The organism is Pauljensenia sp. C0170B5 (assembly GCF_056590195.1).
Genome location: NZ_JBWPVR010000003.1, coordinates 1 through 57,671, shown reverse-complemented (window position 1 = coordinate 57,671; position 57,671 = coordinate 1). Strand labels below are relative to the sequence as shown.

Annotated in this window: 50 protein-coding genes (1 of these 50 running past the window's edge); 7 read left to right on the top strand and 43 right to left on the bottom strand. The window is 59.7% G+C overall.

Annotation, left to right across the window (positions count from 1 at the left end; all coding sequences use genetic code 11):
• The 27 genes from AC1EJZ_RS05425 to AC1EJZ_RS05295 all read right to left on the bottom strand — a co-directional run.
• Positions 1 to 1,560: the 5' portion of a primosomal protein N' family DNA-binding protein gene (locus AC1EJZ_RS05425; protein WP_480294127.1), read on the bottom strand. Its footprint begins 438 nt before the window's first position; only the first 1,560 of its 1,998 coding nucleotides appear in the window; its start codon is at positions 1,558 to 1,560; its stop codon lies off the left edge, out of view.
• 6 nt (positions 1,561 to 1,566) lie between these two features.
• Positions 1,567 to 2,184, bottom strand: a complete 618-nt coding sequence (locus tag AC1EJZ_RS05420) for a vitamin K epoxide reductase family protein (RefSeq protein ID WP_480294126.1) — start codon at positions 2,182 to 2,184, stop codon at positions 1,567 to 1,569.
• A 4-nt stretch (positions 2,185 to 2,188) separates the two neighbouring features.
• On the bottom strand, positions 2,189 to 3,391 hold the full coding sequence (gene metK, locus AC1EJZ_RS05415) for a methionine adenosyltransferase (RefSeq protein ID WP_058236785.1): 1,203 nt from the start codon (positions 3,389 to 3,391) through the stop codon (positions 2,189 to 2,191).
• A complete protein-coding gene (gene coaBC, locus AC1EJZ_RS05410) occupies positions 3,388 to 4,608 on the bottom strand; it encodes a bifunctional phosphopantothenoylcysteine decarboxylase/phosphopantothenate--cysteine ligase CoaBC (protein WP_480289940.1) in 1,221 nt (406 codons plus the stop codon). The genes metK and coaBC overlap by 4 nt, the downstream gene beginning before the upstream one ends.
• A gap of 2 nt (positions 4,609 to 4,610) precedes the next feature.
• Entirely contained in the window at positions 4,611 to 4,877 is a 267-nt protein-coding gene (rpoZ, locus tag AC1EJZ_RS05405; protein ID WP_058236787.1) for a DNA-directed RNA polymerase subunit omega, read from the bottom strand.
• 43 nt (positions 4,878 to 4,920) lie between these two features.
• A complete protein-coding gene (gene gmk, locus AC1EJZ_RS05400; protein WP_082628524.1) occupies positions 4,921 to 5,493 on the bottom strand; it encodes a guanylate kinase in 573 nt (190 codons plus the stop codon).
• 9 nt (positions 5,494 to 5,502) lie between these two features.
• Complete coding sequence (mihF, locus tag AC1EJZ_RS05395; RefSeq protein ID WP_058236788.1) at positions 5,503 to 5,814, bottom strand: integration host factor, actinobacterial type; 312 nt, start codon at positions 5,812 to 5,814, stop codon at positions 5,503 to 5,505.
• Positions 5,815 to 5,915: 101 nt separating this feature from the next.
• Entirely contained in the window at positions 5,916 to 6,725 is an 810-nt protein-coding gene (pyrF, locus tag AC1EJZ_RS05390; protein WP_480294286.1) for an orotidine-5'-phosphate decarboxylase, read from the bottom strand.
• Positions 6,726 to 6,760: 35 nt separating this feature from the next.
• A complete protein-coding gene (gene carB / locus AC1EJZ_RS05385) occupies positions 6,761 to 10,075 on the bottom strand; it encodes a carbamoyl-phosphate synthase large subunit (RefSeq protein WP_480294123.1) in 3,315 nt (1,104 codons plus the stop codon).
• Positions 10,059 to 11,261, bottom strand: coding sequence for a glutamine-hydrolyzing carbamoyl-phosphate synthase small subunit (gene carA, locus AC1EJZ_RS05380; protein WP_070727314.1), 1,203 nt, complete (start codon positions 11,259 to 11,261; stop codon positions 10,059 to 10,061). The genes carB and carA overlap by 17 nt, the downstream gene beginning before the upstream one ends.
• Positions 11,258 to 12,580 carry a dihydroorotase gene (locus AC1EJZ_RS05375; protein WP_070727318.1) on the bottom strand — a complete coding sequence of 441 codons (1,323 nt, stop codon included), beginning with the start codon at positions 12,578 to 12,580 and terminating at the stop codon, positions 11,258 to 11,260. Before AC1EJZ_RS05375 ends, carA begins: the two co-directional genes overlap by 4 nt.
• Complete coding sequence (locus tag AC1EJZ_RS05370; protein WP_058236793.1) at positions 12,573 to 13,565, bottom strand: aspartate carbamoyltransferase catalytic subunit; 993 nt, start codon at positions 13,563 to 13,565, stop codon at positions 12,573 to 12,575. Before AC1EJZ_RS05370 ends, AC1EJZ_RS05375 begins: the two co-directional genes overlap by 8 nt.
• A complete protein-coding gene (gene pyrR, locus AC1EJZ_RS05365; protein WP_070727319.1) occupies positions 13,565 to 14,137 on the bottom strand; it encodes a bifunctional pyr operon transcriptional regulator/uracil phosphoribosyltransferase PyrR in 573 nt (190 codons plus the stop codon). Before pyrR ends, AC1EJZ_RS05370 begins: the two co-directional genes overlap by 1 nt.
• Before the next feature lie 153 nt (positions 14,138 to 14,290).
• Positions 14,291 to 14,956, bottom strand: coding sequence for a transcription antitermination factor NusB (nusB, locus tag AC1EJZ_RS05360; RefSeq protein WP_058236795.1), 666 nt, complete (start codon positions 14,954 to 14,956; stop codon positions 14,291 to 14,293).
• Between the two features lie 2 nt (positions 14,957 to 14,958).
• Positions 14,959 to 15,522, bottom strand: a complete 564-nt coding sequence (gene efp / locus AC1EJZ_RS05355; protein WP_058236796.1) for an elongation factor P — start codon at positions 15,520 to 15,522, stop codon at positions 14,959 to 14,961.
• A gap of 42 nt (positions 15,523 to 15,564) precedes the next feature.
• A complete protein-coding gene (locus AC1EJZ_RS05350; protein WP_058236797.1) occupies positions 15,565 to 16,098 on the bottom strand; it encodes a shikimate kinase in 534 nt (177 codons plus the stop codon).
• Entirely contained in the window at positions 16,088 to 17,734 is a 1,647-nt protein-coding gene (gene aroB / locus AC1EJZ_RS05345; RefSeq protein ID WP_257590271.1) for a 3-dehydroquinate synthase, read from the bottom strand. Before aroB ends, AC1EJZ_RS05350 begins: the two co-directional genes overlap by 11 nt.
• The gene (gene aroC / locus AC1EJZ_RS05340; protein WP_070727324.1) at positions 17,683 to 18,894 is read right to left on the bottom strand and encodes a chorismate synthase; all 1,212 of its coding nucleotides are present in this window, start codon (positions 18,892 to 18,894) and stop codon (positions 17,683 to 17,685) included. Before aroC ends, aroB begins: the two co-directional genes overlap by 52 nt.
• Positions 18,895 to 18,951: 57 nt before the next feature.
• Positions 18,952 to 19,647, bottom strand: coding sequence for a prepilin peptidase (locus AC1EJZ_RS05335; RefSeq protein WP_157843506.1), 696 nt, complete (start codon positions 19,645 to 19,647; stop codon positions 18,952 to 18,954).
• Between the two features lie 2 nt (positions 19,648 to 19,649).
• Complete coding sequence (locus tag AC1EJZ_RS05330) at positions 19,650 to 20,534, bottom strand: shikimate dehydrogenase (RefSeq protein WP_058236801.1); 885 nt, start codon at positions 20,532 to 20,534, stop codon at positions 19,650 to 19,652.
• On the bottom strand, positions 20,500 to 21,648 hold the full coding sequence (mltG, locus tag AC1EJZ_RS05325; protein ID WP_257525466.1) for an endolytic transglycosylase MltG: 1,149 nt from the start codon (positions 21,646 to 21,648) through the stop codon (positions 20,500 to 20,502). Before mltG ends, AC1EJZ_RS05330 begins: the two co-directional genes overlap by 35 nt.
• A gap of 136 nt (positions 21,649 to 21,784) precedes the next feature.
• Positions 21,785 to 22,282 (bottom strand): Holliday junction resolvase RuvX, encoded by a 498-nt coding sequence (gene ruvX / locus AC1EJZ_RS05320; protein ID WP_058236802.1) that lies wholly within the window; start codon positions 22,280 to 22,282, stop codon positions 21,785 to 21,787.
• Positions 22,283 to 22,306: 24 nt separating this feature from the next.
• Positions 22,307 to 24,997, bottom strand: a complete 2,691-nt coding sequence (gene alaS, locus AC1EJZ_RS05315; protein WP_070727327.1) for an alanine--tRNA ligase — start codon at positions 24,995 to 24,997, stop codon at positions 22,307 to 22,309.
• 124 nt (positions 24,998 to 25,121) lie between these two features.
• Positions 25,122 to 25,745, bottom strand: a complete 624-nt coding sequence (gene rpsD, locus AC1EJZ_RS05310) for a 30S ribosomal protein S4 (protein WP_058236804.1) — start codon at positions 25,743 to 25,745, stop codon at positions 25,122 to 25,124.
• A 112-nt stretch (positions 25,746 to 25,857) separates the two neighbouring features.
• Entirely contained in the window at positions 25,858 to 27,198 is a 1,341-nt protein-coding gene (locus AC1EJZ_RS05305) for a replication-associated recombination protein A (protein WP_070727330.1), read from the bottom strand.
• 11 nt (positions 27,199 to 27,209) lie between these two features.
• Entirely contained in the window at positions 27,210 to 28,655 is a 1,446-nt protein-coding gene (locus tag AC1EJZ_RS05300; protein ID WP_070727333.1) for a L,D-transpeptidase family protein, read from the bottom strand.
• 140 nt (positions 28,656 to 28,795) lie between these two features.
• A complete protein-coding gene (locus AC1EJZ_RS05295; protein WP_058236807.1) occupies positions 28,796 to 29,413 on the bottom strand; it encodes an L-threonylcarbamoyladenylate synthase in 618 nt (205 codons plus the stop codon).
• 153 nt (positions 29,414 to 29,566) lie between these two features.
• On the opposite strand from AC1EJZ_RS05295, the gene AC1EJZ_RS05290 reads away from it, so the two are divergent.
• Positions 29,567 to 31,210 (top strand): DUF4091 domain-containing protein, encoded by a 1,644-nt coding sequence (locus AC1EJZ_RS05290; RefSeq protein ID WP_480294120.1) that lies wholly within the window; start codon positions 29,567 to 29,569, stop codon positions 31,208 to 31,210.
• A gap of 60 nt (positions 31,211 to 31,270) precedes the next feature.
• On the opposite strand, the gene aspS is transcribed toward AC1EJZ_RS05290, so the two are convergent.
• Positions 31,271 to 33,127, bottom strand: coding sequence for an aspartate--tRNA ligase (aspS, locus tag AC1EJZ_RS05285; RefSeq protein WP_070727417.1), 1,857 nt, complete (start codon positions 33,125 to 33,127; stop codon positions 31,271 to 31,273).
• 89 nt (positions 33,128 to 33,216) lie between these two features.
• Between aspS and AC1EJZ_RS05280 the strand changes: the two genes are divergently transcribed.
• The 6 genes from AC1EJZ_RS05280 (at position 33,217) to AC1EJZ_RS05255 (ending at position 41,800) form a co-directional block, all read left to right on the top strand.
• Positions 33,217 to 34,608: an MFS transporter gene (locus AC1EJZ_RS05280; protein WP_480294119.1), complete on the top strand. Its 1,392-nt coding sequence runs from the start codon at positions 33,217 to 33,219 to the stop codon at positions 34,606 to 34,608.
• Between the two features lie 228 nt (positions 34,609 to 34,836).
• Positions 34,837 to 36,849 carry a DEAD/DEAH box helicase gene (locus tag AC1EJZ_RS05275; RefSeq protein ID WP_480294117.1) on the top strand — a complete coding sequence of 671 codons (2,013 nt, stop codon included), beginning with the start codon at positions 34,837 to 34,839 and terminating at the stop codon, positions 36,847 to 36,849.
• Between the two features lie 33 nt (positions 36,850 to 36,882).
• A complete protein-coding gene (locus tag AC1EJZ_RS05270) occupies positions 36,883 to 37,533 on the top strand; it encodes a queuosine precursor transporter (protein WP_480294116.1) in 651 nt (216 codons plus the stop codon).
• Positions 37,534 to 37,576: 43 nt separating this feature from the next.
• Positions 37,577 to 38,923, top strand: coding sequence for a tRNA guanosine(34) transglycosylase Tgt (tgt, locus tag AC1EJZ_RS05265; RefSeq protein ID WP_480294115.1), 1,347 nt, complete (start codon positions 37,577 to 37,579; stop codon positions 38,921 to 38,923).
• Positions 38,924 to 38,939: 16 nt separating this feature from the next.
• Positions 38,940 to 39,827 (top strand): KPN_02809 family neutral zinc metallopeptidase, encoded by an 888-nt coding sequence (gene ypfJ, locus AC1EJZ_RS05260; RefSeq protein ID WP_092648624.1) that lies wholly within the window; start codon positions 38,940 to 38,942, stop codon positions 39,825 to 39,827.
• A gap of 74 nt (positions 39,828 to 39,901) precedes the next feature.
• Positions 39,902 to 41,800 carry an AMP-binding protein gene (locus AC1EJZ_RS05255; RefSeq protein ID WP_480294114.1) on the top strand — a complete coding sequence of 633 codons (1,899 nt, stop codon included), beginning with the start codon at positions 39,902 to 39,904 and terminating at the stop codon, positions 41,798 to 41,800.
• Positions 41,801 to 41,817: 17 nt separating this feature from the next.
• On the opposite strand, the gene AC1EJZ_RS05250 is transcribed toward AC1EJZ_RS05255, so the two are convergent.
• The 15 genes from AC1EJZ_RS05250 to AC1EJZ_RS05180 form a co-directional block, all read right to left on the bottom strand.
• On the bottom strand, positions 41,818 to 42,261 hold the full coding sequence (locus AC1EJZ_RS05250) for a metal-sulfur cluster assembly factor (protein WP_257590272.1): 444 nt from the start codon (positions 42,259 to 42,261) through the stop codon (positions 41,818 to 41,820).
• The gene (gene sufU, locus AC1EJZ_RS05245) at positions 42,254 to 42,724 is read right to left on the bottom strand and encodes a Fe-S cluster assembly sulfur transfer protein SufU (RefSeq protein WP_092648626.1); all 471 of its coding nucleotides are present in this window, start codon (positions 42,722 to 42,724) and stop codon (positions 42,254 to 42,256) included. Before sufU ends, AC1EJZ_RS05250 begins: the two co-directional genes overlap by 8 nt.
• Positions 42,724 to 44,004: an aminotransferase class V-fold PLP-dependent enzyme gene (locus AC1EJZ_RS05240; protein ID WP_092648627.1), complete on the bottom strand. Its 1,281-nt coding sequence runs from the start codon at positions 44,002 to 44,004 to the stop codon at positions 42,724 to 42,726. Before AC1EJZ_RS05240 ends, sufU begins: the two co-directional genes overlap by 1 nt.
• Positions 44,005 to 44,020: 16 nt before the next feature.
• Positions 44,021 to 44,770 carry a Fe-S cluster assembly ATPase SufC gene (gene sufC, locus AC1EJZ_RS05235; RefSeq protein ID WP_058236816.1) on the bottom strand — a complete coding sequence of 250 codons (750 nt, stop codon included), beginning with the start codon at positions 44,768 to 44,770 and terminating at the stop codon, positions 44,021 to 44,023.
• Between the two features lie 32 nt (positions 44,771 to 44,802).
• Positions 44,803 to 45,954 carry a Fe-S cluster assembly protein SufD gene (sufD, locus tag AC1EJZ_RS05230; protein ID WP_480294112.1) on the bottom strand — a complete coding sequence of 384 codons (1,152 nt, stop codon included), beginning with the start codon at positions 45,952 to 45,954 and terminating at the stop codon, positions 44,803 to 44,805.
• 1 nt (position 45,955) lies between these two features.
• Positions 45,956 to 47,404 carry a Fe-S cluster assembly protein SufB gene (sufB, locus tag AC1EJZ_RS05225; protein WP_058236818.1) on the bottom strand — a complete coding sequence of 483 codons (1,449 nt, stop codon included), beginning with the start codon at positions 47,402 to 47,404 and terminating at the stop codon, positions 45,956 to 45,958.
• A 70-nt stretch (positions 47,405 to 47,474) separates the two neighbouring features.
• Positions 47,475 to 48,170, bottom strand: a complete 696-nt coding sequence (locus AC1EJZ_RS05220) for a helix-turn-helix transcriptional regulator (RefSeq protein ID WP_058236819.1) — start codon at positions 48,168 to 48,170, stop codon at positions 47,475 to 47,477.
• A gap of 126 nt (positions 48,171 to 48,296) precedes the next feature.
• Positions 48,297 to 48,926, bottom strand: coding sequence for an NUDIX domain-containing protein (locus AC1EJZ_RS05215; RefSeq protein ID WP_058236918.1), 630 nt, complete (start codon positions 48,924 to 48,926; stop codon positions 48,297 to 48,299).
• 28 nt (positions 48,927 to 48,954) lie between these two features.
• Positions 48,955 to 49,959, bottom strand: coding sequence for a copper transporter (locus tag AC1EJZ_RS05210; protein ID WP_480294111.1), 1,005 nt, complete (start codon positions 49,957 to 49,959; stop codon positions 48,955 to 48,957).
• 11 nt (positions 49,960 to 49,970) lie between these two features.
• A complete protein-coding gene (gene steA / locus AC1EJZ_RS05205; RefSeq protein ID WP_480294109.1) occupies positions 49,971 to 51,152 on the bottom strand; it encodes a putative cytokinetic ring protein SteA in 1,182 nt (393 codons plus the stop codon).
• The gene (gene recN / locus AC1EJZ_RS05200; protein ID WP_092648631.1) at positions 51,145 to 52,821 is read right to left on the bottom strand and encodes a DNA repair protein RecN; all 1,677 of its coding nucleotides are present in this window, start codon (positions 52,819 to 52,821) and stop codon (positions 51,145 to 51,147) included. The genes steA and recN overlap by 8 nt, the downstream gene beginning before the upstream one ends.
• A gap of 39 nt (positions 52,822 to 52,860) precedes the next feature.
• Entirely contained in the window at positions 52,861 to 53,700 is an 840-nt protein-coding gene (locus AC1EJZ_RS05195) for an NAD kinase (protein WP_058236919.1), read from the bottom strand.
• Positions 53,700 to 54,536, bottom strand: a complete 837-nt coding sequence (locus AC1EJZ_RS05190) for a TlyA family RNA methyltransferase (protein WP_092648632.1) — start codon at positions 54,534 to 54,536, stop codon at positions 53,700 to 53,702. Before AC1EJZ_RS05190 ends, AC1EJZ_RS05195 begins: the two co-directional genes overlap by 1 nt.
• Before the next feature lies 1 nt (position 54,537).
• The gene (locus AC1EJZ_RS05185) at positions 54,538 to 54,723 is read right to left on the bottom strand and encodes a hypothetical protein (protein ID WP_058236824.1); all 186 of its coding nucleotides are present in this window, start codon (positions 54,721 to 54,723) and stop codon (positions 54,538 to 54,540) included.
• The gene (locus AC1EJZ_RS05180; protein ID WP_480294107.1) at positions 54,716 to 57,340 is read right to left on the bottom strand and encodes an HAD-IIA family hydrolase; all 2,625 of its coding nucleotides are present in this window, start codon (positions 57,338 to 57,340) and stop codon (positions 54,716 to 54,718) included. The genes AC1EJZ_RS05185 and AC1EJZ_RS05180 overlap by 8 nt, the downstream gene beginning before the upstream one ends.
• Positions 57,341 to 57,671: the final 331 nt, after the last annotated feature.

Genomic DNA, 57,671 nt, shown 5'->3' with positions numbered 1-57,671 from the left:
TACACGTGACAATGCTCCGAACCAGCGGCGCATGGCTTCCTCATATGCCCACAGTTCAGGGCGTGCGGCTGTTGTATCGGCATCGAGGATAACGGCTGCCTCATAGCCGCCATCGAGGGTAGGTTCTGCGCCGGGTGTTGCCACCACGATTCGTGAATCTGTCGGACGCAGTGTGTCGATCCGATGGTCTGCAGAAGAGACCACCAGTGGCAATCCCGGTAAAGCTCGAGCCAGTTCCTCTGCCGTGCGTTCAGAGCCGATCTGGCGTGCGCGCACCGCGTGCGCTGCGCAATGCGGGCACGTGAACGCCGACGCATCCCACTGACACCATTGGCACACAATCTGGCGATCGCCTCGCATCGCCAATGGGCCGTGGCATCTTTGACATCGCGCCGTCCGATGACACTGTGCGCAAGCAATAACCGGCACATAGCCGCGTCGTGGCACCTGAATCAGGACATGCCCGCTCTGCGCACTTTCCCGGATAAAGCGCTGCACGCTGGTCGGAATATTACCTGCCGATGGGCCTTCCCTAGCCGCGTCAAAGTCATCGAGGACACGTACGCGCGGCGCATGTTCGCGCAGCGCGTGGCGCAGCGGTGTGAGCGGCACTGCCCATGAGGAATTGACCAGCATATGCGATTTCACCGACCGTGCCAGGCTTGCGCTGAGCAGGTCGACCCCTTCCAGGTGGGCACGCGCGATCGCAACATCGAGCGCGCTTGCGCGTGGAGACCGCTCCTCGGTTAAACGGTCATCACCGTCATCCCACACGATGATTGCTCCCAGATCCTTCACTGGTGTCCACACAGCTGATCGTGTTCCCACCAGGATGGTCAGTTCTCCGGCTAGTGCGCGCAGATGAACGGCAAATCGATGAGCTGCCGAATCATCCGACCCGACCGTCTCAACACAGTCGGTACCGACGATCAGGGCGATCTGCGCAGCGATTCGATCCACCTGTTCACGCGTGGCGGCCACCACGATGACAGGGGCGCGCGCCGAGCGGATTGCCACAACGGTTGCCAGCTGGCGTATCCAGTCATGAGGCACGACCTGCCAGACGATCCGCCCTGGCGCAGTCGGGTCCCCCTCGTACCACGACAGGAATTCCGTATCCATTGAGATTGGCGAGGGCGCCGCGCAGTCTCGGTGTGCAGCGAGGACGTTTTTTTCACTGCGTGCATGCCGCGCCGGGATCGCCAGTGAGAGCACCTGTGAGGTGGTCGCCAGATGTTTATGCGCAATGTAGCGCGCCAGTGTCAGCGTGGATTCGTTGAGCACCGGAGTGCGTGAAACAACGGACTGGATGGGTGACAGGGCGCGGTGCTGCGGTACGGTCTCCCGACCCACAACCCACCCTCGTTGGCGTGTACCGGCCAATGCAACGCGCACGGTGCAACCGACAGTTACTGCAGAGTCAAGTTCGGGTGGGACGGCGTAGTCAAGCGGATGATCGAGGTGCGCCAAGTCGACGTCGACCAGAACGTGCGCGACAGTCAGTGGGTCACGGGAATCCTCACGCGGCGGTGGTTCGAAGCCCGGCAGGTATGACTCCATTGCGTCTCACGCAATGAGCTCCGGGCTGTACTTAAGGACGATCAGTGCGGCGATGATGACAAGGATACCGCCCGTGATCCACCAGTCCGTGCCCGAGGCTATGAGGGAGCGAATGCTGGCACTTGAGGGCAGCGTTTCGCGGACCAGGCAGATACGCGTCATGGTGGCGAAGATCAGCAGTGATGACACGAACACCACCAGGCACCACGGGCACAATACCTGGATGACAACGTAGGACTGGTAGAACAGCCATAGTGCGCTAGCCAGACCGCCGGCGGCGAGGACTTCCGCGCCGATGAGGAACAGACGTGACAGGCGCGAGCCGCTGAGAAGGGCGCATGCGATAGTGAACACAGCTGCGCCAAAGGCGATTCCGAAAAATGCGTTGGGGAATCCCAGGACGCGGGCCTGCGGTGTCAATGCGACTGCCGAGCATGACAGTGCATCGCTGACATCGCATCCGAAGCGGCTGTTCTGGTCACCTGCAAGGATCCAGGCTTCCACGGACAGGACGAATGAGGCGATCAGGGCTAGAGCCGACATAATGGCCAGCACCACGGCGCTTCGCATCATCCACGCACGCGAGGGAGCATGGTCGAGATCGAAATCGTCCTGGTCCGCCATAGTCTTAGCCTTTCAGTGCTGCGCGCAGATCCTCTATGCGGGTCACGTCTTCCCACGGGAATCCCGGTCGCCCGAAGTGGCCGTACACTGAGGTCTCCTTGTAGATCGGGCGCAAGAGATCGAGGTCCTCGATCATACCTGCTGGGCGCAGGTCGAACACGTCGGTGATTGCGCGCGCGATGGTCGCATCGTCTACCTGCCCCGTATCGAAGGTGTCGACGTACAGACCTACCGGGTGTGCGCGGCCGATGGCGTAAGCCACCTGAACTTCGCAGCGTTTCGCGATGCCTGTTGCAACGATGTGCTTGGCAATCCAGCGCAGCGTGTAGGAAGCTGAGCGGTCAACTTTCGATGGATCCTTACCTGAGAACGCGCCACCTCCGTGCCGCGCCATTCCGCCGTAGGTATCGACGATGATCTTGCGTCCAGTCAGGCCTGCGTCGGCAGCTGGTCCGCCGTACACGAACCGTCCCGATGGATTCACGAGGATTTCGGCGTCTTTCCAGGACACGTTGAGACCTGATTCGTCCAGCACTGGTTCGATGACATGGCGGCGCACTTGCCGAGTCAGGTCTGCCAATGTGAGTGCCTCGTCGTGCTGGGTGGACACAACGATCGTCTCGATACTGACGGGCGTGTGGTTCTCGTCGTATCCGAAGGTCACCTGCGTCTTGCCATCAGGGCGCAGACCGTCGATGGTGCCGTCGTGTCGAACCTGTGCGAGGCGATGAGACAGCTTGTGTGCCGTCCAGATCGGGGCAGGCATCAGATCCGGTGTCTCATCGGATGCATATCCGAACATGAGGCCTTGGTCGCCGGCGCCCTGAAGTTCGCGAGGGTCAGCTGTATCAGCCCCTTCACGTGCTTCAAGAGAACGTTCCACTCCCCCGGCAATGTCCGGGCTCTGCTGGCCGATCGACACGGAGACACCGCAAGAGGCGCCGTCGAATCCAATTCGCGACGAGGTGTATCCGATGCGGCAGATTTCCTCGCGAACGATCTGCGGAATTTCCACGTAGGCGCGGTCCGTGGTTACTTCACCCATGACATGCACCTGGCCGGTGGTGGCGAAAACCTCGATCGCGGCACGTGCATGTGGGTCTTGTTCGAGCAATGCATCAAGGATTGAATCCGCGATGCGGTCACAGACTTTGTCTGGATGACCTTCAGTTACTGATTCCGAAGTAAAAAGTCGAAGCGATGTCACCGGGTTATCTTACCTATCCTCTGTGCGACCTCATCGATGATGCCGGCCGCAATTGTTACCTTCGATCCGCTGACTGTTTTCACGGGCTGTCCCTCGCGATCAACCAGCACGACCTGAGATTCCACGTCACCGAATCCCTGTCCGTTCCCTACGGCGTTAATAGCCAGCAGGTCGGCTGCCTTTCGCCGAGCTTTGTCGGCACCACGCTCGAGCACAACCTGAGGCGAGCCGGTTTCGGCGGCAAAGCCGACAAGCACCGGTGGACGCTGGGGCGAGTGGGCAACCGACGCCAGAATGTCGGTGGTGCGTTCAAGCTCGATGGCAGGCGCATCCTGAGTCGACGGATCTTTCTTGATCTTGTCGTCGGCAACGTGGATGGGTCTGAAATCTGCCACCGCAGCTGCCATGATCGCAATGTCCGTTGTCGCGATGCGGTCAGTGACTGCCTGATACATCTCAGCGGCTGTCGGGGCCGGGATGACGGTAATTCCGTGCGGAATCAGGTGATCGTCGATGTTGGCGGCAACCAGGGTCACGTCTGCCCCGCGTCGACGCGCTTCAGCTGCCAATGCGCATCCTTGCCGGCCGGATGAGCGATTGCCAATAAAACGGACGGGATCGATCGGTTCCTGGGTACCGCCAGCCGTAATGAGGACGCTGCGCCCGGCAAGGTCCCCCTCGTGCGGCTCGAGAGCTTCAAGGACGCGTTCCGTGATGATGAGCGGATCAGGCAGACGGCCTGTGCCGCTGTCTCCTGAGCTCAGCGGACCGTCATCCGGTTCGATAATGATCATGCCACGCGTGCGCAGTGTCTGGATGTTGTCCTGAGTTGCGGCGTTAGTCCACATCGCACTGTGCATGGCGGGTGCCAGAATGACAGGCGTATCGCGATGCGCAGCCAGCACAACGGTGGTGAGCAGATCGTTTGCCATGCCCGCTGCCAGGCGTGCAATGAGATCTGCCGTGGCAGGTGCAATCACAATGGCCTGCGCGTGGCGGGCAATCTCGACGTGCTCGGTTGCTCCACCGTCAAATACGCTGGTTGTGACGGCCTGCCCACTGAGCGCATGCCACGTGGTATCACCGACAAAGTGGGTGGCAGCCTGAGTGGGGATGACTCTCACTGCATAATCGTGGTGCTGGAGTTCGCGTACTACGCGGGTCACCTTGTACGCAGCAATGCCGCCGCCAACTCCGACGACGACCAGTGGCTTCACGGTTAGGCCTCAGGCGCAGACTCGAGCGTCAGCTTGCCTTCGTTGATTTCGCGTAGTGCGATTGACAGCGGTTTATCGTCGGGGTCACTTTCCACTACGGGTCCGACGAACTGCACCATGTTCTGCTCGAGTTGGAGCTGGTAGGTGTTGATCTGCCGGGCGCGCTTTGCCGCGAAGATCACCAGCGCATACTTGGAGTCGACGTGGTTCAGAAGGTCGTCGATCGGCGGGTTGGTGATGCCTTCAGGCTGGGCAACAATTCCGGACATGGGACCTCTTCTCATGTAAATCTGGCTAATTAGCTTGTCCAGTCTACTCCAGCCCCATCAAGACGGCTAGGTCCGTCACGGCCTGGTCAAGGTCGTCATTGATCACAATTGCGTCGAATTCGTGAGCTGCGTCAAGTTCGGCTCGCGCGGTGGTCAGGCGCCGCTCCTGCTCCTCGAGCGTTTCGGTGCCGCGTTCAGTGAGGCGTCGTTTCAGTTCGTCCCACGAGGGAGGCGCCAGGAAGATGAAATGCGCTTGAGGCATGGAAGCACGAACCTGTCGTGCGCCTGCCACGTCAATTTCGAGCAGAACGCTCTTTCCTTCTGACAGCCATTGTTCAACCGGCTTGCGAGGAGTGCCATATCGATGTGCGCCGTGTACCAATGCCCATTCGAGCATCTGTCCGTCATTGACCAGGCGATCGAATTCGTCGTCGCTCACAAAGAAGTAGTGCGTGCCATTGATTTCACCTGGGCGCGGTGCACGGGTGGTGGCTGATACGGACAGTGCGATCTCGGGATGGCGGCTCAGGAGGGAGTGCACAACGGTTCCCTTACCGACCGCCGTCGGCCCAACCAGAACAGTAAGACGGGGCTCATGAAGTTTCATGAGCCCCATCTTGCCACGTCATCCGAATTTCTTGAGTAATTCTTCCCGTTGAACAGGTCCGAGACCTCGCACACGCCGAGTGGGCGCAATACCGATGTCTGCCATCAACTTTGCAGCGGTATTGGTTCCAACGCGCGGAAGAGACTCCAGTAGGGACGTCACCTTCATCTTTGCGACTGCCTCATCAGACTCAGCCAAGTCAAAAACTTCACTCAATGTCATGGATCGAGACTTCAGCGCGGTTTTAATTTCAGCACGCCTGCGCCTCGCCTGCGTGGCTTTCTCCAGTGCAGCTGATCGCTGTTCCGGAGTGAGTTTAGGTAGTGCCACGCCGCTCACCTCCCTTAATTGTGACATGTGTTACTCACGCTTTAAGTATGGCCCCAAAGCGCCACTTACGAGGGAATTCGAGGCGTGTCATCAACTCCGTGTCACTGGAACCTCAAAGAGTCACAGATCTCCTTCACGGCACCAACCAAACGGTCTTTTTCCGGACCGCAGCGTAAGATCTGCCTGGACGAAGACGCCAGCACTCGATCGACAGCACGTCCAAAAACATCTCTGACCTGTTCCGATCCGGCACCCTGCGCGCCAACTCCTGGAGACAGGATTGGACCTGTGAAATCCTCAATGTTGATGTGCAGGTCGGTTAACGCCGACTGAATCGTTGCTCCAATCACCAAACCAAACGGACCAATGTGTTGGAAATCACATTTTGTGTTGAGGGTGTTGACCTCGCTGATGATAAGCCCTGCAACGCTGTGAGCATTGTCCACCGTCGCATGCTGAATGCCGTGACCATCGGGATTCGATGTCAGGGCCAGTGTGAACACACCACGTCCGGATTGTTGTGCCTGCTCGTAGGCAGGTGCCAGCGCTCCGACACCCAGATACGGACTGACGGTCAGTGCATCGCCGGCAAGCGGTGACCCCTCCCCCAGATATGCTGCCGCATACGCATCCATCGTGGATCCGATGTCACCACGCTTCGCATCCACAATGCATACCGCATCCGTGTCGCCGCAGCGGGCGATCACTTCTTCCAGGACAGCTACGCCGGCAGAGCCGTACTGCTCGAACAGTGCACTTTGGGGTTTAAAGGCAGCAACATGATCGCCCAGGGCATCAACAACCCGCATCGAAAATTCGCGCACACCCTGCGCGCTGCGTTCCAGCCCCCACTGATCAAGCAGCGCCGGATGGGGATCAATGCCCACACACAGCGGGCCTCGCTGGCGCATCAGATCCCACAGACGATCACCAAAACCTGCTGTGCTCACTTGTCTTCACCACTCTCGTTTCCATGCGCACGCAACTCATCCCATCGCTGAAGTGAACACACGTCATATGTGCCACCCAAGCGCACGTCGATTGCCTGAACAGCGGCACTGAATGCCTGCAGCGTCGTGATGATCGTGCGGTTGTTTGCGGTTGCCCCTGCTCGAATCATGAAGCCATCCTGGCGATGCGCCGAACGCTGGGGCGTGTTCACCACCATGTCGACAAATCCGTCACGAATCAGGTCAATAATGGTCGGTTCCCCGTCGGGGCCAGGACCGTCAGAACCCTTGCGCACAATGTGCGCATCCACGCCGTTGCGCCTCAGAACTGAGGCAGTGCCTTCCGTTGCCAAGATGTGGAAACCCAATTCAGCCAGACGCACGACCGGCAGAATCATGGCACGCTTATCACCGTCAGCAACCGAAATAAACACTGTGCCATCCGTTGGCAACTCGCCGTACGCGCCAGTCTGAGACTTGGCGTAGGCTGCCGGGAAACGCCAGTCAATTCCCATCACTTCACCGGTCGACCGCATCTCCGGACCCAGAATTGTGTCCACTACCCCGCCGTCAGCGCGGCGGAATCGTGAGAACGGCAATACCGCTTCCTTCACGGCAATGGGAGCATTCATATTGATGATCCGAGAGTCAACAGCGGGCAGGACACCCTCGTCGACGAGCTGCCGGATCGATGCGCCGACCTGGATGCGGGCTGCCGCCTGCGCCAGCGGAACGCCTGTCGCCTTCGATGCAAACGGCACCGTACGCGAGGCACGCGGGTTGGCCTCGATCACGTACAGAACGTTCGACATGAGCGCGAACTGGACGTTGATCAGGCCGCGCACTCCGATCTGGCTGGCGAGTGCTTCCGTCGAAGCTGTAATGCGGGCAACTTCCCGCTCCGACAGTGACATGGGTGGCAGCACACACGCCGAATCGCCCGAGTGGACGCCCGCTTCCTCGATGTGTTCCATCACTGCGCCCATGAACAACTCGGTGCCGTCGTAGAGCGCATCAACGTCAATTTCAATGGCGTCGTCAAGGAACCGATCGATCAGGAGCGGACCTGAGGTGAACAGCTCGTCAATGTCGGGGCGGTCGAGGTAGGCGCGCAGGGCGTCCGCATCGTTAATGACCGCCATTCCGCGCCCGCCAAGCACGAACGAGGGGCGCACCAGGACCGGGTATCCAACCGCCTGCGCCACACCCAAAGCCTGCGCCGGCGTGTGCGCAATATCGTGGGCAGGTGCGGGCAGCTCCACCTCGCTGAGAATATGACCAAAGGCTTCGCGATCCTCCGCCAGCGCAATCGACGAGGGTGTAGTTCCCAGAATCGGCACACCTGCCGCTTCCAAGTCGGAGGCCAGTGACAGTGGCGTTTGTCCACCCAGCTGGACCAACACACCCTTAACGGGACCAGCCTCGCATTCTGCCCGGTAGATTTCAATGACGTCTTCCAGGGTCAGCGGCTCGAAATAGAGACGATCTGAGATGTCATAATCGGTCGACACAGTCTCTGGGTTGCAGTTGACCATAATCGTGTCGTAGGTATCCTGCAGTGCGAATGCTGCGTGCACACACGAGTAATCGAACTCAAGACCCTGACCAATTCGGTTCGGCCCAGCACCCAGAATCATCACTGCTTCGCGACTGCGTGGAGTAACTTCCGTTTCCTCATCGTAGGAGGAGTAATGGTACGGGGTGCGTGCCGCGAATTCGGCTGCGCACGTGTCGACTGTCTTGAACACCGGGTGGATGTTGAAGGCGTGGCGAACCTGGCGCACAGTTTCTTCGGTCAGGCTACGCAATACCGCGATCTGTCGATCCGAAAAGCCGTGCCGCTTGGCCGCGGTGAGCACGTCCGGAGTCAGCGCCGGCGCGTTCCTGACGCTGCGGGCGACCTCGTTGATCAGCATGATCTGGTCGATGAACCACGGGTCAATGCCGGTTGCTTCGCATACCTGTTCCAGGGTTGCACCCCCGCGCAGGGCTTGTTGGACCTGAACGAATCGGTGCTCGGTCGGGGTGGCGATGCGGGTGAGCAGGTCCTCGACATCTGCCGGTGTCGGATCGGCGCCGTCCCAGTGGAACTGTACGCCCGCCTTGTCGAGGGACCGTAGCGCCTTATTGAGGGCTTCGGTGAAGTTGCGCCCAATCGCCATTGCTTCGCCCACGGCCTTCATGGATGTCGTCAGCGTCTCATCGGCTTCAGGGAACTTCTCGAAAGTGAATCGTGGAACCTTCACCACCACGTAGTCCAACGTCGGTTCAAACGAGGCCGGCGTGGAGCCTGTAATGTCGTTGCGAATCTCATCGAGGGTGAAGCCAGTGGCCAAACGTGCCGCGATCTTCGCGATCGGGAAACCGGTTGCCTTGGAGGCCAGAGCTGAAGAGCGTGAGACGCGCGGATTCATCTCGATGACGATGATGCGCCCGCTCTGCGGGTGCACAGCGAACTGAATGTTGCAGCCACCCGTATCCACGCCGACTTCACGGATCACGGCGATCGCAATATCGCGCAGCCGCTGGAGTTCACGGTCGGTCAGGGTCAGAGCCGGAGCAACCGTGATCGAATCGCCGGTATGCACGCCCACAGGGTCAACATTTTCAATCGAACAGACAACCACCACGTTATCGGCGGCGTCGCGCATCAGTTCCAGCTCGTATTCTTTCCATCCCAGGATGGACTCTTCCAGCAGAACTTCGGTGGTCATGGACGCTTCGAGGCCTGCGCCAGCGATGCGGTCAAGGTCGTCGGGTGTGAACGCAATACCCGAACCCAGACCGCCCATGGTGAACGAGGGACGCACTACCAGCGGATAGCCGAGCTCTTCGGCAGCAGCATGGCAATCTTCCAGCGTGTGCGCAATGGTTGAGCGTGCAACTTCAGCTCCGCAGCGCGCCACGATTTCCTTGAACGTCTCACGGTTTTCACCAGCCTGGATCGCCTCGATGGAGGCGCCGATCAGTTCAACGCCGTAATGCTCGAGTACGCCTTTTTCTGCCAGTTCAACGGCGAGGTTGAGGGCGGTCTGGCCACCCAGGGTGGGCAGTAACGCATCGGGTCGTTCCTTTTCAATGATGGAGGTGACCACTTCGCAGGTCAACGGTTCCACATATGTCGCATCCGCCATCGCCGGATCGGTCATGATGGTTGCGGGGTTCGAGTTAACGAGGATGACCCGCAGGCCCTCTTCTTTCAGGACACGGCAGGCCTGCGTCCCGGAGTAGTCAAATTCGCATGCCTGACCGATGACGATCGGGCCTGAACCAATGACGAGGACGGATTTCAGATCAGTGCGCTGAGGCATCGGAAGCATCCTCCTTATCGTGGCTCAGCATGGAAAGAAACTGGTCGAAGAGGTGTTCCCCATCGTGGGGACCGGCCGCCGCCTCGGGGTGGAACTGGACGGAGAATGCTGGAATGTCGAGGGCGCGTAAGCCTTCCACCACTCGATCATTGAGGTCAATGTGGCTGACCTCAACTCGTCCGTACCGTCCCTTGTCGAAGGGAGCAACTACCGGCTCACCGACTGGCACGTCCACGGCGAAACCGTGGTTGTGGGAGGTAATCTCCACTCGTCCGCTGCGCTCATCGCGCACTGGCTGGTTGACCCCCCGGTGACCAAATTCCAGCTTGTAAGTGCCAAATCCCAGAGCTCGGCCGAAAAGCTGATGGCCAAAGCAGATGCCAAAGAAGGGAATCCCCTGGTCCAAGATGGCGCGGAGCACACCAATCTGGTGCTCGGCGGTTGAGGGGTCACCCGGACCGTTGGAGAAGAATACGCCGTCAGGTTCGAGTTCGAGGATCTCACCGGCGGTGATGTCCTGGGGCACGACGTAGACGTCAACACCCCGTGCCGCGAGCTGCTCGGGTGTACGTGATTTGATGCCCAGATCCACTGCCACGACGCGTTTGTGATTGTCGGCTCCGTCTTCTGCTGCCGGCACCACGTACGTGTGCGACGTTGACACCGCCTGTGAAAGCGATGAACCGGCCATGTGAGGCTGGTCCTGCACGATGCGTACCAGTGACTCACACACATACTCGCTCATGTACTCGGCACCTGCAGGCAGCGCGGTGCCGGAGAAGATCCCCCCGCGCATCGCACCGTGAGAGCGGATGTGGCGTGTAATGGCTCGCGTGTCGACATCTGCGATTCCGACGATGTCCTGGCGGATCAGTTCTTCTTCCAACTCTCCTGAGGCACGCCAGTTGGACGCGCGACGGGCCGGGTCACGCACCACGAATCCGGCGACCCAGATCTGTGAGGATTCGGAGTCCTCCGAATTGACGCCGGTATTGCCGATATGTGGGCTGGTCATGACGACAATCTGCTGATGATAGGACGGATCCGTCAATGTTTCCTGGTACCCCGTCATTGACGTGGCGAAGACGACTTCACCCAATGTGCGGCCACGCGCTCCCCACGCACGTCCACGGAAAATGCGCCCATCTTCGAGGACGAGCAAGGCCAGATCATCGTGTGTGGTCATTGTGCGGTCCCTTCTGCCGCCAAAGCACCGTCACGGACGGTGACCTTCCCGTTGAAGATCGTATGAATGATCCGACCTGTGACATCCATTCCGTCATACGGCGTGTTGACGGAGCGTGAATGCAAGTCAGAGCGGTTGACGCGCACACGCACGGTCGGATCGACCAGCGTGATATTCGCGGGGTTACCGACGGTGAGAGACAGCCCCTGATGGTCAACCAAGCCGATGCGCGCCGGGGTGCGTGACAGGACGCGGGCCACGTCGTGCCAGTCCATCAGTCCGGGCTTCACCATCGTTTCGATAATGATGGGCAGCGCCGTTTCCAGTCCAAGCATGCCGAATGCGCCGGCTTGCCATTCGCAGTCTTTTTCTTCCATGTTGTGCGGCGCATGATCCGTTGCGACGATGTCAATCGTGCCGTCGGCCAGGCCTTCACGCACCGCGTCCACATCTTCTCGTGAGCGCAGCGGCGGGTTGACTTTATAGATCGGATCGTAGGTGGCAGCCAGGTCCTCCGTCAGGAATAGGTGGTGCGGGGTCGCTTCGGCTGTCACATTGACACCCATGCGCTTACCCCAGCGGATCAGTTCCACCGATCCTTTGGTCGACACGTGACACACATGCAGGCGAGATCCCACGTGCTGAGCCAGCAGAATATCGCGCGCAATCACGGACTCTTCTGCCACTGCAGGCCAGCCGGTCATGCCCAGCTCACCGGACAGTTCTGACTCATTCATCTGGGAGCCCTCGGTCAGTCCAGGATCCTGCGCGTGCTGGGCGACTACTCCGCCAAAGGACTTGACGTATTCGAGAGCGCGGCGCATGAGCACCGGGTCCGACACGCACTTGCCGTCATCTGAAAAGACACGAACCTGAGCGCGCGAGTTCGCCATCGCGCCCAGTGCGGCCATGTGTTTGCCTTCAAGAGCTTTCGTGACGGCGCCGACGGGGCGTACCTCGGTCAATCCGATTTCCTGGCCCATCCACCAGATCTGTTCAACTGCCGATGCTGTGTCGGCTACGGGTAACGTGTTCGCCATGGCGTGCACGCAGGTGAAGCCGCCTGCCGCCGCAGCGCGGGAGGCTGATTCGACGGTTTCGGCGTCTTGTTTGCCTGGCTGACGCAGGTGCGTGTGGAGGTCTACCAGTCCGGGCAGTGCAATGAGCCCGTCTGCATCCAGCGTGTGTGCGTGGGCGCCATCGACGCGAGCCTGGTCGCCCTCGGCAATGATGACTCCGTCTTCGATGAGCAGGTCGGTCTGACCGTCTCCTTCGATGTTGAGTCCGGTGATGAGCAGTTGAGTGGGGTGATCAGTCACGGTGGGTTCCTTCCGGGGCAAGCAGCATGTACAGAGCCGCCATACGGACGCTCACGCCATTGGCAACTTGTTCAACAACAACGGATCGCGGCGAATCGGCCGCTTCTGCGCAGATTTCGAGGCCGCGGTTCATGGGGCCGGGGTGCATGATGATGCAGTGGTCGCTCAGACGCGCATAGCGGTGCACGTCCAGGCCGTAGGCATCGTGATATTCACCCGGTGACGGGAAGAATCCTCCACCGGCACCGCTCATGCGTTCACGCTGGACGCGCAACATCATGAGCGCATCGGGAGCCTCGTCGATCGCATGATCAAGATCGTAGTCAATGTCGCAGGCCCACTGCTCCACACCCATCGGCAGCAATGTGGGCGGTGCCACCAGGGTCACGTGCGCACCCAGCAGGCTCAGCAGGTCAACGTTGGAACGCGCCACACGCGAATGCAGAACATCGCCCACGATTGTCACGCGTGCGCCCGCCAGATCCGTGCCCGCAGGAACAGGGTTGACGGACGGGTCGCTCACGTCACGCTTGAAGTGGCGACGCAGCGTCATCGCATCGAGCAGCGCCTGGGTGGGATGCTGGTGAGTGCCATCGCCTGCGTTGATGACGGGCAGGTCGATCCAGCCCGCGTGAGCGAGGCGGTGAGCCGCGCCCGATGAGGGGTGCCGGATCACGACGGCATCTGCGCCCATTGCCTGCAGCGTCAAGGCCGTATCTTTGAGGGTTTCACCTTTGGCGACCGATGATCCTTTGGACTGGAAGGTGATGACATCGGCGGACAGGCGTTTCGCAGCCGTCTCAAACGACCAGCGTGTGCGCGTGGAGTCTTCGAAGAACAGGTCAACGACGGTGCGTCCCAACAGTGTCGGCAATTTCTTGACTCGCTGGGACTGCGTGGCCGCCATTGCTTCGGCAGTGTCGAGGATGTCGATGGCATCTTCGCGGGTCAGGTCGCGAATACTGAGCAGGTGCGAGAAAGTCATCAGCTGTGTCCTCCCAGAATGACGGCGTCTTTCCCATCGGTTTCAGTCAGGAGAATCTTGACTGTTTCCTCACGCGAGGTCGGCAGGTTCTTGCCGACAAAGTCGGGGCGGATTGGCAGCTCACGGTGTCCGCGATCGACGAGGATGGCCAGTTGTACAGAATCTGCACGTCCCAGTGATCCAAGGGCATCCAGCGCCGCTTTGATCGTGCGTCCGGTATACAGCACGTCATCGACGAGGACAACCACGCGCGCATCGATCCCGCCGGCAGGGATACTGCTCGGGTGGGGTGTGCGGATGGGATGACGATGGAGGTCATCGCGGAACATGGTGGTGTCAATGATCGCCAGATCGGCTTGCTCGCCAGAGACTTCCTTGATCCGTTCAATGAGGCGGCGGGCGAGGTATTCACCGCGTGTAGGAATTCCCGCAATGACAAGGCCACGTGCACCCTTGTTGCGTTCGATGATCTCGTAGGCGATTCGGGTCAGGGAACGAGCGATGTCATCACCTCCCAGGACTTCTTTGCCCCGGGCATCTCGCTCGGTTGATTGTGGATATGACTGGCCCACAGTGGACCTCCCTTCCCCGCCTCACAGGACGGACCTTAAAGGTTGATCGTTCCGGTTTTTAGAGTACCGCACTCGCGCGTCTGTCGGCGGGCGCGCCGAGGTGACATTACATACGTGAAGGCCGCTCCCGTTTAGTGGAAGCGGCCTCCAGGCTCAGTAGTCCGACAAGAGCTCGTCAAGCTCATCCATATTCATATTTTCAACATCCGCAAGGCTTGGATGCTGCTTTTCAACATCAGCAAAGCTCGGATTCTGCGTGTCAGCTTCGCTGCCGCTGTCCGGGTCAGGCTCGTCAGGACGTGCAGGCTCGCTGCCGCTGTCCGGGTCAGGCTCGTCAGGACGTGCAGGCTCGTCCATCACGCGCTCACGCGTCCACGATGGCGTCTCGAGGTCACGCCGAATCGCATCGAGCACGGCATTGACAAAAGCAGGCGAATCATCAGTCGAAATGGACTTCACGATCGACACCGCCTCGTCAATGACAACCAGCGGAGGAACGTCGTCCTCGTTCACAAGCAGTTCCCACACTGCAACGCGCAGCACGGCCAGGTCAACGGCCGGCATCCGATCCAGACCGTGCACTTTTGCGTGTTGACGCAGCAATGTATCGATGTCGTGCAGGCGCTCTGCCACGCCCTCGATAATCTGCAGAGAGTATTCCGGTAGCGGTGTCTGCGCTGCGGTAACGACACGCCGCTCACGCAGAAGGTCGCGCAGAACTTCCGGGTTGCGACCCATACCGCGTTGGTCGGCCTCGTAAATGACGTCGGCTGCGCGCTTGCGGGCCTTGGTGCGGGCAGTGAAAGCGAAAGCGGACACGGTCAGTCAGTGACTCGTCCGGAGTATGTGCCGGTGCGGGTGTCAACCTTGATGCGGCTTCCTTCCTCCATGTACAGAGGAACCTGGATTTCATAGCCGGTTTCGAGCGTCGCCGGCTTGGTGCCTGCCGAGGAGCGGTCACCCTGAAGGCCGGGCTCGGTGTGCGTAATAGTCAGTGTCACAGTTGCCGGCAGGTCAATGAAGAGAACCTGGCCGTCGTGCTGGGAGACGATGACATCCTGGTTTTCCACCATGTAGTTCACTGCGTCGCCCACAGTTTCGCGCGGCACCATGATCTGCTCGTAGGTTTCCTGATCCATGAAGACGTAGTCATCGCCATCTTGGTACAGGTAGGTCATGTCGCGGCGATCCACAGTGGCTGTTTCGATCTTGACGCCTGCGTTGAACGTCTTGTCGACGGTCTTGCCGGACATCACGTTGCGGATCTTCGTGCGAACGAATGCAGGGCCTTTACCGGGCTTGACGTGCTGGAATTCGACAACCTGCCACAGCTGGCCGTCAATCACCATCACCAGGCCGTTCTTCAGATCATTTGTAGTAGCCACGTGCATTCCTTCACTCTCGACAAAACCTAATCGCCCGCTATCTTACAACGATTGAGCAATATTCCTCACCACGTCAGCGGGACTGACCCCAACCGTGTTCACACTCACGTCAACCAGTGGCGCATATGATTCCCGCAGTTCTTTCATCATCTGCGTCATCATCGCGCGCGGAGCGCCCAGGGCGACTGACCGAGGGGCACCCATATTCTCTCGGCGTGCGATCTCTGCAGGGGTGGCAGCCAGCTCCACTACGGTTGTGCCGTTGCTGCGTGCTTTGAGCAGTGCGGCACGCACCCCTTCATCTGTCGGCAACGATGCGCTGAGGGTGACGATCTGACCACGTGCCTGGCCGTCTGGGCTGAGCAGACGAAGAGCTGTACGCCGCTGCGCGTCTTCCAGGCGCGGATCGCGGCTCACAATCAGCTGGTGGATGGACAAATCCAGGTCACGTGAGACCACGTCGTCTGTCTCCATGAGACGCAATCCCAGACGGTCAGCCAAGAGCCGTCCCACCGTCGTCTTACCCGATCCTGTCACTCCAATAAGGACGACACTCGGTCCACTCTCAGTCAGCATGAATGCCTACCTTGCTCGCTGGAATGCGCAGCTGCTCAGGATCAACCACCTGCACAACCGGATGGCCACTACCGTCCAAAAGGACGAACCTGAGTTCGCCGTTGCGCACTTTCTTATCCAGCTTCATGATCTGGACAAGGTCGTCGAGGCGCGCACCGCTGTAGGACACAGGCAAGTCAAACGCGCTGAACAGGTCGCGGTGAAGCTGGACATCCTCGTCAGTGAGCATGCCGCGGGCGTGGGCGAGTTCGGCGGCAAAGATGCAGCCGACGGCCACAGCGTCACCATGTCGCCACGTGAAGTTTTCCTGCCGCTCAATGGCATGCGCGAGGGTGTGGCCATAGTTAAGAATTTCGCGCATACCGGATTCCTTGAGGTCGGAACTGACAACACGCACCTTGACGGCAACGGAACGCTCCACCAGTTCTCGCAGGTAGAGTCCGTGCGGATCGATCAGCACAGCAGTGTCTTCGATGTGGTCACGAATCAGGTCAATGATCGCGCGGTCTGCGATGAAACCGCACTTGATGACCTCGCCCATCGCTGAGCGCATCTGCTGGCTCGGCAGCGTGTCCAGCAGCGCGACGTCCTCGATCACAACGCGCGGCGTGTGAAATGATCCCACGAGGTTCTTGCCGGCCGGCGTATTGATACCGGTCTTGCCTCCCACCGCTGCATCGACCATGCCCAGGAGCGTCGTCGGGATCTGGATCACGTCCACTCCGCGCAGCCAGGTGGCGGCGATGAAACCTGCCAGGTCAGTGGTTGCTCCCCCGCCAATCCCAATCACGGTGTCTCGTCTGCCAATGTGAGCTTCAGCTGCTGCCTGCCACCCAACTTCCGCGACCGCAAAGGTTTTTCCGCTTTCGCCATCTGGATGTTCCATGACGGCCACCTCAACACCTTGGCGCGTCAGGTTGTCAGCGATCTGGTCGACGTACTCGGCCACTGCCGGTGGGTGCACAATGAGGGTGCGTGACCCGCCGGGAACGTAGTGGGTCAACACCTGTGGCACAAGCGAGTGTCCGATCAGGACGTCATAGGGAGCAGGTCCGTCCACTGTCAGTGTCGTCACGTCACTGAACGTCATCATGATGTCCTCCACAACACGCTCCACTGGACCTGAATCCGAGGTCACACGTATGGTCGCCACTTCATCGTAGTAGCCTGCGCGTTCACTGCGTAGTCTGCGTAAAGCAGCATCGGCATCACCTGCCAGGAGCGGACGATGATTCTTGCCCGAGGTCCGGCGCACCAGTTCATCGTGGTCCGCGTCGATAAAAACAACGGTCTGACCTTTCAGCAGTTGCCGCACCTGAGGCGAGGTCACAGCTCCCCCGCCCAGTGAGATCACCGAACGGTGGTTCAAGACCAATTCGATCGCCTGACGTTCATATTCACGGAAAGCTGCTTCGCCCTCGTCCCTGAAGATATCAGTGACGGGACGACCCTGGGTGCGCACAACAATCTCATCAGTATCTTCGCACGGCACTCCGAGGCGTTCAGACAACAGCCGTGCGACGCGGGTCTTGCCTGCCCCCGGCAGTCCGACCAGGAAAATCGGCAGATGTGCGGGGATCGCGCTCATGCGCGCGTCTCGATAGCGGCCAAGTAGGCTCGCAGATTGCGCCTGCATTCTTCCAGTGAATTCCCGCCCGCATGTGATTGAAGCGCCCGAGCCATGACGAGGGCGACCATCGCCTGCGCGATGACTGCTCCGGGGACAACCTGACACGTGTCGGAGCGCTGATGCAGTGCCTGCGCATCCTCACCGGTTGCCATATCCACGGTTCGCAACGAGTGCGGCACCGTGGAAATCGGTTTGAAGCCTGCGCGCACAATAATCGGCTGCCCGTTGCTGGTCCCGCCCTCAATGCCGCCCGCATGGTTGGAAGTTCGGGTCAGGTGGCCGTCGTCGGCATGAACTATTTCATCATGTGCGGTTGACCCAGGCATGCGTGCCTGCAGGAAGCCGTCACCGATTTCGACGGCCTTGACGGACTGGATGGACATGAGCGCACCGGCAAGCTGGGTATCCAGGCGTTGGTCAGCACTGACATGCGTGCCGATTCCGATCGGAACGTTGTAGGCGATGACTTCAGCAATACCACCGATCGTGTCACCGTTGCCTTGAGCCTTATCAATCGCCTCCGTGAATTCCTGTTCAGCCTGCGGATCCAGGGTACGTACGGGCGACTTATCAAGGGCCTGGGTTTCGCGCGGAGTCGGAAGCGTGGTGGAGCCAACATAGCGGTCTCCGACAGCAACGACGTGGCTGACCAGTTCAATTCCGGCAACCTGGCGCAAATATTCCTCGGCAATAGCTCCCAAAGCGACCCGAGCGGCAGTTTCGCGCGCAGAAGCGCGCTCGAGGATATTCCGGGCATCCTCGTGGCCGTACGACAGCATTCCTGGCAGATCAGCGTGTCCTGGACGAGGCCGAGTCAGGCGTTTATTGCGGGCAACTTCGCGCTCATCGCCGGTTCCGGCATTGACGAGCAATGCGTCGGGATCCACCGGATCCGCACTCATGACGGTTTCCCACTTGGGCCATTCTGTGTTCTCGATGGTCACGGCGATCGGAGATCCGAGGGTGGTGCCGTGACGAATACCGGACAGAATGTGCACGACGTCTTGTTCGAAGCGTTGACGTGCGCCTCGTCCGTATCCAAGGCGGCGGCGAGCCAATGCCTGCGTGATGGTCTGCGTCGTGCATGTGATGCCGGCGGGTAGTCCATCCAGGGTCGCGACAAGAGCCGGGCCATGTGATTCTCCAGCGGTGATCCATCTGAGCATGCTCCGAGTGTGTCACATTGAGCGACGTCGAAGCATCTCATTCCACTACCGTGTGCCTCACGCAGGTATCTGCCAGGACGGGATGATCTCCCACAGGACCAGTGCCAGCGCTGCTCCGCCAATGAGCCACGGGCCCAGAGCGACGCGGGTGCGGCCATGAGCTCCCAGCGCAATGATCGCCCACACCGCTGCGATGCCCGCTCCCACAAAACAGATGACCAGACCACCCAACGTGCATGCCCATCCGGGGATACCTGTCAGTGCACCCAGCACCGGCGCAAGTTTGACGTCACCGTAGCCTGCTCCGTGCGAAATCTTCGCTGACAGCCACAAGGGCAGAGTCCACATCACCATTCCGCCGATCATGGAGATCCACCACGTGTCGTTGACCTGTTGAGCGTACTCGCTGCAGAAAATGACTGACGCGATGCCGATGATGGCACCCCCAGCAAGAACGAGGGTGTAACGCGTGGGCAACTTATGGGTCTTGGCGTCAACGAACGCGCTCAGAGGCCCGATCATCGCAAGAGTGACGATCGCGGGCGCCATCGGTGAGGCATGCGCGGCAAGCAGGGTGACCATGCCGGTGAGGGCACAGACCCATACCACCGTCATGCGATTCATGGGCCTCATGTTGATGGTGGTGAAGTAGCGACGCTGAACGCGCCATCCTGCGCGGTTCAGCCACATGGCGATCGCGATCCAGACCATCAGCGACAGCGCCAGTGACAGCGCTCCAACATCGTTGCCCATGATCATGATGCTCGAGGTACTTCCGCTGCACGATACACCGCATCCATGACGGGTTCGACTCGGGGTGTTCGACTGGTCATCACGCGCACCTGCGCCAGTCCCTGGAATACCAGCATGTCGAGGCCGTGAGCAATGCGCGCCCCACGGTCACGGTAGGCCTGAACGAGTGGTGTGATAGTCGGTGCATACACCACGTCCAGCAGAGTCTGTTCGGATCGTGGCCGTACACGTGCGGCAATGTTGTCACACACGCCGGCGGGCATAGTGGAGATCACGACATCAGTTTCATCCAGGCTGGCGATGACGCGTTCAGTGTCATCCCACATGATGTGGGTACTGGTCACGCCCAGGCGGCTTTCTGCCATAACAACGGATCCTGGCCCCGAAAAGCGCCGCGCGACGATACGGACATCATCAACGTGCATGCTCTTCAGCGCAGCCAGCGCGGATGAGGCAGTTGCGCGGCCCCCCAGGATCGTTGCGCTGCGAATCGGCTCGAGTCCAGTGCGCGCTCGCCTGACAGCTTCCACGATGCCTTCGACATCCGTGTTCAGACCGGTCAGTACCCCGCCTGCCGGGACGACAGTGTTGATGGATCCCACTGCTTTGGCCAGCGGATCAACTACATCCATGAGCGGGGCAATGACCTGCTTACACGGCATGGTCACTGACAGTCCCAGACAGTTCGGATCCCACTGCTGGATCAGGGATGCAACGCCGTCCCTGTCGCATTCGATGCGTCGGTAGGCCCACCGTGGGTCACACCCCAGATCGTCCCATGCGGTCCTGTGCAGGACGGGTGACAACGAGTGCGCCACGGGCGACCCAATGACCGCCGCCCAGCGGCTCGTGTCAGCACTTTCCGGGATTGGCTTCGCAATATTCATCGAACTTTGCCTTGTTCTTTTCCTGTTCCTCGTTCGTCGTCGCGAACAGGGTTTCACCGGTGTCAAGGTCGATGGTGACGAAATAAAGCCAGTCACCGGGTTCAGGATTGAGGACCGCGTTAATTGCTGTGGATGATGGCGAGGCGATGGGCCCCGGAGGCAGTCCCTTGATCAGGTAGGTGTTATACGGGTTGTCGTTGGCCAGGTCATCCTTCGTAGGAACGCCGCCATACTTGCCCACACCGTACAGGACGGTGGAATCCATCTTGAGCTGGCCACGAGTTTCACCTTCAGTGTCCTTCAGGCGGTTTTCAATGACGCGTGCCACCATCGGCATGTACTTTTCCAGGTGCATTTCGCGCTCCACAATGGAAGCTTTAATCAGGACGGTCTGGCGCTGGTCCTCGGGTACTCCTGCCTGATCCAGTGCGTCGACTCGCGCCTGAATCATCTCCGAGAGCAGGTCAGCAGGCGTATCGTCCTGAGATACCTCGTACGAACCTGGTTCAAGCCAGCCTTCGAGATTACCCTGAGCCTGCGCAGGCAGTCCCAGTGCTTCAGGGTTGTTGATGGCTTCCTGAATCGCCTCGTCACTGAAGCCGCTCACTTCACGCATTTTATCGAGAGTCTGCTTCAGTACCGAACCTGGGGTGACAGTCACGGTGTTTTCCGTACGGTTGGTTTCATCCAGCAACGCTGCCACGGCACCAGAAGCCGACATCTGTTTCTTCAGCTGGTACGTGCCGGGTTTGATGCCCGATGCCGCCTTATTTGCTTCAAACGCGCGGTTAAAGGCTGCAACTGACTTCACCACGTCGGCCTCGACAAGTTTAACTCCAATATCGGAACCGATCTCGCCTTTGTTAATGGTGACTTCGACGCTTCCTGAGCCGGGGCCTGGGTAGTCATCGCTTTGGTCCGCCACAACTCCAGTGGACTTCAGTGCAGACACGGCAACATACGCCGCTCCGCCCAGAACAGCCAGCACGGCAATGATGACGATAAAAGTCCGAATTTTGCGTCGAGTTCGACGTTTGCGCTGCTGACGAGCTGCATTGCGGCGCGCCTCGGCACTGAGTTGTGCACGGCGCTGCGCGCGCGTCGGTAGTTCCACACCACCTGCCGGAGTGCCCCCTGACGATGGGCGAGGTACACGCTGTGAGGGCTGAGAGGTCCTGGATTCTTGCGAGGTTTGCCGGTGACGGTGACGATCCCTTCGTGAAGGGAACGGTGGCCGCAATGGGTCTGAATCAGTCACGTTCGGCCTTTCCACTACTCAACGATGGATCTCCCAGAGACACGGTCTGCCCTGGCGGAGTCCCCGATATTCGTTCGCTCTCCAGCGCTAGCTCCAGAATAATCTGAGCCGCGACCTGGTCCACCATCTCCCGATGGCGGTGAGTTTCCACTTTACTGTCCCGGAGCCTGCTGTGAGCCTGATTGGAGGTTAAGCGTTCATCCACCATACAGATGCGTCCGCCACGCCAGCGTGCCGCAATTCGGTTGGCCACGCTACGGGCCATATGGGCACTTTGTCCCTCTGTCCCCTTCAGGTGCCGAGGCAGCCCGACCACGATCTCAATCGGATCGTATTCATCGATGATGTCCAACAGATCATCGATTTCAGAATGATCCCGTTGAACATGAACGGTCTCCACCGGCAGGCACACGATCCCGCGTTCATCGGACCTGGCCACACCGATGCGCACGGTCCCCACGTCCAGTCCCAGACGTACTCCCGTTCGCATGCTCACCAGGTCTACCTTCCCTGTTTACTTCAGCGAGTCGGTGATCGCTGACAGGGCCTGATCCATATTCGTCAGATCACGACCGCCACCTTGGGCAACGTCATCACGGCCACCGCCACCTCCACCGAGAACCTGCGCAGCAGTGCGCACGAGCATTCCAGCCTTGACGCCGCGCTCACGCGCACTCTGGTTGGTTGCGACAACGATACTCGGCTTGGAGTCGATATCTCCGATCAGTGCCACCACCGCGGGCTCACCCTCGCCCATCTTGTCGCGCACGGCGAGCGCCAGGGAACGCACGTTGTCGGCAGAACTCATCTGGCCGGCCGATGCGGCAACGGCGCGAATGCCATTATGCATTGTGGCCTCAGCGATGAGCTGGTCGACATGTGCCAGCGCGCCGCGCGTTTCGGCCTCCTCGAGCGCTTTCTCTGCTTTCTTCACACGCGCCATCAGCTGTTCAACGCGCGAGGGCAGATCTTCGGGGCGCCCTCCGAGCAGCGATGACAGCTGCGAAACAAGGGCATGTTCGCGAGCCTGGAATCCGTAGGCACCAGATCCGACCAGTGCATCGATACGGCGCACACCAGATCCGATGGATGATTCACCCAACAGCGCGATGCGTCCGATATGTCCGGTTGTGGGGACGTGAGTACCTGCGCACAGTTCCTTCGACCAGTCGCCGCCGATCGACACAACACGCACTTCGGAACCGTACTTTTCACCGAACAACGCCATAGCTCCGGTCTGCAGAGCCTGTTCGATTGGCATCACTTCATCCGTCACAGCCAGATCATCAGACAGCCGATCGTTGACCAGGGATTCAATGTCATCAACCTGACTGGCTTCCAGCGCACTGTTGTGGCGGAAGTCGAAGCGCAGACGTGACGGCGAGTTCTCCGATCCTGCCTGCGTAGCGTTGTCCGAGACGATCTGGTGCAAAGCGCGATGAATCATGTGAGTGGCGGTGTGTGCGCGCGCAATGGCGCGCCTGCGTTCAGTGTCGATCTCCGCCCACGCGTCGGCAGCGACAGAAATGGTACCTTCGACCAGTTCACCGCGATGGACCGTCAGCCCCTTGATCGGAGCCTGCACGTCATCAATGCGGACCACTCCTCCGCCTTCTGCCACGCGAATGGTGCCGTGGTCGGGTTGCTGACCGCCCATCTCCGCGTAGAACGGTGTTTGGTCGAGGACGACCTCAACATGTGCGGGAGCTGTTGCTGCGGGCACTGACTGGCCATCCACCAGAATTGCTGCCACATGCGCGTCGGCTGCCATGTCGGTATATCCGAGGAACTGAGACTGCCCGCCCAGCTCGTGTGCAATCTCGTGGAAAACGCGAACATCAACGTGTCCGGTCTTCTTGGCGCGAGCATCCTGGCGAGCACGCTGCTTCTGCTCGTTCATCAGCTCCGTGAAGCGCTGTTCATCCACGCTCACGCCCTGTTCGGCCGCCATCTCGAGGGTCAGATCAATCGGGAAGCCGTAAGTGTCATGCAGCGCAAACGCGTCTTCACCGCTGAGGGTGGCCGTCGAATGCGCCTCCTGGCTCGTTTCCCTGGCCTGCTTGACTGCCGCGTTCAGGATCGTCGTGCCCGAGGTGAGGGTGTGCATGAACGATTCTTCTTCACCGTACGCAACATCTGAGACAAGATCCCAGTTCGTCACCAGATCCGGGTACGACGGCGCCATGGCGTCACGTGAAACCGGCATCAGCGTCGGGAGTGAGGATGTATCGACACCCAGCAGACGCATCGACCGGATGGCTCGGCGCATCAGGCGCCGCAGAACATATCCACGTCCATCGTTTCCGGGTCGCACGCCATCGAGGATCAGCATCATCGCGGAGCGAATATGATCAGCCACCACGCGCATGCGAACGTCGTCATCGGCATCGTCATGGTAGTGGCGCCCGGACATCTCTTCGACGGCCTGGATGACGGGGTAAACCTCGTCAATTTCGTACATATTCGGCTTGTCCTGCAGGACGAATGCGAGGCGTTCGAGACCTGCACCCGTGTCAATGGCCTTGTCATCGAGTTCGCCTAGCAGCGGATAGTCCTTTCCGCTACCTTCGCCACGCATGTACTGGTCAAAGACGAGGTTCCACAGTTCGAGGTAGCGGTCGCCGCCCGGGTCAACGGTGCCGCCAACAGCTTCGGGACCGTATTCGGGGCCGCGATCGTAATGCCATTCACAGCATGGACCGGCCGGTCCGGGCTGGCCTGTATCCCAGAAGTTTTCCTCGCGTGGAAGCTTGACGATGTGGCGCGGATCCATACCGATCTGTTTGGTCAGCACGTCGTAGGACTCGTCATCATTCTCCCACAGCGTCGTCCACAGTCGATCCCCGTCCAGGCCGTACATGCCGTCCTTTTCCGAGCCGGTCAGCAGATCCCACGCCAGGTGGATCGCACCTTCCTTGAAGTAGTCACCGAAGGAGAAGTTTCCGTTCATCTGGAAGAACGTGCCGTGGCGCGTGGTGCGTCCAACGTTGTCAATGTCGTTGGTGCGGATACACTTTTGCACCGATGCGACGCGCGGCCACGGCGGCGGTTCAACGCCGGTGATATACGGAATGAACGGCACCATCCCCGCGATCGTGAACAGAATCGATGGATCGGGAGAAATCAGGGAAACTGATGGACGAATTTCGTGATCGTGTGCGGCGAAGTAGTCGAGCCAGCGGGAACGAATCTCAGAGGTGCGCATGTGTCCTCATCGTATTGGAAAAATAGAGGGAAAGCGAGGTGCACCTGAAGGGTGACCTCGAACGGTGTGTCGATAAAGACCCCGGGGCGCACAGGCACCCGGGGTCCTCATCACACGTTCATACTCAGCGCGAGTAGTGCTCAACGACCATTTGCACGTCACAGGTCACCGGGACTTCAGCGCGCTTGGGGCGACGCACCAGTGTGGCCTTGAGACGTTCCAGCTCAACGTCGAGGTAATCCGGAACTGCCGGCAGCACATCGCGGTGCACGCCGGAGGCGGCTATCTCGAACGGAACAGTGGTCTGCGACTTTGGCTTGACTTGGATCGTCTGTCCGGGCTTCACGCGGAAAGAGGGGCGGTCAACGATCTTGCCGTCCACCATGATGTGACGGTGGACAACCACCTGGCGAGCCTGCTGGATGGTGCGGGCAAATCCTGCACGCAGAACCAGAGCATCAATGCGCATTTCGAGCAGCTCAACCAGGTTTTCACCGGTCAGGCCGTCCTGACGGCGAGCTTCTTCGAAGATGCGGCGAATCTGAGCTTCGCGGATGCCGTACTGTGCGCGCAGACGCTGCTTTTCCTTCAGACGAACGGCGTAGTCGGAATCCTGGCGACGCCGGGTACGGCCGTGCTCGCCGGGGCCGTAGGGGCGCTTCTCAAAGTAACGCACAGCCTTCGGGGTCAGCGCGATTCCGAGTGCGCGTGACTGGCGCACCTGCTTCCGTGAACGATTCGTCGACATAAAACGGTTTCCTTTCCTGTTTCATGGGTCATGTCCGGCTCCCGTTGAACCGAACATGGGGTCAACACAAACGGCTAAGACCCCAGGTGTTGTCGTGGACAACCCTCATAGCTTACCCCATGGACAGCAGCTGCCTTAACACTGTCAGCCGCTTCGTGATCATTGCCTCAGTTCCGTTTTCAGTTGGACGGTAGTACTGAGTGCCTTGCAGATCATCCGGTAAGTACTGTTGTGCGGCCACAGAATGCGGCGCATCGTGGGCATACAGGTAGCCTTCCCCGTGCCCAAGTTTCTTCGCACCTGCGTAATGGGCATCACGCAGATGAGCAGGCACCGGGCCGCCTTTCCCGCTGCGCAGGTCGGCCAGCGCCTTATCGATCGCGAGATAGGACGCATTGGATTTCGGGGCGGTCGCCACCGCGATCACGGCCTGTGCCAGGATAATACGCGCCTCAGGCATGCCGACCATCGCCACTGCCTGAGCAGCTGCCACGCAGATTCCGAGGATTTCCGGCGCCGCCATTCCCACGTCTTCAGAGGCACAGATCATGACGCGCCTGGCTATGAAGCGAGGGTCCTCCCCCGCTTCGATCATCCGAGCCAAATAGTGCACGGCGGCATCGACATCAGATCCGCGCATTGACTTAATAAACGCGGAAGCCACGTCATAGTGCTGGTCCTGATCCCACCGCACGAGCGCCTGGTTTGCGGCGGTTTCCACGTGGTGTTGAGCAATGACCGTATCGTCCGCATCGCGCGCCGCACCTGCTGCAGCTTCAAGCAGTGTCAACGCCTTCCGGCCATCTGCTCCTGCCAGTCGGACGAGGCTAGCCAAAGCGGCCTCGTCGATGGTGAATTCACTCTTCAGTCCGCGAGCATCGTCAAGGGAGCGGGTAATCAATGCGCTAATCCCGTCTTCGTCGAGTGGATGCAGCGTCAACAGCAAAGAACGTGACAGCAGTGGCGAAATGACGGAGAACGACGGGTTCTCGGTTGTCGCCGCCACGAGTGTGACCCACCGGTTTTCAACAGCCGGAAGCAGTGCGTCCTGCTGGGACTTGGAGAATCTGTGGACCTCATCAACGAACAAGATGGTGTCTTCGCCGCTGGCAGCGGTGCGACGGCGTGCCGATGCGATGACATCGCGAATGTCCTTGACTCCCGATGAAACAGCGGACAATTCTTCAAAATGTCGATGTGAGGCGCGTGCCACGAGGTAGGCAAGGGTCGTTTTACCGGTTCCCGGCGGACCCCACAGGATCATGGAGGAGAGCGGTCCAGAATCTGCTGCCGCTGACAGCATGCGTCGCAGGGGCGATCCCGCCGTCAGCAGATGGTTCTGCCCGACAACCTCGTCAATCGAGGTGGGGCGCATCCGCACAGCGAGCGGCGCATGCTCGTCGAACGAGGGTACCCCATTGGTGTCAATGCCTTCACTGTCAAATAAATCCATAGGGATACGGCTTAATAGTGACTCATGACAGGGGTGCCGATTTCGTCGAAATCGTAGATGAGTTTTGCGCCCCACACGGGCATGTTCAGGCATCCGTGCGAACCGCCCGGTCCGGACCATCCGAATTCACTCACCCACGGTGCGCCATGCATGGCGTACGAGCCCGTGAAGTAGGACACCCACGGCACGTCCTTGGCGCAGTATGGCCACTCGGGTGTGCACCCCATGTCCTGCTTCTCATACTTGAGGTAGACGTGATACAGACCGGTGACCGTTTCGTGGCCAGGTGAGCCGGGAACAATGCTGATGGGTTCGTGAGCCTGTTTCGTGCCAATGTACGGGGTGACCGTCAGCCTGGTCAGATCAATATCGATCCACTTTTCGCCCTCAGCAGCCGGATACGGCAGATTCTCCGCACCCGGGGCGATCGGGCGCGTCTTCGTTTCCTGCGGCACGTCGTCATAGGTGATCGTGCCTTCATACGTTTCGCCATTGTCGAGGGCACTCATCAGCGCGTTCGACAGGTCAGCGACATTATTGGCTTTCAGGCCGGGTTTACCTGGCCATGCTTCTACCAGCACGTCGCCTGCAGCATTGACGTTGTTGATCGTAGGGTCGGCTTCCACATTTGAGGCTTGGGCAGTTGCTGATACCCACGAGCCAACAGCTTCAGAGGAGTAGTGGGCGGTGAGCTTGCTGTCCGTGTTCTCGAAGGAAATCCACTGGGCAACGTCGGCGCGCGAGGGTGTGAAGGAATCGATCGTGTCGGTCAGTGAAACGTCTGGCTCCAGCATTTCATCTGCCTGCTGGGCAGCCTGCTGTGCGGCTTCTGTGGTTACGGACGGCTCCGACTGCGTCGAGGACAGGTCAACTTCCGTGTCGCCCAGCGTTGTCGCAGCGTCCATCAGAGCTGTCGTCAGTGCTTGCGCGTCAATCGTTGTGCCATTTTCGGCAGGATCAACCACGAATGCATCACGGTCGGCGTCGTAGTGGGCGGACGCATCGACGGCAGCAGGTCCCGCTTGACGCGCAAGCGTTTCCGCCATCGCGCTGAGTGCCTCTTCATCCGTTGTGGTCACCACCGGGATCTGTCGGGATGTGAACAGTCCCTGCAGGCGGCTTGTCCAGGAACGGCTCGATTCAAGAGCCAGGGTCGCTGTGGCTTCGGCGTCGATCTGGATACCGGCGTCAGCCAGAGCGATCTCAGTTTCTTTGCCGTCAACCCGGGCGGTGACACGAATGTTCTGCGCACGTTCGTTGATAGCGGCAACGACCTCGTCATGCGTCATTCCTGAAACTGGAATAGCGGCAACAGATGTACGGGGAAGCGCCCGCTCATCGTAGTGGGCAGCGTAGGCAGCCCCCGAACCGACCAGCGCAACCAGCACGGCAGTGCATGCCGCGATCAGGATCCACACACGTGTCCTGCGCGGTTCTCGCCTGACGTGTTCGCTCACAACATCGCTCCTTCGAATATAGCTCCATGCCGGATGCTACCTAAGGAACTGAAATTTGGATACTGATTGTGAGCAAAATTCCCAAATTCGTGTACTCTCGCGCTGTGCCATTCCACAGTGCGAGAGCGCACAGGAAACTTCTATTCAAATAGTGACGTGTCGCCAGCGCCCTTACGGGCGATCACTGCCGTACCGTCGGTGTAATCGATGACGGTTGTCGGTTCGGCCAGACCGACCGGGCCAACAATGACAAGATCCACCATGTTGCCGATGCGGTCGTCAACATCGTGTCCGTCCACCAACGGCTCGTCTTCGCCAGGCATGATCAAAGTCGAGCACAGAAGCGGCTCCCCCAGAGCTTCGACAATCGTTTGAGTAATCACATGATCTGGCAGCCGGACGCCCACTGTGTGCTTCTTCTTGTTCAGCGTCATACGAGGCACGACCTTGGTGCCTTGGAGAATGAACGTGTACGGTCCGGGCGTCAGCGCCTTAATCGTGCGGAATTGGTGGTTGTCGACGATGACAAGCTCACCCAGCTGCGCAAAGGAATGACACAGCAACGAGAAGTTGTGCTTCTCGTCGAGTTTTCTGATCTGCCGGATGACATCCATCCCTTCCTTGTTCCCCAGGGTGCAGGCAATCGCATATCCCGAGTCGGTCGGTAATGCGATGGTGCCACCCTCCTTGAGGAGGTCAACGGTCTTAGTGACCAAGCGGGCTTGTGGATTCTCCGGATGCATTTCAATGTGAGCCATGTCTCTAGTGTGCCTCATTTTTGTCCTCTTCGCTGGAACTTGTCGCGTGTCTCTTCCAAAAAGAAAGTGCCCATTGATCAGCGTCGTTAGGCGGCACGGGCGAGAGCTTCATGGCACAGTGGAAGGCAACTGACACCGTGCGGAAGGATCTTGATGGCTGCCCCCACTTCACGCGTCGATATCCGATTGGTTGACGACCTGACAAAGGTGCTTCCCAGCGAGGAGCCCGACTCGCTCACGCATCCATTGGTCACGCGCACCGGTCAGTCGATCAATTTCCAGGTGGCCTGGCACGAGCACCAGGACGTGTACTGGTCGCGCTCTGAATTGACGTTGACCATTCGCACGGACGGTGAGCCCGTCCAGGTCTGTCACGTTGACCTGGTTGCGGCCGGTCTGCCAGCACCGGCAGATGCAGACGACGGGTATCTGGCAACCCAACCATCCCTGCTGCCCGATCTGTTGACCCCTCTGGACGCGAGCGTCGACGGTGCTCTGACGACTGTTGTGCTGCAGGCGCACCATATGGGATGGAATGCCGTATGGGTGAGTGTGCCGGCATTTTCGGGCACAATCACCGTAACTGTCACCCGCGCCGATTCAAATCTGTTCGAACAAACCGTATCTGTCACAGGTGTTGATCTGACACACCACGACAGCGATTTCATCAACACCCAGTGGCTGCATCCGGATTGCCTCGCCACGTACTTTCACGTTCCCATGTGGTCCGAGCAGCATTGGCACACCCTCGCCAATCATGTGCGGGCCGCTACACAGATGGGCGTGAACAGCTTGCTGACCCCGATCTGGTCTCCCCCACTCGACACGGCGGTCGGCACCTACAGGCCTGCGACACAGTTACTGGATATCAGCTATGACGGGACGTACCACTTCGCCACGGGCCGTCTCGATCGGTGGGTTGATATGGCACTGGATGCGGGTATCCGCTACCTCGAACTGCCACACCTGTTCACGCAGTGGGGTGCGCACGCGTGTCCGCAGTTCATCGTGAAAACAACTGAGGGGGAACAACGGCGTTTCGGATGGGACACGGAGGCAACCTCGCCCAAGTACCGCGCGTTTGTCGAACAGCTCATCCCATTCCTCATCGGTTATTTCCGTGGACGCAACCTCGGTGATGCGATCTGGTGGCATATTTCAGACGAGCCTGATGAGACCAACCGTTCCAGCTATCAGGCGGCGCGCAAGCAGGTGATCGATCTGCTGGAAGGGCAGATGGTGGGCGATGCACTGTCCGATCCGGATTACATCGACCTGGTTGATCATCCGATCGTGGCCACCACTGCGGTGACGCGTTTCCGTGAGGCTGGCTACGAGCCATCCTGGGTGTACTACTGCGTGGGTCAGGCGAACGCTGTGGCCAACCGTTTCATTGCGCAGCGCCCAATTCGTCACCGCATGCTCGGTCTGCAGCTGTTCTGCGCGAACAGTCGCGGTTTTCTGCACTGGGCGTTTGACTTCTACTACTCGCAGCTGTCGGTGCGTCCCATTAATCCGTTCGCCGATTCCAGCGCCGGCGGAGCGTTCTTCTCAGGCGACCCATTCGTCGTGTATCCGGCGGACGACCTCGGCGTGTATTACTCGCTACGTTACGAAATGCTCCGAGCTGCCTTCGAAGACCTCGTCCTGTTCCACGACGCCGCCAAGCGTATTGGTCGCGAGGAGGTGCTGCGCATCATGGATCCGGATCGCACTGTTGATTTTTCGTCCGGATGGATCAGCGAGGGCGACTATCTTGCGCGGCGTGCCAGACTGTTTGAACGCCTGGCGTCGTAAAAGCCGAGGGCGACCCGACACATGTGTGTCCGAGCCGCCCTGACAAAATGGCACTGACGATCACGACTTGTCAGCCTGGCCAACCTTTTCGGCCTTCTCCGCCTTGTCGGCTTTGTCGGCCTTCTGATCCTGGTCTGTTTCACCGCGCTTGCGCGGTTTCGCATCGACCCCTGCTTCCTTACGCTGACGCGGCGTGATCGGCGCGGGCGCGTCGGTCAGCGGGTCGTATCCGCCACCGGACTTCGGGAAGGCGATGACGTCACGGATCGAGTCGGCATGCGTGAGCAGCGAGACGATGCGGTCCCATCCAAATGCCACGCCGCCGTGTGGCGGTGCGCCGAACTTCAGTGCGCTCATGAGGAATCCGAACTTCGATTCGGCTTCTTCCTCGGAAATTCCCATCACGTTGAAGACGCGCTGCTGAATGTCGTCGCGGTGAATACGGATCGAGCCGCCACCGATTTCGTTGCCGTTGCACACGATGTCGTAGGCGTAGGACAACGCGTGCTCCGGGTCGTCCTCGAAGTTGTCACGCCATTCGTCCTGCGGCATGGTGAACGCGTGGTGGACAGCGGTCCATGAGGAGTGCCCCAGCGCCACGTCACCTTCTGCTTCAGCTTCGCCGGTCGGTTTGAACAGGGGTGCGTCGACGATCCACACGAATGACCATGCGTCCTCGTCAATCAGGTTGCAGCGGCGTCCCACTTCCAGCCGCACAGCGCCAAGCAGTTCGCGGGTTGCTGTGGGCTTTCCGGCGCCGAAGAAGATGCAGTCACCGGGGTTGGCTCCTGTGGCCTCGACCAGGCCTTCGCGTTCCTGATCGGAAATGTTCTTTGCTACGGGACCGCCCAGTGTTCCGTCCTCGGCAATGGTCACGTAGGCCAGTCCCTTGGCTCCACGAGCCTTGGCCCATTCCTGCCACTTGTCGAAGGTGCGGCGAGGCTGTGAAGCACCGCCTGGCATCACGATTGCACCCACATACGGGTTCTGGAAGACGCGGAACGGGGTGTCCTTGAAGTAGTCGGTCAGGTCGATCAGTTCGCATCCAAAACGCAGATCCGGCTTATCGGAGCCGTATTTGGCCATTGCTTCGTTGAACGGCATGCGTGGGATCGGAGTCTTCAAGTCGTAACCGATTTCAGCCCACACTGCTCGCAGCACGTCCTCGGACACGGCAATGACGTCGTCCTGGCTGACGAAGCTCATCTCAATATCAAGCTGAGTGAATTCGGGCTGACGGTCAGCTCGGAAGTCCTCATCTCGGTAGCAGCGCGCAATCTGGAAGTAGCGTTCCATTCCACCGACCATGAGGAGCTGCTTGAACAACTGCGGTGACTGAGGCAAGGCGTACCAGCAGCCTGGAGACAGGCGCGCCGGCACGATGAAGTCGCGGGCACCTTCAGGGGTGGAACGCGTCAATGTCGGTGTTTCAACTTCCACGAAGTCGTGTTCGTACAGGGCTTCGCGAGCCGCCCTCGACACGCGGGAGCGCAAACGCATCGCATGCTGCAACTGGGCGCGACGCAGATCGAGAAAACGGTAACGCAGACGTGTCTCTTCGCCCACGCTGCCGGATTCTTCGGCATGGGCCGACACCTGGAAAGGCAAAGCCGGCGAGGTGTTCAGAATCTCAATGTCATCGCCCAGAATCTCAACCTGCCCCGTGGACAGTTCCGGATTCTCGTTGCCTTCGGGACGGGCGCTGACTTCGCCGGTTACCCGTAGGCAGTATTCTGAACGCAGCTCGTGGGCGACGGATTCATCGCGGACAACAACCTGCACGATTCCGCTGGCATCTCTCAGGTCAATGAACACCACTCCGCCATGATCACGGCGGCGGTCAACCCACCCGGTTAATGTCACTGTCTGACCGACCAGGTCGGTCCCCATCTGAGAGATCGTGTGTGTGCGTAACACCAGTTTTCCTTTCATTGACTTCACTGGTCGCCGCATCTGCGAAACAGGCAGCGCAGCAATCCAGAGTGACACAGGGTAGTCTACGGCTCATGGAGACCAACCGCGAAACGCCTGCTCAGATCACCGAGGGTGACGCCGTCACGCGGTGGAGTCACGATGAGAAAGTTCTGCTGGCTGGTTCCATCGTCTTGATCACCCTGGCAGCATTTGAAGCGCTGGCAGCTATGACGATCATGCCGAATGTTGTGGCCGATCTGGGATCCGATACATGGTTCGCCGTCGCGTCCGGAGCGGCGATCGCCATGCAGCTTGCCTCCACCGTCATCGCCGGACCTCTGTGTGATGCGCGCGGCCCGCGCAAGGTGCTGCTGTGGGGTGCCGCACTGTTTGTGGTGGGGCTGGCGCTGTGCACATTCGCCGGGCATATCGCACTCTTCGTCATCGGACGCATGATTCAGGGCCTGGGCGGTGGCCTCGTCATGGTGCCGATCTATGTTTTCGTCGGCTCCATCGCGTCACCGCGGCATCGGCCCACGTTTTTCGCCGCCTTTTCGATGGCGTGGGTGTTTCCCTCTCTGGTCGGTCCTGCGATTGCCGGATGGGTCACGGCCACGTGGGGCTGGCGATGGGTCTTCGGCGTAGTGCCGTTCATCGCTGCCGTCGGCCTGGCGGCAATGGTCCCCGTGCTGCGGCGTTTCCCTTCTCGTCAGGGGGCAGTCGAAGGTTCGATGCGCCATCTGGCCGCGTTGGCGGCCGGAGCGGGTGGCTCCATTGTGCTGGTGCAATTTGCAGGAACGCTGAGTGGATGGGCGCTCGTTGCGGCGACTGTTCTCGGCCTGGCCGGCTGCGCCATGACATTGAAGCGCCTGGTTCCCGACGGCACGTTTACTCTTCGCCCCGGTATTGCCTCAATCATTGCCACTCGCGCACTGGTCATGGGCGGTCTGTCTGGCGCGGAGGTTTTCCTGCCGCTTGTTCTCCAGCGTGTGCACTTATGGAGTGCAAGTCATGCATCGCTCGCCGTGACGATTGGCTCAATCACGTGGGCGATAGGCTCAGCGATTCCCACGCGCGTCAACACTCAGGCAACGCGTGAAAGACTGCCGCTGGTGGGCGCGAGCCTCATGGTGGTCGGCGTCCTTCCCGTGTGTTTCCTGGTGTTGAAAGGGCTCCCGCCGGCTGTTGCCCTTGTGGGGTGGAGTATTACAGGTCTGGGGATCGGAATGGTGCACTCAACATTGTCTGATCTCACGCTCGGGTCAATTGATCCGTCTGAACACGGACGGGCCTCCTCATGGCTCCAGATTGCTGACAATGCGGGCGGCGCCGTGGAACTGGCAATCGTTTCGGTCGTGTTGGCCGTCTGGATGCCGGCGTTTGAGGGCGGTATTCAGTATGTTCCAGCCCCCATAATCGCGCTGGGCGTGTGCCTGCTGGCGGTGTTCGCCTCCTCCAGAATCCGCTCAAAACAGGCGCGGTGAGGCATTTCACCGCCGCTCACGCTAGGAAATGAGCGCGAAACGCAATAGTGTTAAAGCTCGTCAAGGCGCTTCCCACTGTGATAGTGATCGGCCAGGAGCCGATGTGTGTTGTTGGTGTAATGGGTCGCGCCCTGTAGCCCCAGGCGTTCCTGGTGGCATTTTTCGAAACCGCGAGCCCTGTGTTCACAACAGTAAGAGGAAACCGTGCCTTCACAAGATTCTGCCCCTATGTCCACATCCGATGCCCTCGGCCTCGATGACGTTCTGTTTCACGAGGACGACGTTGCACAGGATTCGGATGCTGACAGCGAGGCCCTCGCCGATGGAACTGACGACAATGACCATGCCGACGATGTCGATCAGGACGACATCGACCTCGAAGATGACGAGGATTACGATGGAAATGACGACGAGGATGACGACGCCGACGATCAGGTGAACTTCGCTGACCTCGGTCTGCCCGCTCCCCTGCTGGACACGGTCACAGCGATGGGATTCGAGACGCCCACGCCCATTCAGGCTGAGGCGATTCCCGCACTGCTTGAGGCGCGTGACGTGGTCGGCATCGCGCAGACCGGCACCGGTAAGACGGCGGCATTCGGGCTGCCGATGCTGACGCTGATTGATCCGAAAGAAAAGGATGTCCAAGCGGTCGTTCTGGCTCCGACGCGCGAACTGGCGCTGCAGTCAGCCGATGCGATGGAAGAGTTTGCGGCGAGCTACCGCGGCATCAACATTGTCGCCGTCTATGGTGGCTCTGCATACGGCCCGCAGCTTCGCGCGCTGAAGGATGGCGCGCAGATCGTCGTGGGCACACCTGGCCGCATGATCGACCTGATCGAGAAGGGCGCGCTGGATCTGTCCTCGGTGCGTATGCTCGTCCTTGATGAAGCCGATGAGATGCTGCGCATGGGATTCGCCGAGGATGTGGAGACCATCGCCGCCACAGTTCCCACCCAACGCGTCACGGCACTCTTTTCGGCCACAATGCCGGCAGCGATTGAAAAAGTGGCGCAAACCCACTTGCATGATCCGTTGAAGATAGCGGTGTCGGAAGAGTCGTCGACCGTTGACACCATCCACCAGACCTACGCGGTTGTGCCGTTTAAACACAAGAACAATGCGCTGGCCCGCGTCTTGTCGACCCGCTCGGCCGACGCCGTCATCGTCTTTGTGCGCACGCGACTGGATGCTGAAGAGATTTCACTGGATCTGACGGCTCGAGGTTTCCGCGCGGCCGGAATTTCCGGCGATGTGGCACAGCAGGAACGTGAGCGCATGGTGGAGCGTCTGCGGTCCGGTTCTTTGGACGTTCTGGTTGCCACCGATGTGGCGGCCCGAGGCCTGGACGTGGAGCGGATCGGCCTGGTCGTCAATTTTGATGTGCCACGCGAACCTGAAGCCTACGTCCACCGTATCGGTCGCACCGGGCGCGCCGGCCGCGAAGGCGAATCACTGTCGTTCTTCACTCCTCGCGAGCACTACCGTCTGCGTCGTATCGAAAAACTGACGGGCACTGCGATGGAGGAAGTCCACATCCCCACGCCACAGGCTGTCAGCGAGTTCCGTTCGCGCCATTTCCTCGACATGTTGCCCACGCGTATTGAACGCGGGCAACTCGACATGTTCGAGCAGCTCATCCGCGAGTTCGCAGATGAGCACGCGTGCGATCCACTGATCATCGCCTCAGCAATGCTGGCACGCACTGTCCATGACAATGGCACGCACGATCACAAGGACCGCCGCTCCGACGGCAAGATTCGCCGCGAGGAAGTCCTCGATGAGAACGGTGAGTTCCTGTCTGCGTCTTTTGAAAACGGGCGTGATTCGAAGCCGCTCAAGGGTGGGAAGAACGGTGCCCGCCGGCGCGCCGGCGGCAAGCCGCAGCGTACCCCGATGGGGACGCGCTACCGCATCGAAGTCGGCAAGAAGGATGGCGTCAAACCTGGATCCATTGTTGGAGCAATCACGGGCGAAGCTCATCTGAAAGGCTCTGATGTGGGCCGTATCGATATTTACCCGACATTCTCACTGGTGGACATCGGCCCGAACCTGTCCGACGATCAGATGGAAAAACTCGGTAAAGCCCAGGTTGCCGGGCGTACGCTGCGTATCCGTGTTGATGGCGGGCCGCGTTCGCGTGCCACCGATGCAGGACATGTGCGTCGTCCCCGCAGCGGATCGGGTGATCATCACTCGGGACACCGTTTCGGTGCACGCGGCCAGCGCAGGCCTCGCTAAAGCGGGCCTTAGACCTAGGTACGGAAACACGTCATGAGTACTTCTTCACAACCACGCGTCCAGCGTCATCGATCCGTCTACGACATCGTCGCAATATGTTTTGTCGCGTTCTTGCTGATCTCCAATATCGTGGCAACCAAAGTGATCGGGATCCATATTGGCCCGCTCATGCTGGTTTTCGATGGCGGCGCGGTCTTGTTCCCACTGACCTACATCCTGGGCGATTTACTCTCTGAGATTTATGGCTTTGCGCGGGCCAAGCGCGTCATTCTCACCGGTTTTGCAGTTTCCATCCTGGCCTCCCTGACCTTCCTGGTTGTCGGGGCTGCCCCTGTAGGCCCGGGGTATGAGAATCAGGATGCTTTCGTCGCCGTGCTCGGTTTCGTGCCACGCATCGTGGCTGCATCGGTGTGTGGCTATCTGGTCGGGCAGTTGCTGAACTCCTGGGTCCTGGTGCGCATGCGCCAGCGGTGGGGTGAGCGTAACCTGTGGGTTCGACTCATCGGTTCGACAATGGTGGGCGAGCTGGCTGACACGCTGATTTTCTGCACCATCGCCTTCGCCGGAATTATTCCCGGATGGGACTTCGTCAACTACGTGGTGGTCGGATACCTGTACAAGGTGGGGGTCGAGGTCATTTTCCTGCCCCTGACCTACGCAGTGATCGGTGCGGTGCGCCGCTGAGAACAGCCAGAGCGCAACGCCGCGCATGAACGTGAGGTAACGCATGACTGACGCGCCGCAGTGGATCGCGCTCCCGTCCCGCCCGAGCCCAGAAGTCACGCCCCAGCCCGGCCAAGCTGGCACAGTGAGCGAGGGAGGAGTCGGTTTCGAGGTCACATACCGTCACGACAGCGGTATGGGACTGTCCCGCACGGGTGTCATTACCACGCCTCACGGTCAGATCCACACCCCCGCATTTGTTCCAGTGGGCACGAAAGCCAACGTCAAGGCACTGGTTCCCGAGATGGTGGCGAATCTGGGCGGCCAGGCGGTCCTCGCGAACGCCTACCACCTGTACCTGCAGCCCGGATCCGACATCGTGGATCGTGCCGGCGGCTTCGGCGCATTCATGAATTGGCACGGCCCGACATTCACCGACTCGGGTGGTTTCCAGGTGCTCTCACTGGGCGCTGGCTTTAAGAAAGTGCTGACGCAGGAGTTTTCGGGAGTCTACAAGGAGGCTTCTGCCGCCGAGCAGGACTGGATGTTCCGCCAGGCCGTGAAATCTTCGCGCGCAGTGGTCGACAGTGACGGCGTGGTGTTCCAAAGCCACATTGACGGTTCCCATCACCGTTTTACTCCGGAAAAGTCGATGCAGATTCAGCATCAGCTGGGTGCAGACATCATGTTCGCATTTGACGAGTTGACCTCGCTGCTGCATCCGCGTTGGTATCAGGAGGAATCCCTGGAGCGTACGCATGAGTGGGCGCGGCGTTGCCTTGCTGAACATGAACGTTTGACCCACGAGCGCGCGGATCATCCTTACCAGCAGCTCTTCGGCGTTGTCCAGGGCGCACAGTATGAGGATCTGCGTCGCTGTGCTGCGCGCACCCTGGCGCAGATGGAAGTCGATGGCCGCACCTTTGACGGGTTCGGAGTGGGAGGCGCCCTCGAGAAAGAGAATCTGGGGCGCATTGTGTCGTGGGTATGCGAGGAGCTGCCCGACGATCGTCCTCGTCACCTGCTGGGAATTTCCGAACCGGATGACCTGTTTGCCGGAGTGGAAGCTGGGGCGGACACGTTCGACTGCGTGAATCCGTCGCGCGTAGCGCGAAATGCCGCGATCTACACCCCGGACGGGCGCTTTAACGTGACGAATGCGCGCTTTGCTGACGACTTCACTCCCCTGGTCGATGGATGCGGGTGCTACACGTGTCAGCACTACACCCGCGCCTACGTGCGTCACCTGTTCAAGGCCAGGGAGATCCTTGCGTCCACGTTGGCGACGATTCACAATGAGTGGTTCACTGTGCACCTGGTCGATGCGATCCGCGGAAGCATCCAGTCAGGTGACTTCGATGCTTTCCGTGATGAAATGCTCGGACGCTATCATCACGCTGACCAACGCTAGCGGCTACTCTTGCGATATGAGTTTTAACGAGGGGGTCCAGTCTAATTCTGGACGAGTGCGTACCAGCCGCGGCGGACGTGGCGTTGCCATCGGTGGCGGATCCGTTGCCGTACTGATCGGCCTGTTCCTGCTGTCACGTCTGACGGGAATCGACCTGACCGGCCTGGCCGGAGGGGCGCAGCCCAGCGTGGAAGAACAGTCCGGATCGTCTCTGCAACACTGCCAAACTGGTGCAGATGCCAATCAGTACGTCGAATGCCGCATGGTGACGACCGCTGATTCACTGGACGTAGTTTGGCAGACTCAGTTGCCCGAGCAGGCCGGAATGGACTACCAGCCGCCCAGCTTCCAGCTCTTCGAGCAGGCGGTGAACACAGCGTGTGGTACGGCCTCTTCACAGGTCGGTCCTTTCTACTGCCCCTCAGATGCGTCAGTGAACCTGGACCTGGGTTTCTTCCAGCAGATGGAATCGCAGCTCGGTGCTGCCAACGCACCTTTGGCTCAGGAGTATGTGGTCGCTCATGAATGGGGCCATCACATCCAGCATCTTCGCGGCATCTTTGCCGAACATCGCAGCCAGGAGACCGGTGAGCAAAGTGATGCAGTGCGTCTTGAACTGCAGGCAGACTGCTACGCCGGCGTGTGGATGCATTGGGCCTCACAGACCAAGGATCCCGAATCAGGCGAGGCATTCCTGAAAGAGCCGACTTCTGAGGAACTGGCGCAAGCATGGCAGACTGCCGAAGCCATTGGTGATGACCGTATTCAGGAGCAGGCGCAGGGCACGACCAATCCTGAAAGCTGGACACATGGGTCAGCTGAACAGCGACAACGCTGGCTTGAAACTGGCGTGCAAAACGGCTCGCTGGAGAAGTGCGATACATTCGCTGCACCGGAAGTGTGACGGCAAGCGCCTCGATTGGGAGGCAGTGTTGGCGGTGCGATAGCATCGAACCGTATCGGTGAGGAGATTGCGCTATGAGTATCGTCGAGCAGGCACACGCCCACTATGAGCCGGGATGTCCGTATGAAATTCCGATCCCGGACACGCCACTGTTCGAACTGCTCAATACGACTGCCCGACTGTACCCGTCGCATGTGGCGCTGGATTACATGGGTGCGACCACGACCTATCGGGAAGTCCTCGCTCAGGTGCTGCGCGCCGCCCAGGTCCTGGTGGATGCTGGCGTGCGAAAGGGCGACGTGGTCGCCATCGCACTGCCGAACTGCCCGCAGGCATTTGTTGCGTTCTATGCCTGCATGAGGATCGGAGCCGTAGCGGCTGAGCACAATCCGCTCGCACCCGCCCACGAAATTGAAGGCCAGCTCAAGCGTCACCACGCCAAGGTCGCCATTGTGTGGGAAAAATGCGTCGGCTCCTACCCCACTGATGGGTCGGTTGACATCGAGAAGGTTTTCACCGTCAATATCGCAGCCGGTCTTCCCACCATTCAGCGCCTCGCACTGAAGTTGCCGGTCGCCAAGGCGAAGCAGATGCATGACAAGATGCGTGGTGAGGTTCCTGATTCGACGCGTTCCTGGGATCATGCAGTGGCCGCTGCTCACAGTATTCGTCGCGATTATCCGCATCCAACTGGCTCAGATCGAGCCGTTATCTTGCACACGGGCGGCACCAACGGTATTCCAAAGTCGGTTCCGCTCACTCACACCAACATCGGCGCCAATGTCAATCAGAACCTGTTCTGGGTGTGGAAGCTGCACGAAGGCGCGGAAACGTTTTTCTCCCTGCTTCCCTACTTCCACGCATTCGGGTTGACGTTTTTCCTGTGTACCTCCGTCAGGAAGGCGGCGACGCAGGTCCTGATGCCGACTTTCGATGCGGCAATGGCTGTTGCCGCGCATCGTCGTCGTGCCGTCACGTTCTTTGTCGGTGTTCCCGCGATGTTTGAGAGGATCCTGAAGGAAGCACGAAAGACGCATACGCCGCTCGACAGCATCCGGTATTCGGTCTCCGGAGCGATGCCGTTGTCTACCGCATTTGCCGACGAATGGGAAGAATATACCGGCGGCATTATCCTAGAGGGCTATGGCTTGTCTGAAACCTCTCCTGTCATCTGCGGGTCGCCTCTGGGACCAGGCAGGCGACATGGCACACTGGGTATCCCCTTCGCTTCCACCGAGCTGCGCCTAGTCGACCTTGAGGATCCCACGCGTGATGTCGACGATGGCGAGCCAGGCGAGATCGTTGTGCGCGGCCCGCAGGTCTTTGAGGGCTACCTGGATGCTCCCGAGGAAACCGCAAAAGTCTTCACACAGGACGGCTGGCTCCGCACCGGCGATATCGGTGTCAACGATGACGGTTTCATCACGCTCGCTGACCGCCGCAAGGAACTCATTTTGTCCGGCGGCTTCAACGTGTATCCCTCGCAGGTTGAGGACGCGATTCGTTCCATGCCTGGGGTGAAGGATGTGGCCGTTGTCGGTCTGCCGAAGGGTGATGAGACCGAGGAAGTGACCGCTGCGCTGATCATGGACGAGGGCGCTCCCCTGATTTCCTTGGATCAGGTCCGCGAATGGGCAGAGCGATCGATCTCGCACTACGCATTGCCGCGCCAGATCGCGTTCATCTCCACCATGCCGCGTAATCAGCTGGGCAAGGTCATGCGGCGCAGGGTTCGTGAGCAGTTGCTGAATCCGGCAGCAAAGTTGTGGGATTCCACGTCAAAAGCGGTTGAGGACGCCGTCACCCCGGTAGTGAAAGGTGTCAGCGAAGCTGCCACAACGCTCTCCCGCGGAGTATCCGATGCAACCGAGGCGGCGATCCGGTCCTATCAGGAAGAGCAGACCCGCCACGAGGCTGCCAAGCGCGCCGCAGATGGACAGACGGATACGGGCGAGAGTTCCTCACGCGACTAAGCACAAACAGACGATGCTCAGACGTTGAATCCGAGGGCGCGGAGTTGATCCCGCCCATCAGGAGTAATGCGTTCTGGCCCCCAAGCGGGCATCCACACCCAGTTGACCATCACCAGATCCGTGAACGTCTGCAGCACCATCTGCGCCTGCTGTTCGATCACGTCGGTCAGTGGGCATGCAGCAGATGTCAGCGTCATATCCAGCTGGATACTGTCATCCTCACTGACCGTGATGCCGTAGAGCAGACCGAGGTCAACGATGTTGATTCCCAGTTCGGGGTCGATGACGTCCTTGAGTGCTTCTTCCACGTCTGCGGCGGGAACGGTGCCGTTTTCCACGTAGTCAACGCCGGTGGGCAGTTGCTGCTGTGGTGCGGGGGCAAAGCGCTGTTCGACAGGTTCCGTCTGAGCCATCGGGTTTGCTGACTGCGCGCCTTCGGGCGAATAGGGCGTGTCACTCATGATCGTCTCCTGCTATGTCGATACCAACTTGTGCCAGCGCGTCACGCAGGGCGTACCATCCCAGCAGTGCGCACTTGATTCTGTTCGGGAACTGGCTGGTTCCTTCAAGGGCCGCGGCATCCCCCAGCGCGTCCAGGACTGTATCGTCCACACCCTGACCGCGCGAATGCATCATGGTTTCCATATCGGCGTACAGGTCACGCACCGTGTCAGTCGGTTGGCCTTCGACCATGTCGGAGAGCATCGACAGGCTGGCCTGCGAGATGGAGCAGCCATCCCCGTCCCACACCAGGTGTTCAATGTTTCCGGCATCGTCAACTCTGATGCCCAGGGTCACCTCGTCACCGCATGTGGGGTTGACCTGGTGTGAGGACGCCTGGATGTTGTCCACCGTGCCGCTGCCTCGGCGTTCGCGTGAGTGATCCAGGATCACTTGCTGGTACATCTGTTCAAGACTGCTCATTATGCTCCTGTGAAAAAACCTGCTGTTGCGCTCACCGCGTCGATCAGCTGATCGATCTCGGCGCGTGTCGTGGTCACTGTTGCCGTCGCCCGCGTCGATGCGCGCTCGCAGAAAAACTGGTGCAACGGGATGGCGCAGTGGTGTCCTACTCGCACCGCAACGTCACGCGAGTCAAGGAACTGGCCCACATCATGTGGGTGGACTCCGTCCATCGTCCAGGCCACGACTGCCAGACGGTCGTGCGTGGTTGTCGGTCCCAGGATCTTCACGCCTTCGACGTCGGACAATCCTTCCAGCATCAGTGTGGCCAGTTCCTCTTCGCGCCTGGCAATGGCATCCATTCCAATGGTGGATATGTACTCCAGTGCGCGTGCCCACCCGACCGCCTGTGCCACTGGTTGCGATCCGGCTTCGAAGCAGTCAGGTGCAGGCAGGAACTCAGTGGAATCCATCGTGACAGATGCGACCGTTGAGCCGCCCGTCAGCACTGGTGGCATCGCTTCAAGCAGGTCGCGACGTGACCACAATGCACCAATTCCAGTCGGCCCACACATCTTGTGTGATGACAGAGCAATGAAGTCTGCGCCCAGTGTTGTCACGTCAATCGGAAGGTGCGCAGATGACTGGCATGTATCCAGAACCACCAGTGCGCCGACGTTATGGGCTGCCTGGATGATCGGCTCAATCGGAGTGATCGCTCCGGTCACGTTGGATGCGTGTGTGACGGCGACGACCTTCGTGTTCGGCGTGATGACGTCCAGTGTATCGAGGTCGATTCGTCCCTCGGGGTCCAGATCGAGCCACTTGAGCTCGGCTCCGCTGCGCTGGCAGGCCAGCTGCCACGGCACCAGGTTCGAGTGGTGTTCGGCGCGTGAGATCACGACCCGGTCCCCTGCCTGCAGGCTGAAGCGGACATCGTGGCCTGTCGAGCCACCAGCTGACCCGTTCGTCATCGCGTAGGCGACGATGTTGAGTGCTTCAGTGGCGTTCTTCGTCCACACCACTTCGTCCGGCCGCGCTTTGATGAAGCGTGCGACGGTGGCGCGCGCGTCCTCGTACAGTTGCGTTGAGTCATCTGACAGCACGTGGGTACCGCGATGCACGGCACCGTTGTGGTGCCGGTAAAAGTCAGTAACCGCGTCTATGACGCACGAGGGTTTTTGAGATGTGGCTGACGCGTCAAAGTAGGCGATGGGGCCACCCGCCCTACCGCGCCGCGTCAGGTACGGGAAGTCCTGACGAATCTCATCGACGGTGAACGCGCCGATCGTCTCACTCACAATCTGCTCCTACTGCTTACTGAAGGTATGAGTCGTACCCTGTTTCTTCCAGTTGTTCAGCCAGTTCCGGGCCGCCTTGAGCGGCAACGTGACCGTCAACAAACACGTGCACATGGCTGGGGTGAATGTAACGCAGGATTCGCGTGTAGTGCGTGATCAGCATGATCCCGCAGTTCGTGGACTCGTGGACCCGGTTGACACCCTCGGAGACGATCCTCAGCGCATCCACGTCAAGGCCGGAGTCAGTCTCGTCAAGAATGGCGAACGAGGGGCGCAGCATCTCCATCTGCAAAATTTCGAGGCGCTTCTTTTCACCACCGGAGAAGCCCACGTTGACGTCACGCTCAGCGAAAGCCGGTTCGATGCGCAATTTCTCCATTGCGGCGTTCATGTCCTTGACCCAGGTCCGGATACTCGGCGCCTTCCCGTCGATCGCGGTCTTGGCGGAGCGCAGGAAGTTCGACACTGACACGCCCGCCACTGCCACAGGGTACTGCATCGCCAGGAACAGGCCGCTGCGGGCGCGCTCATCAACGGTCATGTCCACAATGTTGTGACCATCGAGGTAGGCGGCGCCTTCGGTTACCTCGTAGGCTGGATGACCGGCCAGCGCGTAGGCGAGTGTGGATTTGCCTGATCCGTTCGGTCCCATGATGGCGTGGATCTCGCCAGATTCGATGGTGAGGTCGACACCTTTGAGGATCTGTTTCGTGCCCTCAGGTGTTTCTACGTTGACGTGAAGGTTCTGAATTTCCAAAGTCGACATGTCGCGTTCTTTCTCTTACGTTCGAGGGCGGCTCAGCGTCCCGTAACTTCAAGTTCTCTTTCAACCGATTCCATCAGATGTTTTTCAATGGCCGGAACACCGATCTGGTCAATCAGTTCCGCGAAGAATCCTCGCACCACGAGGCGACGGGCATCTTCCTCGGTGATTCCGCGGCTCATCAGGTAGAACAATTGTTCATCATCAAAGCGTCCTGTCGCTGATGCATGTCCTGCTCCGGCGATCTCACCGTTTTCAATCTCAAGGTTGGGAACTGAATCAGCATGAGCGCCTTCGGTCAAAATGAGGTTACGGTTCAGCTCATAGGTGTCTGTTCCGTCAGCAGGTTCCTGGATGAGGCAGTCACCAATCCACACCGAGTGCGCATCCTTACCCTGCAGGGCGCCTTTATACGTCACGCGTGAGTAGCAGTTGGGTGCTGAGTGGTCCACGAACACACGGTGTTCCAGGTGTTGTCCTCCGTCCACGAAGTACACGCCCAGCATAGTCAGTTCAGCGCCCGGCCCTTCAAAGTCGGTATCGGCGCACAGGCGAACCGTATCGCCACCCAGTGTGACCACGATGTGACGCACTTTCGCGTTCTTGCCAATGCGGATGCGGTGGTTCGACGCGTGTACAACACTGTCGTCCCATTCCTGCAGAGACACGAACGTTAACGAGGCGTTCTCACCGGTAGTGATCTCAATGCCCTGGTTGATTCGCGCGTCGGCGCTGTCCGTGTGGTTGAGGATCACTGTGGATTCGCTGTGTGCGCCTGCGTCGACGACCAGGTGCTGGCTGCGTTGGTCAGAGGCCGTATCCACCGTAATAAGAATTGGATCGTCGATGCGTTGTCCGGCTGGAACGGACACGACCTGAGCATCATGGAACGTATTCCATTCAACTACCGCGGTCCTGTCACCAGGAGCCAGCACGGTGCCCACGCGTGAATCGTTTCGCGAGACGGTTTCAACGCAGACGCCTTCGGGAGCTTCCACAGTCAGCGGAGCGTCCTCGGTATCGTAGTTGGCCGGGTCGAACAACATCGAGATACGGCGCATCGGGGTAAATCGCCAGTCTTCTTCCTTGCCTTTGGGCACGGGAATATCGTCGAGGTTGAACGACGTCGGCCGATCTGCGCGCGATGGGTGTGGGCTGACGTGATCTTTGCGATGGTCTTGAGCCAACTCAGCCCACCGATCCTTCCATTTGTAGTTCGATGAGGCGGTTCAGTTCGAGTGCGTACTCCATGGGGAGTTCCTTCGCAATAGGCTCGACGAATCCGCGCACAATCATGGCCATAGCTTCGTTTTCATCCAGGCCGCGACTCATCAGGTAGAACAGCTGATCTTCTGACACTTTCGAGACGGTGGCCTCGTGCCCCATTTCCACGTCGTCGGTGCGCACATCCACATACGGGTATGTGTCGGTGCGGGAGATCTTATCGACCAGCAGCGCGTCGCACAGAACATTCGACTTGGAGTGGCGCGCACGCGCATTGACCTGCACGAGGCCTCGATACGAGGTGCGCCCACCCCCTCGTGACACTGATTTGGAGACAATGGACGAGGACGTGTGCGGCGCCATGTGCACCATCTTCGCACCCGTGTCCTGGTTCTGGCCGGGGCCGGCAAAACCGATTGACAGTGTTTCGCCTCGGGCGTGGTCACCCATGAGGAAGCACGCGGGGTACTTCATCGTGATCGCGGAGCCCATGTTGCCATCGATCCACTCCATCGTTCCACCCTCGTCAACGATGGCACGCTGAGTCACCAGGTTGAGCACGTTGGTCGACCAGTTCTGGATGGTCGTGTATCGCACGCGGGCATCCTTGCGCACGAAGATTTCCACGACTGCGGCGTGCAGCGAGTTGGAGTCGTAAATCGGGGCCGTGCAGCCCTCGACGTAGTGAACGTAGGAACCTTCGTCCGCTACGATCAGCGTGCGCTCAAACTGGCCCATCGCTTCGGTGTTGATGCGGAAGTAGGCCTGCAGAGGGATCTCAACGTGGACGCCCGGTGGCACGTACACGAATGAGCCACCCGACCATGCTGCCGTGTTGAGTGCTGCGAACTTGTTGTCACCTGAAGGTACCGAGTGCCCGAAGTATTCCTTGAAGATCTCGGGGTATTCACGCAGGCCGGTGTCGGTGTCCATGAAGACGACGCCTTGCTTCTCCAGATCAGACTGAATCTGCTGGTAAACAACTTCAGATTCGTACTGCGCGGCCACGCCTGCGACCAGACGCTGTTTTTCCGCTTCGGGAATGCCCAGGCGGTCATAGGTCTGACGAATGTCTTCGGGCAGGTCGTTCCAGTCTTTAACCTGACGGTCGGTGGGACGCACGTAGTACTTGAAGTCACCGAAGTCAATGTCGGACAGGTCGGGACCCCATGCCGGCATGGGTTTGCGCTCGAAGATCTCCAGAGCTTTCAGTCGGCGCTCCAACATCCATTCGGGTTCATTCTTTTCGGCCGAAATGTGGCGCACCACCTGCTCGTTGATGCCTTTGGGAACATCATGTGAGTAGTCGTCCTTGTCGTGCCATCCGAATTCGTATGCACCGATGGATTCGATAATCGCTTCATCACTTCTGCGCTTATCCTCAGATGAAACGATTGGCGGTGACTGGCTCATATTGTCCTTTCCTCAGTGACTTGACTGGCGTCAAGATCGTGACTTTGCCGCTGTGTCAAAAGCACTCACGCTATCGCCTGAGAGCCGCCAACGCAGAGCGCCGGATTGTGGGGGCACCCACGGGAATATGCGTGGTGCATACGTGCTCCCCTCCGGCCAAGGTGGCCAAACGTTGAACATGCACGTCCAGCAGACGCGCAAAGGCTTGGGTTTCCGCTTCGCACAATTGTGGGAAGTCATCGGCTACCTGCTGGATCGGGCAGTGACCCTGACATAGCTGGATTGCGAAGGTGCCATCGCCAATGTCGCGCACTGTCGCTGCGTAACCGTCCTGGGTGAGCGCGTCAGCCAGAGCCTGTGCGCGCACTTTCGGGTCGTTCCCTGCTTCACGCACGATCGGCGCGTATCGACGTTCGATTTCGCGTGAGCGGGCAGCGGCAAATGAGTCAATGGCCGGGCCACCTCCGACCTGTCCCAGGTAGCCCAGAGCCTTGACAGCCAACTCGGAGTATCCCTCTGGGAGCCTGTCGTGTGCTCGCTCGGTTGCCACGTAGTGACGCGCTGGTCGCCCTCGTCCACGCTTGTCAGTCGAGTAGTCCTGATACTGAACGATTTCTCCAGCGTCCTGCAAAATGGTGATGTGCCGTCTGACCGCCGCCGTGGTCAGATCCAGGATCTTCGCGATGACCGTAGCGGTCACGGGACCTTTTTCGACGATTAGGTCGAGCACCTGCTCGCGGGTGCCGATTTCAGTCGGCTCTCCCATGACTGTCCTCCTTATCGCCGTCAATAACTACCCCACCAGTGTACGGCTTTTAGCAACACGATGCTTTCTAAATTACGGCGATTGAGATCACTTGCACGCTATAAGGAGGATTCGAGTCTGGAGCAGTCAGTTCTGACGCGCAGAACGCATCCACGGCGCGTCGCTGGCACGCAGGGTCTGCCACCCGTGGGCGCGCGCAGCGAAGGTGGCGAGAATTCCCACGCAGGCTGAAGGGTTATGCAGATTTCCCGCAGCAACGAGGCGAACAGCTTCATCCAGGTTGACCCAGCGGGTCACCATCGCCGCTTCCTCATCCTCACGCTCGAAGGTGGTGCCAGTCGGAGAAACATCGCGGGCAAGGAAGATCCGCAGAGATTCTTCGGATCCTCCAGGTGAGGTGAAGTAATCGACGAGGACATCCCAGCGCTCAGCCTTCTGATCCGTTTCTTCAGCAAGTTCGCGTTTGGCCGCTGTCAGGGGGTCTTCACCCTCGATATCGAGAAGGCCGGCCGGTATCTCCCACAGGTGCGCGCCTACTGGATGGCGGTACTGGTATTCCAGCAGTACTTCCTCATTACCGTCCTCACCGCGCAATGCGACGATGCCGACTGCGCCTGGATGCGACAGGTACTGGCGAATCACTGAGTGAGAGTCGTCAAGGATGACCTCGTCTTCAGCCATGTCAAAGACTTTGCCGCGCCATACGATGTCGTGACTGGCGACGGGTGCGCTTCCGCTGCGATCAGCGATGGGCATCTGTTCATCCTCGTGTGCCGTCACGGTGTTACTCTCCTCCGCTTTGTGACTGGGCTCCGTCTGCCGGTTCGTTGTGTGGCGCGGGTGGAGCCGCTTGCCGGCCTGAGAGCTGAAGATCTGGGAACACGCTGGTGGCGCTGTCCTCGCCGCCCAGTGCGCGTGGCTGAGCCTGGGCGCTCGGAAGTGCGAGAACTGTTGCCAGCGTGGCGATCGCTGTTCCTACGGAATCAACGGTGGTGATTGGAGCGTTCTGTGCACGCAGCTGGGCAATCATCGCGTCCGCATCACCGGCATCACCCACGATCACGCCGGGATTGGGCGCACTTGCCAATGCGCGAGCCATTCCGACCCATGCGCTCGAAGAGGCCGGGCCTCCTGTGCCGCTCTGGGCGTCCTGCGCGGTTGCCATTCCAGCCTTCATCGTGCGTGGCCCGACCAGAATCAGGGTGTCAGCCTGACCGCCCTCGGATTCATCGAAGGTGACAATGGGACGCGAATCATCGGTCAGGATGTCACGGAGCAGATCCTGGTTGGCGCCAGAGGAGGTCATAATCGTCACGATGGCCTGCCCGATCACTCCGTCACTGGTCAGATCTGCCGGAACGTCACCGGCGAGGTTGGTCTCAACTGGCGTGGCCAGCGTATTGCGATACTCGGTCATGGACTGAGAATCCCAGTTGTCTGTCAGTGTTGCGACGCTGACAACTGTTGCACCGGCTTTGCTCAGCATAGTCTTGAGTTGCTCGATATCAGCAGGATCGGTGGCCGCCATTTTCAGCAGACCAATATTGCGTCCTTCGAGGGTTCCCGGCACAATCTCGTCGCCCATTTGCGAAACGGCTGCTTCTGACAGCTTGAGGCTGTGTTCGGCTTCTTCGAGTTGTTCCTGAGCGGTTCGCTGCGCCTGTGCGCGCGATGAGCTCAGTGCGTCATCGAGCCGTACCTGCAGGGGGCCGGCACCGAGGATCACGCCCACGCACAGCGCGATGAAGATCGCGATGATGGAGACTAGGTGATAGCGAAAACTAACCATGATGACCTCTTTTAACTGCTCCCTGCGCTGAAGGGCCACCAGCTTGCGACCCAATGGGCTACGACTTCCATAGCACCCTGTCCCCACGGTGTGGACCACAGTGCCGCACCGGCCAGCAGGACGGCGACGATAACGAATACGATCAGCCAGAACGCTGAAATGCGTGGACGGTAGGTTTCGCGAATGGCACGCGATGAGATAAGCGCGTCACCTGCCTTGAGACGCGTGAAGAAGGTTGACGCCATTCCGGCGCGTCCGCGATCGAGGAAATCCTGGAGTGTCAGGTGAATACCGATCGTGGCGATCACGGAGGCACGTTGCGTGGCAGCCAGAATGATCGCTGCATCCTCACTGGTCCCAGATGCGGTCATCACTTCGTAGGAGCGTCCCTGTCGGTTGAGGCGTTCGCGTCCTGGAGCGGTGCCGTCACGGTTCTCCCGCACCACTAGTTCAGCCCCGCATCCCAATGCCTTTTCTGAGACCGCATCCATGTCGGCCACGATGATGTGGGGCTTCATGCGTTCGCGAAGCAGCAGGTCCGCTCCCCCGTCAACGCCGACCAGGATGGGGTTGGTATCGCGAATCCAGCGACGCAGCCCTTTGAGTTCCTTGACAGAATCTTCAGCCTTATTCACCAGGAGAACCGGGCGACCCTGCATCTTGGTGCGCAGGGTCGGAATCCCTTTTTCGTGGTAGAGCAGGTCAGATTCGCGCTCAAAATAGTCATCTGTGAATTCATCGAACGCTTCGATCTGAGTGCTCAGACCCAGGCGTGCTTCCTCGCGTGCGCGCAGGTCGTCCTCGTCAGTCATCACGTGTCCGGATGCGATCAGTCGACCATCTTGCGTCACCTCTGTGCCGCTGATCGTGATGGTGTCTCCCTCACGCAGGGTCATAATGTCAGAACCCAGGTCATCGAGCAACAAAATGCCTGCTTTGAGGACGAGGGCTGGACCGAGGTTCGGGTAGCGGCCGGTAGAGGATGCTGACGCGTTCAAAATTGCTGTGGGTTGTGCGTCAATGAGCAGTCGGGCGGTGGCCCGGTCCAGGTCAGGCCTGTCAATAACCGCAATTTCACCGGCTTCGAGGCGCCGGGCGAGCCGCACGGGATTCTCGTCGATGCGAATCCGTGCCCTCACATCCGCATCGCTGGGAGCCTGCGATGGTGGCATACCTGTCTCATTGTCACTCACAGGGCGATTGTGGCACGGTTGCGGCCAGAATCAATTCTTTCGCGTGACGGCGTGCCGTTTCTGAGGTGGTCGGCGAGCCGGTCATTCGCACGATCTCGTCGATGCGTTCTTCCCCGTCAACGCATGTCACACGCGCAGTTCCACCCTCTTTGTGCACTACCAGGTGGGTGTCTCCATAGGCTGCCACCTGAGCCAGGTGGGTGACCACGATCACCTGGTGTACGCGTGCCAGCCGTGCCAGTCGCGCGCCCACCTCTGTGGCTGTGCGCCCACCGATTCCGGCGTCGACCTCGTCAAAGACGAAGGTGCGGGGCGTCGCACGATGCGAGAGCGCCACTTCCAGTGCCAGCATGACGCGTGAAAGCTCGCCACCTGATGCTCCGCGAGACACTGGCCGGGCGGGCGCGTCAGGATGAGGCTGCAGCATGAATGTGATGTCTTCACACCCCGTGGAGTTGGGTTTACGGTGCATCAGTTCGACGTTCAGGTGTGCCCCTTTCATCGCCAGTGCTGCCAGCTCGGCATCGACGTGCTCGCTGAGTTCGTCTGCGAGGTGCCGGCGGGAGGTGCTCAGGCGCTCCCCCAGTTCCAGTACGCGCTGCTGAGCCTGCGCAAGTTCAGCGGCGAGGGAGTCTTCGTTGACATCCGGATCTGTCAGTTCTTCAAGTTCAGCGCGCGCCTGAGCTTCCCATTCAAGCAGCTGAGTGGCATCTGCGGCCCGCCCCTGCAGCAGGCGATTCAGGTCGGCGCGCCGTTGGTGCAACGCGTTAAGACGCTCCGGGTCGGCGTTCAGTGTGGACAGGTAGGCCTCGGCATCATCTGCCAGCGAGTCGGCATCAAGACGCAGAGTGTGGGCACGCTGGGCGAACGAATCGAGCGTGGAATCAAAACGCGAGGCATCTGCGAATGCGGCCTGGACGCGGTGCAGCAGATCGATCAGGTGGGTCTCGTCAGATTCACCGCGCAGACATGCGTAGGCCAGAGCCACCTGGGCGCGCAGATCCTCAACGTTGGTCAGTCTTTCAGTCTGAGTGCGCAGATCGTCGTCTTCACCCGGATACGGGTCCAGCTGGCGGATCTGGTCAGTGATGCGGGTCAGTTCCTCAATGCGTGTCGCACGTTCGTCGGCGTGCGAGCGCGCCATGTCCAGGCGTTTTTTCGCATCGACTGCTGCTTTCCAGGCTTGCGCGTAGTCGCAGAGAAGCTCCTGGTGCTGATCGTCGCCTGTCTCATCGAGAGTGGCGCGCTGGACGGATGCCTGACGTAGACGCATCTGGTCGGCCTGGCCGTGAATCGTGACGAGGCTATCGCCAATATCAGCAAGAATGGATACCGGGATGGGGCGTCCTGCAAGGTGGGCGCGTGATCGACCCTTGGCACTAACCGTTCTGGACACGATGAGCTCACCGTCTTCGACGTTGGCTCCAAGCTCCTGGGCGCGTGCGGCAACCATGTCATCGACTTCGAAAATGCCGTCTACTTCGGCCTGCTCACACCCCTGACGCACGGTCTGAGAATCGGCCCGAGTGCCGAGCAAAAGTGACAGTGAGGTCAACACCATCGTCTTACCGGCTCCGGTTTCACCGGTGACAACAGTCAGGCCAGGTGAAAATTGCACGTCGGCTTCGTCAATGACGCCCAGGGACTTGATGCGGAGCGCATCGATCACCTTGGCCTCCTCTCGCCTCTCCAGCTCTCACGTGACAGATTAACGCTCGGATGGGCGTTTCCTCCAACCATCCACAGGCAGCTGGAATCGTTTGACCAGTCGCGTAGAAAATGGAGTGTCATCGAGGCGCAGCAGGTGGACGGGGCGACATCCTCGTGTGGCAGTGATGGTTGTTCCGCTGGGGACGGTGCGCTGACGCAGACCGTCGCACCACACTTCTGGCGCACTCCACGCATCTTCGAGGATATTGACGCTGAGCACTGACGAAGGGCTGACAACAAGTGGCCGCGTGAACAGGCCATGCGCGGCCAGCGGAGCCATGATGATTGCCTCCGTGTCGGGCCATACCACTGGCCCGCCAGCAGAGAACGAATATGCAGTTGAGCCGGTGGGTGTGGAGAAGATGATGCCGTCCGCCCCGTAGGTGGATACAGCCTGTCCGTCCACTCCGAATCCCAAGTGGACCGGGTGCGCCACGTCTGTGTGCATGACGACTGCTTCGTTCAGCGCCCAGTCGTGCCATTCGGTGCCATCGGGGAAGTGCGCATGGATGTCGAGCGTCATGCGCGTATCCATGGTGTAACGTCCATCTGCAATCATGTCAACAACTGACAGGATGCCGTCCGCAGACACTTCCGCAAGGAAGCCCATGTGCCCCATGTTGATGCCGAGCAACGGTGCGTCGAATTTCCGGGCGTATTCTGCTGCGGCAAGAATCGTGCCGTCGCCTCCTGTGGCCAGCACCAGGTCGATATCGCCGGTGCAGTCTCCTTCAGGCACCACGTCAATGTCGCGTACCGAAAGTTCACGTGCTGCTGCCTGGGCGGCTGCCTGTGCTTCTGGGCGGTTGATGTGGCGCACCAGCATGACGCGCTGAATCACGAATGTTTCCTTCCCTTCACTGCCGGCCCTTCCTGTACTGCTCTGACAATCCGATTGTGCAGGTTTTGCTCCAAGATCGCATCCGGATGACCTGAGCGCATCGCCAGGAAATACTCGACATTACCGGCAGGACCCGGCAACGGTGAAGCCTGAACGGCGTATATATCCAACCCATTGCTACGCGCACATTGCGCGACTTTTTCCACCGTTTCCACGTGCTGATCGGGGTCACGCACCACGCCTCCGTGGCCGAGCCTGTCTTTGCCGATCTCAAATTGAGGCTTGACCATCAACAGGTAGTCCGCGTCGGGTGTTGCCACGGAAATCAGCGGCGGGATCACCAGTGTCAGTGAAATGAACGATAAGTCGGACACCACCAGGTCAACGGGTGGCGTGATATCGGCGGGCGCGAGCGTACGAATATTGGTGCGATCACGTACCTCGACGCGCGGATCCGACTGCAGCTTCCAGGCAAGCTGCCCATATCCCACGTCAACAGCGATCACCTGCTGTGCGCCTCGCCGCAACAGGACGTCAGTAAACCCGCCCGTCGATGCTCCCGCATCCAGACACCGTCGCCCCTGTATGCGCGGTGCTGATTTTCCGAGGGCGTCCAGCGCGCCGGCAAGTTTGTAGGCACCGCGTGAAGCGTAGTCGACGGCGTCCCCCTCGGTAATGACGATTGCCTGTGCAGGATCCATTTGTCGAGCCGGCTTGAGCACCACCTGCCCGTCGAGTTTGACGCGCCCGTCGTGGATAAGTTCCTGAGCGTGGGTGCGTGAGCGTGCCAGGTGGCGGCGCACCAGTTCGGAGTCGATTCTCCTGAGTTTCATCTCAGCGGCTCACGTGCTCGAGGGCAGCACGAAGCTGCGCATCGAATCCTGCCAGCGTGCGTACCTGAATCTGTGCGCTTGCCTCGTTCAATCCGTCGAGTTCGACTTCTCCGTTGGGAATTGTGACCGCGTCCTCACGATCATGCGGATCATGAGGGCGCGGTGTCACGGGGTCGTTCTCACTCACTGGCACTGTCCTGCGACACGTCCTGCACGCTGTCCGCTGCGGCAGCGTCATCCTCGCTTTCAGCGGTCTTCACGCCGGTCTCGTCATCTGCGCCCTCGCGCAGCAGAGCTTCGAGTTCTTCTTCACCAGGAAGGAACGCCGGGATCGGATTGTCTGTGCTGAGGGCTTCCTCTTCGACTTCGGAATCCGGGCGCGTATCTTCAGCCAATTCCGCGTCAATGGCGTCTGAGACCTCGGGATTTTCCGCTTCGTCTTCCGGTTCGTCCTGAGGTTCAGGCGGGGTCACAATCCCTGCCGGATCGTCGTTGGGCACAACCGTCAATTCCGGGCACCGCACGGGCTCATCTGATTCGACAGCCCACGCTGCGGCTGCCAGCGCACGATACGAATCCAGGGTGACCCTGGTCGGTTCAGTCAACTCGATACCGTCCAGGCGCAGCGTGCCCCACTTGGTCACCGATGCTACCTGGGAGTACCCACAGGTCCACGTGTTGTCCTTGTGATGTTTGGGATGAGGATGAGCCTCGTTCAACCCTCGCATGTCAAGGGCGAGGTAGGTGGGTCGCTGACCCTTTCGTGCCCGGATCACATCTGCTGCCTGATGGACACCGGTAAGCACGTGAAGGGCAGGGTAGCCAGCTGAGACAGCGCCGGCAATATCGGTTTCGAGTCGGTCTCCCACGCTCAGTGGATTGTGTGCTTCGACCAGGTTCGCACCGCGTTGGTAGATTCCGGGCGTCGGCTTACCTGCCGCGGTTGCACGCTGTTTGGTGGCATGTTCGACGGCGGTCACCAGAGAGCCGTTTCCGAGGGCAAAGCCTTCTTCTGTCGGCAGTGTGGAGTCCATATTGGAGGCAAAGAATCGGGCGCCGGCCTGAATCGCGTAGGCAGCCTGCGACATCTGTTCCCAGCCGACAGTTCGGTCCAGTCCCATGACGACTGCATCTGGCTGGTCACTTGCACGTTCAACGAGGGTGAATCCAGCTTTTTCGAGAGCTTCGCGCAGTCCGGGACCACCAACCATAAAGACCTTGGCGCCGTCATCGAGCTCGTCGCTCATAATAGCCGCCACGTCCATCGCGGATGTCATGATCATGGATTCGTCCGCTTCGAATCCCATCGAATTCAGCTTTTCAGCGACTGCCTGAGGCGGACGTGAGGCATTATTGGTCACGAACACCGTCTTGATGCCGTTCTCACGCGCGGCGACGACGGACGGGGCCGCATGCTCAATGGGGTCTGATCCCATCCATGCCACGCCGTCCAGGTCAAGCAACGCTGTGTCAAAGAGACTGGACAGTGGTTCGTCGGTTCCGTGCAACGTGCTGCCACGCTTGGTGACGTCCGCATCAGCAATCATTTCGATGTCCACGATGTCGGGATCTTCGATTTCTGGCGGCATCGATTCTTCGACTTGAGTGGCTTCTTCGTCGCGCCCCAGTTCGCGCAGACGATCGGCTTTGACGCTCATCAGGCGGCGCACATATTCGGTGTCGGCATCTTCAGGCAAGGCTGCCAGCGCATCATCGACCAGCACCAGGCCGACTTCGTTTTGTCCTAGATCCGCACGCGCACCAGACGAAACGAGGACGAGTTCGACCTGTTCACCCAGGTCAAGAGCGGCGGTGTCGGTCTTGTCAATAATGTCAACTGCTCGTTCTGGATGGCCCAGTCCGCGTTCACAGTCCGCTTCCACGGCGCGCAGAGACTGGTCTCCGCGCATGCGTCGCACGGCTCGCACCTCACGCAGTGCTTCTTCATAGCGTCCCGATGCGTAGGCAGTCAATGCGGCTGCTTCGCGTACTGTATCGACACGACCGGCTCGCTTGGCTGCGGCGCGGGCATGCTCGTAGGCCTGCTCGGGATCCAGATCAATGAGTTGACCGGCCATGACGAGGTGGCGTGCCACGATGTCATGGTTAGCTCCCGATAGCGTCTTGAGTGAACGCAGGGCTTCAGAGTCGAGTTCACTGGCTGATACGCCGGCTGGAATTGTCGGCTCATCACCGTGAGGTGACACGTATTCTTCGGTGCTCGCGTAGTTGGCATCGCCGCGCTGATTGTTTCCTCGGTCGTGACGTGAACGGGAGCGGTCATCGCGCCAGCGGTCTCCACGATCGTTTCGGTCGAAACGGCTGCCACGTTCGGAGTGGTCATGACGGTCATTCCGACCGCCTCGGTCTGACCAATTCCTGCCTTTACCGTCACCTCGTCTGTTGAAGCGCTTTCTGCCATCGCGGTCGAAACGGTCAGAACGTCCGCCGCGACGATCGTCGCGTTCTCTAAAGCCGCGCCCCTCGCCATGACGGTCGCGGTCACTGTCTGAGCGGTTGAAGCTGCCGCGCTTGAAATCACGGTCATTGTCGCGCTGCTGCCATTGTCCGCTTCCGCGTCGTGACTCACCGTCGCGTCGGAAACCACCGTCACGCTGAAAACCACCGTCTCGCCGTGATTCGCCGTCATCGAAGCGACGATTGCGTGACTGGTAGCCACCGGAAGAGCGCCGACCTCCCTGGTCATCTCGACGGCCGAAGCCTCGGCGGTCTGAGGAGCCCCTCCATGAACGCTCGCCTCGTGAGCGGAAGTCGTTCGATCGATCGTGTCGTTCGTCTGCCATGAATGGTCTCCCCTATTCGTCTGTGTCCCGCCCTATCTACGGAGCTGCTTCACACGTTAATACTGCTGTTAATGCTACCTGATATGCGCTGACATACCTGTCAGCTCATGAATTTCGTGCGCAGATACACGTCTGAGGCGGGCAGTTGCCCGTGCACTACTATGTTGGTTGACTGGGTATCCGGTCGGTCAGCCCCGCTGGGTGCGTGCGTCCGGGTAGTGTGTGCGCGTAAAAAAGGGGGGGGTGGGGTACGTGCCTGTCTCCAGGCCTGTACCCCACCCCCAACTCACGGTTGATTGCGGCAGTGTCTTACTCTCCCACGACCCCCCGG

Excerpts from the sequence above, each read along its gene's own strand:
- AC1EJZ_RS05420 (WP_480294126.1), bottom strand. The coding sequence starts at position 2,184 with ATGGCGGACCAGGACGATTTCGATCTCGACCATGCTCCCTCGCGTGCG.
- rpoZ (WP_058236787.1), bottom strand. The coding sequence starts at position 4,877 with ATGTCCGGAATTGTTGCCCAGCCTGAAGGCATCACCAACCCGCCGATC.
- gmk (WP_082628524.1), bottom strand. The coding sequence starts at position 5,493 with ATGGGGCTCATGAAACTTCATGAGCCCCGTCTTACTGTTCTGGTTGGG.
- pyrF (WP_480294286.1), bottom strand. The coding sequence starts at position 6,725 with ATGCGCCAGCGAGGCCCGCTGTGTGTGGGCATTGATCCCCATCCGGCG.
- carB (WP_480294123.1), bottom strand. The coding sequence starts at position 10,075 with ATGCCTCAGCGCACTGATCTGAAATCCGTCCTCGTCATTGGTTCAGGC.
- carA (WP_070727314.1), bottom strand. The coding sequence starts at position 11,261 with ATGACCACACACGATGATCTGGCCTTGCTCGTCCTCGAAGATGGGCGC.
- AC1EJZ_RS05370 (WP_058236793.1), bottom strand. The coding sequence starts at position 13,565 with ATGACTTTCTCGCACCTGCTCAGTATTCGCGACCTGACCCGCGAAGAT.
- AC1EJZ_RS05350 (WP_058236797.1), bottom strand. The coding sequence starts at position 16,098 with ATGCTGACTGAGAGTGGACCGAGTGTCGTCCTTATTGGAGTGACAGGA.
- aroB (WP_257590271.1), bottom strand. The coding sequence starts at position 17,734 with ATGCAGGCGCAATCTGCGAGCCTACTTGGCCGCTATCGAGACGCGCGC.
- aroC (WP_070727324.1), bottom strand. The coding sequence starts at position 18,894 with ATGCTCAGATGGATCACCGCTGGAGAATCACATGGCCCGGCTCTTGTC.
- AC1EJZ_RS05335 (WP_157843506.1), bottom strand. The coding sequence starts at position 19,647 with ATGGGCAACGATGTTGGAGCGCTGTCACTGGCGCTGTCGCTGATGGTC.
- AC1EJZ_RS05330 (WP_058236801.1), bottom strand. The coding sequence starts at position 20,534 with ATGAATATTGCGAAGCCAATCCCGGAAAGTGCTGACACGAGCCGCTGG.
- ruvX (WP_058236802.1), bottom strand. The coding sequence starts at position 22,282 with ATGCGAACGGGAGTACGTCTGGGACTGGACGTGGGGACCGTGCGCATC.
- alaS (WP_070727327.1), bottom strand. The coding sequence starts at position 24,997 with ATGCGCACCTCTGAGATTCGTTCCCGCTGGCTCGACTACTTCGCCGCA.
- rpsD (WP_058236804.1), bottom strand. The coding sequence starts at position 25,745 with ATGTCGACGAATCGTTCACGGAAGCAGGTGCGCCAGTCACGCGCACTC.
- AC1EJZ_RS05305 (WP_070727330.1), bottom strand. The coding sequence starts at position 27,198 with ATGGATTTATTTGACAGTGAAGGCATTGACACCAATGGGGTACCCTCG.
- AC1EJZ_RS05295 (WP_058236807.1), bottom strand. The coding sequence starts at position 29,413 with ATGGCTCACATTGAAATGCATCCGGAGAATCCACAAGCCCGCTTGGTC.
- AC1EJZ_RS05290 (WP_480294120.1), top strand. The coding sequence starts at position 29,567 with ATGGCTGCCCCCACTTCACGCGTCGATATCCGATTGGTTGACGACCTG.
- AC1EJZ_RS05280 (WP_480294119.1), top strand. The coding sequence starts at position 33,217 with ATGGAGACCAACCGCGAAACGCCTGCTCAGATCACCGAGGGTGACGCC.
- AC1EJZ_RS05275 (WP_480294117.1), top strand. The coding sequence starts at position 34,837 with ATGTCCACATCCGATGCCCTCGGCCTCGATGACGTTCTGTTTCACGAG.
- AC1EJZ_RS05270 (WP_480294116.1), top strand. The coding sequence starts at position 36,883 with ATGAGTACTTCTTCACAACCACGCGTCCAGCGTCATCGATCCGTCTAC.
- tgt (WP_480294115.1), top strand. The coding sequence starts at position 37,577 with ATGACTGACGCGCCGCAGTGGATCGCGCTCCCGTCCCGCCCGAGCCCA.
- ypfJ (WP_092648624.1), top strand. The coding sequence starts at position 38,940 with ATGAGTTTTAACGAGGGGGTCCAGTCTAATTCTGGACGAGTGCGTACC.
- AC1EJZ_RS05255 (WP_480294114.1), top strand. The coding sequence starts at position 39,902 with ATGAGTATCGTCGAGCAGGCACACGCCCACTATGAGCCGGGATGTCCG.
- AC1EJZ_RS05250 (WP_257590272.1), bottom strand. The coding sequence starts at position 42,261 with ATGAGTGACACGCCCTATTCGCCCGAAGGCGCGCAGTCAGCAAACCCG.
- sufU (WP_092648626.1), bottom strand. The coding sequence starts at position 42,724 with ATGAGCAGTCTTGAACAGATGTACCAGCAAGTGATCCTGGATCACTCA.
- sufC (WP_058236816.1), bottom strand. The coding sequence starts at position 44,770 with ATGTCGACTTTGGAAATTCAGAACCTTCACGTCAACGTAGAAACACCT.
- sufB (WP_058236818.1), bottom strand. The coding sequence starts at position 47,404 with ATGAGCCAGTCACCGCCAATCGTTTCATCTGAGGATAAGCGCAGAAGT.
- AC1EJZ_RS05220 (WP_058236819.1), bottom strand. The coding sequence starts at position 48,170 with ATGGGAGAGCCGACTGAAATCGGCACCCGCGAGCAGGTGCTCGACCTA.
- AC1EJZ_RS05215 (WP_058236918.1), bottom strand. The coding sequence starts at position 48,926 with ATGCCCATCGCTGATCGCAGCGGAAGCGCACCCGTCGCCAGTCACGAC.
- AC1EJZ_RS05210 (WP_480294111.1), bottom strand. The coding sequence starts at position 49,959 with ATGGTTAGTTTTCGCTATCACCTAGTCTCCATCATCGCGATCTTCATC.
- AC1EJZ_RS05190 (WP_092648632.1), bottom strand. The coding sequence starts at position 54,536 with ATGAAACTCAGGAGAATCGACTCCGAACTGGTGCGCCGCCACCTGGCA.
- AC1EJZ_RS05180 (WP_480294107.1), bottom strand. The coding sequence starts at position 57,340 with ATGGCAGACGAACGACACGATCGATCGAACGACTTCCGCTCACGAGGC.